Below are 52,926 nucleotides of genomic sequence, written 5' to 3' on the forward strand. Positions count from 1 at the left end.
GAGGGCGGAGGCGATCAGGGCACGGGATGCAGTCATGGTGTTACTCCTTGTTGGTGTGAGTGATCCGGCGCCTTGCCGGACTTGAGCGTTGGTCGTACCGCCGCGGCGTTTCTTACAGGATACCGCCGGGCGGTTGCGACGGGGCTGTTGATTGGTCTGGCGGCGCCGGCTTTCATTACAGGGATCAACGAAAAAAAGATCGTTACCTTCCGATGGACAAGCAAAAAGCCGGAAAATCCGGCTTTTCTCGAGCGGGGCGTCCCCGGCCTCAGCGTATCTGCAGCACCTTGTGGGTCTGCACCGACAGCCGCCATTGCGGCTGCGCCATGCAGTAGGCGATGGCGGCGCGGGTGTTGGCGACGACGTCGGGGCCGTCCATCGGCTGCAGGTAGAAGTTCTGAAAGGCAAGCCCGGCCACGCTCTCCGGCGGCAGCGTCGGCTGGGGATAGACCAGTTTCAGCTCGTGGCCGGTGGTCTGCAGCAGCGGCGCGCCGGCCTTGGGGCTGACGCACAGCCAGTCGATACCGGGCGGGGCGGCCACGGTGCCGTTGGTTTCCACCGCGATTTCGAAGCCGCGCGCGTGCAGCGCGTCGATCAGCGCCGCATCGAGCTGCAACAGCGGCTCGCCGCCGGTACAGACCACGAACGGCGTGCCGCCGGCGCCGGCCGGCCATTCGCGGGCGATGCGCTCGGCCAGTTGCTCGGTGGTCTTGAACTTGCCGCCGTCCGGGCCGGTGCCGACGAAGTCGGTATCGCAGAACTGGCAGATGGCTTTGGCGCGATGGCGTTCCTTGCCGCTCCACAGGTTGCAGCCGGCAAAGCGGCAGAACACCGCGGCGCGGCCGGCCTGGCGGCCTTCGCCCTGCAGGGTGTAGAAGATTTCCTTCACCGTGTACATGGTTTCCCCCTTGCTACAGCAGCGGCCAGCGCATGTTGTCCTTGAACAACACCGAGACCCCGCGCTCGTCGCGCTCCATCAGGTCGACGCGCGCCAGTTCCGGCACCAGCGGCGACAGCTCGGCGTGCACCCATTCCGCCACCGAGGCGGGGTGGCCGTTGCGGATGCCGGCGAGGCGGTCGAGCGGGTTGTGGTCGAGCTGGCGGTAGACCGGCTTGAAGCGGTCCTTGACGTCGCCGAAGTCGAGCAGCCAGCCCATCGCGCCGTCCAGCTCGCCTTGCAGCATCAGCCGGATCAGGTAGCTGTGGCCGGTGTAGTTGCCCTCGGCATCGAACGGCACCGCACTCTCGAAGTGCTGTTCTTTCCAGATGCGGAAGCTGTGGCCGTCGAACTGGCTGCCGGCGGTGTGCGTCTCGCGCACCTCGACCCAGGCCAGGCCGGCGAGATCGGCCGACAGCTCGCGGTAGATCCACTGCGCCAGCACCTCGCTGGTGGGGTTGGCGAGGCCGGGGATGTCGTTGAGATAGCGGTGGTTGAGGCGCAGGAACAGCCGGCCCCAGGCTGCCGCCAGGTCGATGTGGTTGGCCGAAGCCGCGTCCGCCACCAGCCGCACCCCGAAGCCGTGGCCGTGCAGGCGGCCGCATTTGTGGCCAGCGGGCACGTGCGGCAGCTGGTGCGCCGCCTCGAAGCCGGCGTTGAGCCAGACCAGGCGGGTGCCGTTGTCGAGGATCACGCCGCGTTCCGGGGCGCTCGTGAGCGTCAGGCTGTGCGGAAAGCTCAGCTGTTCCGACAGGTGTTCGGCGATGGCCAGGTCGTCCACCGACGCCATGTGCTGGTTGAGCGAGGCGTAGTTGAGCGGCTGCACCGCGCGCTGCAGCGTCTCGGCCAGGCCGGCCTGGTTCGTGTGGATGTTCTCCACGCGCAGCTGCACGCGGAAGCTGTGGCCGTGCAGGCTGGCGAACTGCGGCTCGAACCAGTCGGCGGGCAGCTGGCGCGCGGCTTCGAAGCGCGCGCCGGCGAGAAGGTAGGATGCGTGCATGATCAGCCCTGGCGGAAAAGTTCGACCAGCGGGTCGGCGACGCCGGCCTCGGCAAAGCCCTTGGCGCGCAGCTCGCAGGCGGCGCAGTGGCCGCAGGGTGGCTGCTCGCCGTTGTAGCAGGTGTGGCTGTAGGCCAGCGCCGCCATGGCCCCGACCTGCTGTGCCAGGTGCACGGTATCGGCCTTGGACAAGTACATCAGCGGGGTGTGCAGCTCCACGCGCGCATCGAGACCCAGGCGCAGCGCCAGCTCCAGCGCCTTGAGCGTGTTCTCGCGGCAGTCCGGGTAGCCGGAGTAGTCGGTCTGCGCCACGCCGGTCACCAGGTGGCGCGCGCCGCGGGTGTAGCCGAAGGCGGCGGCGAAATTCAGGAAGATCAGGTTGCGGCCGGGCACGAAGGTGTTCGGCAGCTCGGTATCGTCGTCGGCGCGGGCGCCTTGCTCCGGCGTGATGCTGGCATCGGTCAGCGCGTTGCCGCCGATGGCGGCGAAGGTGTCGATCGGCAGCACGGTGTGCGGTACGCCGGCGAGTGCGGCGATGGCGCGCGCGCTGTCGAGCTCGACGCGGTGGCGCTGGCCGTAGTCGAAGGTGACGGCTTCCACCTTGTCGGCGCCGAAGCGCTGCAGGGCCCAGTACAGGCAGGTGGTGGAGTCCTGGCCGCCGGACAGGACGACGAGGGCTTTGTCGCTTGAATTCATTGCGGTTTCCATCGAAAGACAGTCGAGGTCACGCGGCACGCGGGATCGGTCTCACCCGGCACCGGCGGCGTCCCCGCAAGGGGCCGGCCGAACCCGCTAATGTAGCAGAAACGCGCCGTTGCGGCCAGACGATGACGTGGGTATGGTTCGCCTCCCCGCTCTCGTTATGGCCCATGGCGCTGGCGTCTGCCGCATGGGGCCGCTCAGGACCTGTTCACGATCTGTCGCGAGCAGCCCTCAGCGGGGTGAAGAGCAGCGCAGAAACCGGAATGGTCTGGAGTACATGAGGATTTCCGATCGCTGAGCGAATCTCTGCGTGCCAATCCATCGCTGAGCCAATCGAAGATTGGCACGCAGGGATTGGCTCAGCGATAGATTCGCACGCAGTGCACATGAGCCCCGATCAGGGATGCGCAGCAAGATCGGGAACGGGTTCTCAGCCGTGCAGCGTGTCGGCCAGTACCTGCCACAGGCCGGCTTCGCCGCATTGCGCCACGTTGAAGCGCAGGTGGCGGCTGGGGGCGCCCGCCGGGCTGAAGTAGCGCCCCGGCGCCAGCAGCAGCGAGGCGGCGCGGGCGCGTTCGACCCAGGCGTCGAGGTCGACCCCGGGCGGCGCCTCGGCCCACAGCAGGAAGCCTTCCGCCGGTTCGTGCCACAGCGTGAAACCCAGGGCCTTGAGGCGGGCGATGGCGTCGGTGCGCAGCGGCTCCAGCCGTTTGCGCAGGCCGTCGACGTGACGCCGGTAGCGTCCGCCGGTGAGCAGGCGGTAGACCAGGGTTTCCACCGCTTCCGGCGTGGTCATGCCGCTGATCAGCTTGATGTCGGTGAGGCCGGCGATGCGGCCGGGATCGGCGGCGATGTAGCCGCAGCGCAGGTTGGCCGACAGCGTCTTGGTGAAGCTGGCGAGGTAGATCACCCGCGACAGCCCGTCGAGCGCCGCCAGCCGCACGCCGGGGCGGGCTTCGAAGTCGGCGTAGATGTCGTCCTCCACCGCCAGGCAGTTCCACTGCTCCAGCAGCTTGAGCACCCTGTGCGCCACCGGCAGCGTCAGGGTGCTGCCGGTCGGGTTGTGCAGCGCGCTGACGGTAAGGAACAGTCGCGGCCGGTGCTGGCGCAGGGCTTCGGCCAACCTTTCGGTGTCCGGGCCGTGCGCGGTGCGCGGAATGCCGACCACGTTGACGCGCGCCAGCCGGAGCGCGGCGTGGAAGTTGTAGAAACCGGGGTCGTCCACCAGCACGGTGTCGCCCGGCGTGGTGACGAGGCGCAGGATCAGGTCGAGCGCATGGGTGGCGCTGCTGGTGGTGACGAGCTGCGCCGGCGACAGCGTCAGCCCCTGTCCCTCCAGTTTCTGCACCAGCGCCTCGCGCAGCGGCAGATAGCCCTGCGGGCAGCCGTAGCCGACCAGGCGTGGCGCGGCCTGGGAGAGGGCGCGCCACTCGGCGGCGAGCGGGCCGTCGGCCAGCCACGCCGAGGGCAGGCTGCCGACGCCCGGCTGCCAGCGCAGTTGGCCGGACAGGTTGAGCCGCATCAGCTCCACCTCTTGCGCCAGCGCGCTGTCGGCCGGGTGCGCCTCGCGCCCGTGCGGCGTGCTGCGCTGGCCGGCGACGAAGTAGCCGGCGCCGTGGCGGGCCTGGATCAGGCCGCGCGCCACCAGCCGCTCGTAGGCCTCGGCCACGGTGAAGCGGCTCACCGGGTAGCGCTCGGCCAGGGCGCGGATCGACGGCAGGCGCGCCCCGGCCGGCCACAGCTGGCGGCGGATGTTGTCGCTGCAGAAGTCGACGATCTGCGTGGTCAGCGGCACGGGCTGCGCGGCGGCGATCGGCCAGTTGTCGGCGCAAACTGTCATGGTGGTATGGCCTGTACAGTGGGGGAGTGATCGGTATGACTGTCTGGATTATGGCAGACAGTTTGGCGTTACGCTCAAGGCTCTTCAACCTGGGGGGCGCATCATGAGCACGACGACATCGCAGCCGCTGGCCGGCCTGTTGTGGGGGTTGGTCGGCGTGGCCTGTTTCAGCGGTACGCTGGTGGCGTCGAGGCTGGCCTCGTTCGAGCTCGACCCGATCTTCATCGGCTTGGGCCGCGCCTTGCTGCCCGCCGTGCTGAGCGGCCTGCTGCTGTGGCTGACCCGCGCCGCGCCGCCGACCGGGTCGCAGTGGCGCCGCCTGGCGCTGGTGGCCGGCGGGGTGGTGATCGGCTTCCCGCTGTTTTCCTCGCTCGCGGTGGCGCGGGTGCCGGCGTCGCACGCCGCCGTGTTCGGTGGCCTGCTGCCACTGGCGACCGCGGGCTTCGCCACCTTGCGCGGCGGCGAGCGGCCGCGCCCCTTGTTCTGGCTGTTCGCACTGGCGGGCAGCGCGCTGGTGGTGGGCTACGCCTGGTGGCAGAGCAAGGGCGACTGGCAGGCGGCGGACGGCCTGATGCTGATCGCCATCCTGCTGTGCGGCGTCGGCTACGCCGAGGGCGGTCGGCTGGCACGCGAACTGGGCAGCTGGCAGACCATCTGCTGGGCCTTGCTGCTGGCGGCGCCGTTCCTGCTGCTGCCGGTGTGGCTGACGCGGCCGGCGGCCATCACCCATTGGCAGACCTGGGCCGGTTTCGCCTACGTCAGCCTGGTCAGCATGTTCATCGGCTTCTTCATCTGGTATCGCGGCCTGGCGCTGGGCGGCGTGGCGCGGGTCAGCCAGGTGCAACTGCTGCAGCCCTTCGGCATGATGCTGTGCGGCATGCTGGTGCTGGGCGAAGAGCTCAATACCGGCATGCTGCTGGTGACGGCGGGGGTGGTGCTGTGCGTGGCGCTGGGACGCAAGGCGGTGTGAGAGGCCGCCACGACAAAGGTTGGCCGAAGCCCGTTCCGACAGGGCTTCGGCCAAGCTGCCGGCGCGCTCAGTGCGGCAGGCGGCGCAGTAGCGCTTCGGCCACGGCTTCCGACGAGGCGGGGTTTTGCCCGGTGATCAGCAAGCCGTCTTCCACCGCGAAGGATTGCCAGTCCGGCCCGCGCTGGTACTGGCCGCCCTTGGCTTGCAGCGCGTCTTCGAGCAGGAAGGGCACCACGTCGGCAAGCCCGACCGCCTGCTCTTCGCTATTGGAGAAGCCGCTGACGCGGCGGCCGGCCACCACCGGCAACCCTTCCGGGGTGAGCGCCCCGAGCAGAACCGCCGGGGCATGGCACACCGCGGCGACCGGCTTGGCCTGCGCCAGGAAGGCGGTGATCAGGGCCTGCGAGGTGCCGTCGTTGGCCAGATCCCAGAGCGGGCCGTGGCCGCCGGGGTAGAACACCGCGTCGAAGTCGTCGGCGCGCACCGCGTCCAGACGCAGCGTTGCCGCCAGTTTGGCTTGCAGCGCCGCGTCGGCGTTGAAGCGTGCGGTGGCCGGCGTCTGCGATTCCGGCAGCGCGCTCTTCGGGTCGATCGGCGGCTGGCCGCCTTTGGGCGACGCCAGCGTCACCGACACGCCGTGGTCGACCAGCGCGTAGTACGGCGCGGCGAACTCTTCGATCCAGAAGCCGGTTTTATGGCCGGTGTCGCCCAACTGGTCGTGACTGGTGAGAACGAACAGGACCTTGCTCATGATCGACCTTTCTCAATGTGACGCTGCCAGCGCCGGATAGTCGGTATAGCCCTCGGCGCCGCCGCCGTAGAAGCTTTCCGGACGTGGCGGGTTGAGTTCGGCACCCTGCGCGAAGCGCTCCGGCAGGTCCGGATTGGCGATGAAGGGGCGGCCGAAGGCCACGGCGTCGATCAGCCCGGCGCGGATCAATTCCTCGGCCTTGCCCACAGTGTAGCCACCAGCGGCGACGATGGGGTGCGGGTAGGCCTGGCGCACGGCGCGGCGGAACGCGTCCGGCCATTTCGGACCGCCGGCCCAGTCCGGCTCCGACAGGTGCAGGTAGGCGATGTGGCGTTTGGCGATCTCGCCGATCAGGTACAGCGCCATTTCCTGCTGGTCGATTTCCGACAGGCCGTTGAACACCCCCAGCGGCGACAGGCGGATGCCGACGTGGGCGGCGTCCCACTCCGCGATCACCGCGTCCAGCACCTCCAGCACCAGGCGTGCGCGGTTTCCCACGCTGCCGCCGTACTGGTCGGTGCGCTGGTTGGCCGCCGGCGACAGGAACTGGTCCAGCAGGTAACCGTGTGCGGCGTGGATTTCCACCAGGTCGAAACCGGCGCGGCGCGCGTTGTCGGTGGCGCGGCGGTAGTCGTCCAGCAGGTCGGCGATTTCCGCGGTTTCCAGCGCGCGCGGGGTCGAGGTGGGGGCGCGCACCAGCTCCCCGTTTTCGTCACGGATGTTGGTATTGCTGTCGGCCTTGATCGCCGACGGCGCCACCGGCGCCTCGCCGTTCGGCTGCAGGCTGGTGTGCGAGATGCGGCCGGTGTGCCACAGCTGGATGGCGATCTTGCCGCCGGCCGCGTGCACGGCGTCGTTGATCTCCTTCCAGGCGCGCACCTGTTCCTCGCTGTAGATGCCCGGCGCTCCGGCGTAGCCCTTGGCGGTCGGCGAGATGTGGGTGCCCTCGTTGATGATCAGGCCGGCGCCGGCGCGCTGGCGGTAGTACTCGGTGGCGAGCGGCGTGGGCAGGTCATCCGGCTCGGTGTTGCGCAGGCGGGTCAGCGGCGCCATCAGCACGCGGTTGTTCAGGGTCACGGCGCCAAGGCGCAGCGGGGTGAGCAGTTTGTCGGCTTGCATGGGGAGTCCTCTGGCTGAGTTGGGGTTACTGGTCGAATCCGAAGCCCTGCTGGCGGGCCACCGGGGCCACCTGCGGGAAATACACCTGCTGGTAGTAGCGCGCGGTATTGCTGCTCCACGGCTCGCCGTCGTCGCGGCCGATCCGTTGCCAGTGCGCGGCCAGCTGGGCGTCGTAGGCGGCGATGTGGCCGGGCAGATCGGCGGCGTTGTAACGCTCGCGGTGCGCGAAGCTCGCCAGCGGCAGGCGCGGCTTGATGTCACCTTCGTCGGCGGCGTAGCCGATGGCCACGCCAGCCAGCGGGAAAGTGAGTTCCGGCAGCTGCAGCAGGTCGATCATCGCCGCCGGGTTGCGGCGGATGCCGCCGATCGGCACCACGCCGAGACCGGCCGAGCGCGCGGCAGTCATCAGGTTGCCCAGCGTGATGCCGGCATCCACCGCCGCCACGGCGAAACCCTCCACACTGTCGTGGATCACCTGTTGCTTGCCGGCCCGCTCCACGCCGAGGCGGGTCTTGTAGAAGTCGGCCACCACGGTGATGAACACCGGCGCCTGGGCGATCCACGGCTGGCCGCCGGCCAGCTCGGCAATCTTCTGGCGGCGTGCCGCGTCCTGCACCACCACCAGCGACACCTGCTGGCCGTTGATCGAGGTGGGGCCGTGCCACGCCGCCTGGATGATGGCGTCCAGCACCTCGGCCGGCACCGGCTTGTCCTGGTAGCTGCGGATACTGCGGTGTTGCTGCATCTGTTCGAGTGTCGCGTTCATGGATCGCTCCGTCGTTTCGAAAAGATTAGACCGGTCGTCTAGTTTCGGTGTCAAAAAAACCGCCTGCTCGCCGGCAAACGGTATCGTTGTCAGGCCGCGCTGCAGGGCAGCAGCAGGCCTTGGGTATGGATCATCGCGGCCTGCAACGGCTGCAGACTGTGCTGTGTCTTGTACATCAGTGCCGCACCCAGCCACAGGCTGTAGAGCGCGTAGGCGGTGTCGTCCGGCGGCAGCGAGGGCTTGATCGAGCCGTCGGTCTGGCCTTCGCGGAGGCAGGCGGCAAGCCGCTGCACGATGGCCAGCATGCCCTCGTCCAGCGCCACGCGCATCGGTTCGGACAGGTCCGACACCTCGGCCGCCAGTTTCACCGCCAGGCAGCTCTGCGCCTCGCAGCGGGCGTGGTTGTCCAGCCATTGCTGGAAGTAGGCCAGCAGCCGCTCGCGGCCATTGCCGACGCTGCCGTCGGTCAGCAAGCCGCCGACACGCTCGCGGTAGCCGCTGAAATAGCGCGTCAGCATCGCCACGCCGAAGTCTTCCTTCGACTTGAAGTAGTGGTAGAACGACCCCTTGGGCACCCCCGCCTCGGACAACAGCTCGGTCAGGCCCAGCGCGGTAAAGCTGCGGCCATGGATCAGCTCCTCGCCGGTGGCGAGGATGTGTTCGCGGGTGTCGGGGTATAAGCTGGGTCGTGCCATGGACGAAGAATAATAGACCGATCGTCTAGTTGCAAGAAGAACGGCCTCGGGTGTGGTTTTTTGTCTTCTTTTTTCTATCGATTAAAGACCGCTCGCCCGTCAGCGGTTGGTCCGGCCGGCGGAGCGGTCGTCCCAGCCGCTCGGCCGCGATAGTTCGAAGTTGGTTTCCGACCGGGTTCGGCTGTACCACTTGCCGCCCATGCGGGCGATGATGTCCAGGCGAGCCGGGTCGACGCGGCCGCGCTCGTCCAGTATCGACTCGTCGATGTGCGCGAGCAGCACTTCTCCCAGAATGATGTGGCACGACGGCTTGTGCTCCGGGTAGGGGTACAGCGCGGCCATCCTGCATTCGAAACTGACGCTGGCGCCGTCGACCCGCAAGGGCTGGACGCGTTCGGCCGCCTGGCTCGGGATGTGGCAGCGCTCGAACTCGCTGATGCCGTGCTCGTAGCCGAAGGCGGTGGCGTTCATCTGGTCTGCCATGGCAAACGGCACCAGGTTGACGACGAACTCCCCTGTGTCCTGGATGTTGCGTACGGTGTCCTTGGGGCTGCCGTCGCCTTGCACCAGGGGGGATAGCATTACCGTCGGCGGCGTGCCGGTCACCACCTGAAAGAAGCTGAACGGCGCCAGATTGCTGATGCCCTGGGCCGAGCGCGTGGATACCCAGGCGATGGGGCGTGGGGTCACGGTGGCGGTGAGCCATTGGTACGCCAGCAGCGGATCGGTCTTGGTGAAATCGATAATCATCGCGTCGACTTGATTGGTGGCGCGCCTGCCGATGCGGCCGGCCTGCCGGGTAGGCAAATGAGGGGGGGGCGAGGGCGGTGCCAAATGCCGGCGCCGGCCGTCGGCAGGCGGCCCGCTCTCATCCCGGCCACGGGCATCATAACGGGAAAACCGGCGGCGTGGCGGCGCGACTGTCTGCGCGTGCTGATCCGGAATAGAGGAGGAGCCCCGCTGTGCCATGGCGCCGCGTGGCGGGCTCCGGCCAGCGGGTGTGATGAACTGACGCCCTGAGGCCCCCCCTGGGCGTTGCCGCGCTAGTGATGCCAGGCGGAAGGGGCTCAGGGCCTGACGACGATCAGCTCCGGGTCGTCCGCGTGCTCGATCAGGATCTTCTCTACCCGGGCTTGCCAGAGTTCGGCGAATTCATGGGCTTCGGCCAACGTGGCGGTGCCGGCCATGATCCGTTGCAGCAGGGGGCCGCTGAGCGGGCTGGGCGGTACCCGGCTGAGGTCGACGCCAAGCTGCACGGCGGCGCCGTTGTCTTTGCGCTGGAAGCGGACTTCGCCTTCGATCGCGGCATCGAAATGCAGCAGGTCGTGCCGCTTGAAGCGTCCCCCGATACCCTTGAACCCTCCCGGTCCGGCGGCACCGGTGATCAGGCCGATCACGCTGGCGATGACGCCGGTCACGCCCTCGTCCTGCGACTTGGCGAAGCTGACGTCGATCTCGCCGCGCTCCGGCACATCGTCGGGAAACAATACCTGCAAGGCGCGCCTCGCCATCAGGTAGGCGCTCGCCACGGTGGGGCAGGAGTGCCCGGCCAGGCGCACGGCGTCGACGTAGTGATAGGTCAGCATGCCGTCGCTGCTGGCGCCGAGCAGGCCGGCAAGCTTGTCGTGGACCAGGATTGGGGGAACGGCGTCGAAAAAGGCGGGATAGCTCATGGTGGCGATACTCGGTGTGACAGTGACAACGGGAAGGTCGATGGCGATGCCGTGCGGCAGCCTAGCCGGCCTCCGTTCCTGGCAGGATAGGAGGCCGCTTCCGCTTAGAACCTGTTCGCGATCTTGCTGCGCGTCCCTGATCGGGGCTCATGTGCACTGCGTGCCAATCTTCGATTGGCTCAGCGATCGGAAATCCTCATGTACTACTTGTACATTCCGGTTTCTGCGCTGCTCTTCACCCCGCTGAGGGCCGCTCGCGACAGATCGTGAACAGGTTCTTAGCCAATGGTGTAACCGCCATCGACCACGATTTCCTGCCCGTAGATGTTTTTGGCCGCATCCGACGCCAGGAACACCGAGGTCTCGGCGATGTCGTCGGGTTGGCCGAACTCCCCCGGAATCAGCCTGGCGGTGACCTGTTCCGCCACCTGGCCGAGCACCTCGGGCGGCAGGCCGACGGTGCCCCACAGCGGGGTGCCGATGGGGCCGGGGGCGATGCAGTTCACCCGGATGCCTCGGGGCGCCAGTTCCGCCGCCAGCGTTTGCGACAGCGACTTCAGTGCCGCCTTGCTGGCGCTGTAGATGGCGAGTCCGGGAAAGCCGACTTGGGTGAGGAAGGTGGTGATGAACTGGATCGTTCCGCCCGGGCGGATGTGCGGCAGAAAGAGCCGGGCGGTTTCGGCGGCCCCGAACAGGTTGACCGAGAATTGCGTGTTGAACGCCTCGGCGCTGCTGTCCGCAAACGGCACCACGCGCGCGATGCCGGCATTGGGAACCAGGATGTCGATCTTGCCGACCTGCCTGGCGGTCTCCTCGACCAGTCGCTGCAAATCCTCCTGGCGCGTCACGTCGCCGGCGACGGCGACCACCTGTCCGGGATGCGCCGCCGCCAGTTCCGCGAGCGCCTCGGCGTTGCGGGCGAAGGCGACCACTCTGGCGCCTTCCGCCACGTACCGCGTCACGATCGCGCGCCCAATCCCGCTGCTGGCCCCGGTGACGACGGCCACCTTGCCTTGAAGTCTGTGCTGCATGTTCGGTTACTCCGCTGATGTTGGTGAGGGGATAGTGGCGAAGCGGCGCGCCGCTTTCATTGACTGCCATCAACCGGTTCGGCATCCGGCCGCAGCACCCCGATGGCCGGCGTACCGGCGGCATTCCCCGTCGTCGACGCCACGCCGGGTGGGGCGCTCGGCGCGGCCTTGACCGTTGCGAAGACCTTTCTCACCGGGGCGGCATGTGCCACGCTGAGAGGGTCGGCCATCGAGCGCAACCAGGGAGGAGGAAGATCATGTTCGACAAGGATCGTTTCATCCAGGACTGTCTGAAGGCGGTGGCCGACGGGCAGGGGGCCATTCGCGAGCTGGTGCAGGAGGCGGTGGCGGATAGGCAAGGCGTGATGGCCGGGCTGGGCGAGCCGCAGCATGCCGGCATTACCCCGCTCTATGTCGGCCCGGAACTCACCATCCTCAACTTCGTCTGGGCGCCGTGCATGAGCCTGATGCCGCACAACCACCAGATGTTTTCCGTGATCGGCATCTATTCCGGCCGCGAAGACAACGTGTTCTGGCGCCGCACGGCAGGCAGCATCGAGGCGGCCGGGGCCCAGTCGCTCGGCGCTGGCGAGGTGGCGACACTCGGTCGCGACATCATCCATTCGGTGCTGAACCCCATCGGCAAGATGACCTGCGCCATTCACGTGTATGGCGGCGACTTCTTCCATCCCGCCCGCCCGAGAAGCGAATGGGACCACGAAACGCTGATCGAGCGCCCCTGGGACGTGGAGGGGGTGAAAACGCTGTTCCGCGAGGCCGAAGCGCGTTTCAACGCCACCCGGACATGAGCCGCGCCCTTGGCGCAGCCCGCTGCCGCGAAGGCGGCGCAAGATACGCTACAATTTCGGCCACGCTGCGGCGAGCCGCATTGACCGATGACCGAATCAACGAGAGTGCTTGATGAGTAACGAATTACAGGTTGTGGACATTCAACCGGGCGACGGCAAGGAGGTGGTCAAAGGCGCCTTGATCACCACCCAGTACACTGGTTTTCTCGAGGACGGCACCAAGTTCGACTCCTCGTACGATCGCGGCCGCCCCTTCCAGTGCGTCATCGGCACCGGGCGCGTGATCAAGGGCTGGGATCAGGGCCTGATGGGCATGAAGGTCGGCGGCAAGCGCAAGCTCTTCGTGCCGGCCCATCTCGCCTACGGCGAACGGCAGATCGGCGCCCATATCAAACCCAACTCCAACCTCATTTTCGAGATCGAGCTGTTGGAGGTGTTGACGCGGGACGACTGAGGGCGCCCCGGCCGGCCCCGTGTGGGCCGTCCGCATCCACCTTTCCCTTTCCTGCGCCAATCCGGCCGTTGCGCCCGCATCGTGCACCTCCGGCGTGGCTGGGTCGCGCCAGTCAACGCCTTCCTTGATGTAAATCAGCTTCTGCCGCGTGGGTTTTCGACAGCGTGATATATTGCTGTATATTACGCTCGATCGACACATGACTCGGAGACCGAGATGCCGCTCCCACTGACGAAACGCCTCCTGGCTGCCGCCGCCATCATTGCCGTTACCGGCCTGGTGCATGCCGGCGAACTGACGGTATCCGCCGCCGCCAGCCTCACCAACGCCTTCAAGGACATCGCCCAGGGTTACGAGGCCAAGTATCCGGGGGCCAAGGTGTTGCTGAACTTCGGCGCCTCGGGCGCGCTGCTGCAGCAGATGGCCAAGGGCGCCCCCGTCGACGTGTTCGCCTCGGCCGATCAGGAAACCATGGACCAGGCCGTGCAGCAGAAGCTGGTGGCGGCGAGCGAGCGGCATGATTTCGTGCGCAATAGCCTGGCGCTGATCGTGCCCGGCGACAGCAAGCTGGCGCTCAAGCGGCTGGAGGACCTGAGCCAGGGTAGCGTGCAGAAGGTTGCCATCGGCAACCCGGCCAGCGTTCCGGTCGGCCGCTACACCAAGCACGCCCTGGAGGCCGCCAGGCTGTGGCCGGTGCTGCAAGCCAAGGCGGTCACGACCCAGAACGTGCGCCAGTCGCTGGACTACGTGGCGCGCGGCGAGGTCGATGCCGGTTTCGTCTACGGTACCGACGCCGCCATCATGAAGGACAAGGTGAAAGTGGCGTTCACGGTGCCGCTCGACATCGCCATCAGCTACCCGATTGCCAAAACCGTCAGCAGCGCCAACGCCGACGAGGCCAAGCGTTTCGTCGCCTACGTCCTGTCGCCGGCGGGTCAGGCGGTCCTGGGCAAGTACGGCTTTTCGAAGCCCTGAGCGAGGACACATGGAATCGGCATGGACGGCGCTGGCGCTGTCATTGAAGGTGGCCGGCTGCGCTACGCTGCTCAATCTGCTGCTCGGCGTGGGTGTCGGCTTCCTGCTGGCGCGGGTGCGTTTCGTCGGGCGCGACCTGCTCGACACCGTGCTGACCCTGCCGATGGTGATGCCGCCCACGGTGCTGGGCTTCTACCTGCTGGTGCTGGTGGGACGGCGCGGCTGGCTGGGCGCCTGGCTGCACGACAGCTTCGGCATCAATCTGATTTTCACCTGGCAGGGCGCGGTGATCGCCGCCTCCATCGTGGCCTTTCCGCTGGTGTTCAAGCCGGCCCGGGCGGCGTTCGAGGCGGTCGACGGCCAGCTCGAGCAGGCGGCGCGGGTGCTGGGCGTCTCGGAGGCCGCGATCTTCTTTCGCGTCACCTTGCCGCTGGCTTGGCGCGGCATCCTCGCCGGGCTGCTGCTCGCCTTCGCCCGAGCCCTGGGCGAATTCGGCGCGACGCTGATGGTGGCGGGCAGCATCCCGGGCAAGACGCAAACCCTGTCGATCGCCGTGTACGAGGCGGTGCAGGCCGGGCAGGACGACGTGGCCAATACCCTGGTGCTGATCACCTCGGTGGTGTGCATGGTGGTGCTGCTGGCGGCGGGACGCCTGGCCCCCGGCCGCATCGCCAACCAGTAGGAGAGCGGCGCATGCAGCTCGATATCGATATCCGCAAGACCCTGCATTCCGGCAAGCGCACCTTCCAGTTGCAGGTCCGTTTTCAGTCGGTGAGCCAGCGCATCGTCATCTTCGGGCCGTCCGGTTCGGGCAAGAGCCTGACGCTGAAGGCGATAGCCGGTCTGATGCGGCCCGACCACGGCCATATCCGCCTCGACGGCGAGACCCTGTTCGACGCCGGCGCCGGCATCGACCTCGCGCCGCAGGCGCGCAAGGTGGGCTACCTGTTCCAGGACTACGCGCTGTTTCCGCACTTGAGCGTGCGCCAGAACATCGGCTTCGGCCTGAAACGCGGCTGGTTCAACCCGCGCGCCGCCGAGAAGAGCGAGGCGGTCGATTATTGGCTGGAGGCGCTGCATCTGAGCCACCTCGCCCACCAGATGCCTGGCGAGTTGTCCGGTGGGCAGCGGCAGCGCACCGCGCTGGCGCGGGCGCTGGTGGCCGAACCCCGGGCGCTGCTGCTGGATGAACCGTTTGCCGCGCTCGACCCCCTGCTGCGTCAGCGGATGCGGGAGGAGCTGGACGAATTGCAGCGCCGCCTGCAGGTGCCGATGGTGCTCATCACGCACGACCCGGAGGACGTGGCGGTGTTCGGCGAGCAGGTGCTGGCGCTGCACGACGGCATGATCGCTCCGCCCGAGGCCAGCCCGCAGCCGGGCGTGCTGCCGGCCTAAGCGTGTTGACCCGCGTGCCCTACCCGGCACCGGCGGACGCGCCGGCTGCGCGGTCCCATGACCTACCCACCCACCTCGACACCTGAAAGGCTTGCGATATGAGTGCTCTTTCTCCCTCCACGGCCACGGTGCCGCCGGTCCCCCGCGACGAGTCGGCGTTGTTGGACCGGGCGATCGCTGGGGTGCTGCGCCATGCCCAGGACGGCGACTTGCCGCTGTTCGCCTGGACCCTCGGTCTGCCGCAGCCGGCGCTGCTGGCGATGCTGGCGCAGCGCTTTCCCGAGCTGGACCGTCTCGAGCCGATGCCGGAACCGGATTACGCCAGCGTCCGCGCCGCGACGCCCGCCGGCTTTGCCGAGCTGGTCGCCTTGCTGGGGGCGCACCGCGCGCCCGATGTGCCGGAGGCGGAGGCCGAGTGGCTGGCGCACGCCGTGGCGGCGGCCTGCTTTGGCGAGCGGCCGTTGTCGGAAGACCTGGGGCTGAGCGGGCGGGAGGCGGTGTCCCGGCTTCTGGAGCGCTATTTCCCGTCGCTGTCGCGACGCAACCCCGCCCGCCGCAGCTGGAAGCCCTTTCTGTTCGCCGAGCTGGCGGCCGCGCGTGCTGCCACGGCGACGCCGGGAGACGCGGCGGGTCCGGGTCAGCAACGTGGCTTTTCCGATTCAGACAGGCGAGGGCGCTAGCAAGCCATGGATACCAAAGACAACAGCATCGCCTTGTGCGGTTCGGTGTGGATGACGGTGGGTGGCGAAAATTTCGGCGGCGCCGGTCGTATCGAATTGCTGGCCAAGATCGCCGAATGCGGCTCCATCACCCGGGCCGCCAAGGCCATCAAGATGAGCTACAAGGCGGCCTGGGACGCCATCGACGCCATGAACAATCTGGCCGGCGAGCCGTTGGTGGAGCGGTTGGTGGGCGGCAAGGGCGGCGGCGGCACGCGCCTGACGCCGCGCGGTGAGCAACTGGTGGAGAATTTCCGCATCATCGAGCGCGAGCACCGCCGTTTCATCGAGCAGTTGGGGCGGCAGGCCGACAGCCTCGCCGACGATTATGTCCTGATCAGGAGGATGGGGATGAATACCAGTGCGCGCAATCAGTTCCTCGGCAAAGTTACGGTGGTGAAACACGGCGCCGTCAACGACGAAATCGAGCTGGAAGTCACGGGCGGGCAGACGATCGTGGCCACGGTCACCCATGAAAGCACCGAAGGGCTGGGCTTGCGTCCGGGGGCCGAGGCGTTTGCGCTGGTGAAGTCGTCGTCGGTCATCGTGGTGACCGACGAGGCAGGCGCCCGTTTCTCCGCACGCAATCGTCTCAGCGGCACCATCGCGCGCATCGTGCCCGGAGCGGTGAACACCGAAGTGGTGATCGATCTGCCCGGCGGCATCGCCGTGGCCGCCATCGTCACCAACGACAGCCGCCAGGCGCTCGACCTCGCCGTGGGCAACACCGCCACGGCGATCTTCAAGGCGTCGAGCGTGATCCTGGGGGTACCGGCGTAAGAACCTGTTTGCGATCTGCTGCGCTTCGGCGATACGGCGTTAAAAACGACTTCGGAATGCTCATTTACCCCGTGTAAACTCCGCTTCCTCAGCCGTTTTTGCCTTGTCTCGCTCTAGCTCGCGAGATCGTAAACAGGCTCTAAGCGTCGGCCGGGCTGCGCTCAGCCCACCATGTCCTGTGGCTTCACCCAGGCATCGAACTGCTCCGCCGTGACGAAGCCGCTCGCCAGTGCTGCCTCGCGCAGTGTCAGCCCCTCCTTGTGCGCCTTCTTGGCGATGGCCGCCGCCTTGTCGTAGCCGATATGCGGATTGAGCGCCGTCACCAGCATCAGCGATTTTTCCAGCAGCTCGTCGATGCGGGCGCGGTTCGGTTCGATGCCGGCCGCGCAGTGCTCGTTGAAGCTGGTCATGCCGTCGGCCAGCAGGCGCACGCTCTGCAGGAAGTTGTGGATGATCAGCGGCTTGAACACGTTGAGTTCGAAGTTGCCGCTGGCGCCGCCGATGTTGACCGCGACGTCGTTGCCCAGCACCTGGGCGCAGGCCATGGTCAGCGCTTCGCTCTGCGTCGGGTTGACCTTGCCCGGCATGATCGAGCTGCCGGGTTCGTTCTCCGGGATGGTGATCTCGCCGATGCCGCAACGCGGCCCGCTGGCCAGCCAGCGCACGTCGTTGGCGATCTTCATCAGTGCCGCCGCCAGCGTCTTCAGCGCGCCGTGGCCATGCACCAGCGCGTCGTGCGTCGCCAGCGCCTCGAACTTGTTGGGGGCGGAGACGAAGGACAGGCCGGTGTCTTCGGCCAACCTTTGCGCCACGCGCACGGCGAATTCCGGATGCGCGTTGAGCCCGGTGCCGACCGCGGTGCCGCCCAGCGCCAGCTCGCACAGGTGCGGCAGCGCGTCTTCGAGATGGCGCCGGCAGTGCGCCAGCTGCGCCACGTAGCCGGAGAACTCCTGCCCCAGCGTCAGCGGCGTGGCATCCTGCAGGTGGGTGCGGCCGATCTTGACGATGCCGGCGAACGCCAGCGCCTTGGCGGTGAGGGCCGTGGCCAGCGTATCCAGCGCCGGCAGCAGGCGTTGTTCGAGCGCCGCCACCGCCGCCACGTGCATCGCGGTGGGGAACACGTCGTTGGACGACTGGCCGCGGTTGACGTGGTCGTTCGGATGCACCAGGCGCGTCTCGCCGCGCTCGCCGCCCATCAGCTCGCTGGCGCGGTTGGCCAGCACCTCGTTCATGTTCATGTTGGATTGCGTGCCCGAGCCAGTCTGCCACACCGCCAGCGGAAACTCGTCCGGATGCTGTCCGGCGATCACTTCGCCGGCGGCGGCCTCGATCGCCCCCGCCAGCTCGGGTGCCAGCAGGCCGAGCTCGGCGTTGACCCCGGCCGCGGCACGCTTCACCTGGGCCAGCGCCTCGATCAGCTCGGGTGGCATTTTCTCGCTCGAGATACGGAAGTTTTCCAGCGAACGCTGGGTCTGGGCACCCCACAGCCGCTTGGCCGGGACGGCGATCTCGCCGAAGGTATCGCGTTCCATACGGACGGACATGACAGTCTCTCCTACACGAGAAGCATTTTCCGAACCTGCTTCACGAGATGTCGAGAGCGGATCGTGGATCGAGGTAGAGCGTAGGATGGGGGAACGTAGCGAAACCCATCGTCGATGAGCGCCGGCTGGCGCTCCCCGGTCTGCGGGATCACGCCCAGGGACGTCCAGCAAGATCGTGAACAGGTGCTTCATGAAGCCTAGCAGCCGGTCCTTGGGGCGACAAGGCGGAAGCCGGCGCCGGAACGGTGTTACAATCACCGGCTGGGCCGCTAAGCCCACTGCCTGCCGGTTGCCTGGCGGGCCGTGCGCTTAGCGGCTCCCGCGGCCAGCCCGCTGGCCACTCGTCATCACCCGTTTTTGCGAGACAGCCTCATGACCATCATCCGTCAGGAAGACTTCATCCAAAGCATCGCGGATGCCTTCCAGTACATCAGCTGCTACCACCCGAAAGACTACATCGACGCGCTGTACAAAGCGTACCAGCACGAAGAAAGCCCGGCCGCCAAGGACGCCATGGCGCAGATCCTGATCAACAGCCGCATGTGCGCCGAAGGCCGCCGGCCGATCTGCCAGGATACCGGTATCGCTGTAGTGTTCCTGAAAGTGGGCATGAAGGTGCAGTGGGACAGCACCCTGAGCGTGCAGGAGATGGTCAACGAAGGCGTGCGCCGCGCCTACAACAACCCGGACAACAAGCTGCGCGCCTCGGTGCTGCTCGACCCGGCCGGCCTGCGCAAGAACTCCAAGGACAACACCCCGGCCGTGGTGCACTTCGAGATCGTCGAAGGCGACGGCGTCGAAGTGATCTGTGCCGCCAAGGGCGGCGGCTCCGAGAACAAATCCAAGTTCTACGCGCTCAACCCGTCCGACTCCATCGTCGACTGGGTCATCAAGACCGTGCCGACCATGGGCGCCGGCTGGTGTCCGCCGGGCATCCTTGGCATCGGCATCGGCGGCACCCCGGAAAAGGCCATGCTGCTGGCGAAAGAATCGCTGATGGACCACGTCGACATCCACGAGCTGAAGGCCAAGGCCGACAGCGGCGCGGAACTGACCAAGGTCGAAGCGCTGCGCCTGGAAATCTTCGAGAAGGTCAACGCGCTGGGCATCGGCGCCCAGGGCCTGGGCGGTCTCACCACCGTGCTTGACGTCAAGATTCTGGACTACCCGACCCACGCGGCTTCGCTGCCGGTTGCCATGATCCCGAACTGCGCCGCCACCCGTCACATCCACTTCCATCTGGACGGCAGCGGCCCGGCCCACCTGGAAACGCCGAAGCTGGAAGACTGGCCGGAAATCACCTACGACACCAGCAACGGCAAGCGTGTCGACCTCGACAAGATCACCAAGGAAGAAGTGGCGAGCTGGCAGCCGGGCGACGTGCTGCTGCTCAACGGCAAGATCCTCACCGGCCGCGACGCCGCGCACAAGCGCATGGTCGACATGCTGAACAAGGGCGAGAAGCTGCCGGTGGACTTCACCAACCGCTTCATCTACTACGTCGGCCCGGTCGATCCGGTGCGTGACGAAGTCGTCGGCCCGGCCGGTCCGACCACCGCCACCCGCATGGACAAGTTCACCCGCCAGATGCTGGAACAGACCGGCCTCCTGGGCATGATCGGCAAGGCCGAACGCGGCCCGGCCGCGATCGAAGCGATCAAGGACAACAAGGCCGTGTACCTGATGGCCGTCGGTGGCTCCGCCTACCTCGTCTCCAAGGCGATCAAGGCCTCCAAGGTGGTTGGCTTCGAAGACCTCGGCATGGAAGCCATCTACGAGTTCGAAGTGAAGGACATGCCGGTGACCGTAGCGGTCGATTCCAACGGCACCTCGGTGCACAACACCGGCCCGGCCGAATGGCGCGTCAAGATCGGCAAGATCCCGGTCGCTACTGCCTGATGGCGGAGCGTTCTTGAACGCTAGCTGAATCGCTTCGGCCTACGTGGGCCGAAGGACAAAACAACACCCCCGCCTGCGATGCAGGCGGGGGTTTTTGCTTTGTGGGCTCCTAGTGTGCAGGTGGGGGGCTTGAGTTGGAGGAAGTTGCATACCTGTCTGAGAAGCCAGGGAGGAGGGGGCATGACGTATTTCCCCGAAATTTATTTCGTACTCTTTCGTCATATATTGTTCTGTGGCATGCTATCCAGCATGATTATTGCCATGCATTCTAGATGGTGACGAAAAAAATACGTCTTTATGGGACGTCTAATAGAAAGCTATGCGCATTACCAATCAGCACGGAGTTAAATATGAATTCAAAATACACAGGGCAGTGTCTTTGTGGCGAAATCCACTATTCAGTCGATGTCGAACCATTATTTACTGGAAACTGTCACTGCAAAGACTGCCAAAGAACTTCGGGTAGTGCTTTTATTCCTGCGATGCTTTTCCCCGAAAAAAATGTTGTTGTTTCCGGCGAGGCAAAATATTTTGAGTCAACGGCCGACAACGGAAATATGCACAAAAGAGGCTTCTGCCCGAATTGTGGCTCTCAATTGTTCGCAAAATTCAGCAATCTTCCCGGTATGCTGGGTGTAAAGGCAGGTACGTTAAACGAAGCATCGCACTACGTGCCAAAGTTAGACTTCTATGTGGCAAGCGCCGCGACTTGGGACTTTATGAACCCCCAACTCCCCAAAAAACAAGGCGCGGCTCAAGGGTAGAGAGTATTCGCATAACAATTCGCTGCACCGGACGAGCCTACCAGCTCGTCGGTGAGCTCAAATGTTAGACGTGGCAAATTCAAGCAGCTTCGTAGCGTAGCATCTGGAGGTATACATATGCGAAAGTACTTGATCCTTCTCTTACACTTACTGCCATTTGCCGCCTACGCCTCAGGCGACATGATTGTTTACCCACACGGTGTTGGGAGCCATGGGGTTTATGTACCTGGGTTTAGGACCTATTCTACAAACTGGTACAGCACGTCTAGTCAGAATGTAGTTTTATTGAAAGAACTGAAACAGAGTATCCCACAGATACGAATCGCAGGGTTCGGAGCAGCATCCCCCGGCAAGACGACACTTTTCTGTCGGCTCAGTTTTCCTGTTTATCTTCCTGATAAGATGGCTCATGAGATTTTTCTTGCGGAGGCAATGCGGGCTGAACTGCTCGAAGCAGGGCTCTATAGTGAGGACGCTACCGTTTCTGTAACCGGTCACTTGGTCTCGATGGATTTCAACTCGTTCGGGACGGGTAAGTGGATAATAGAGGCAAAATTCGAGGTCGAAGGTAAAGAGCCGGTTACAATCAAATACGAATATACCTATCCGATATCGATGACTGCGGTTAATGCATGCGGAGATGTAAGTCGGGCATTGGTTCCAGCTTTGCAAGGCTTTCTATTCACAGTCTACAGTGATGCAGGGTTCAAAGCATTGCTACAACCAACAGCGCGGTAGGTTGGGCTTCATGCAATGAAGCCCAACGTTCGCCACCTCTACCTTGGACCATGGTCGATGCGCTATCGAAGAGGCGGGTGCCAAACCTAATTGTCCCCAAACAGAAGGACGCTCGTTATGAAAATCACCGTTGAAACCACCGTCGCGGCCCCCATCGAGAAAGTTTGGAGTGCATATACAACTCCCGAGGACATTAAGCAGTGGAATGCTGCATCTGATGATTGGCACACCACCGCGGCCACGGTGGATTTGCGCGTCGGCGGCACCTTCTCGTCACGAATGGAAGCCAAGGATGGCAGCATGGGATTCGATTTCGCCGGAACCTATACCGCTGTGGTAGCACACAAACTGATCGAATATTCCTTTGGCGATCGCACTGCGCGGGTTGAATTCGCTGATAGTCCGAAAGGCGTTATGGTACGTGTGACTTTTGATAGTGAGCCAATGCATTCCATCGAACAGCAGCGTGATGGGTGGCAGACCATTTTGAATAATTTTACTCGTTATGTTGAAACAGGCAGGTAGCAGTAGACGCACTGTGCTGCCTAACTCCTTTATATGGAGTTCAACGGGCTGTGTCCGTCGGCCGCCGCTCCTGTCAAACGTTTGATATTCATACAAAGGGGTACTTCATGTTCTCCCACATCTTTATCGGCGTGAGTGACTTCGACCGTGCGCTGGCTTTTTATGAACCACTCATGGCGACCCTCGGCATCAAGCTTCGCTTTTGTGATCGAAGCCGCCCTTGGGCGGGTTGACAGCGCCCTCCCGCGCAGAAACCGTGGGGTCAGGTTGTCGCCTGTGTTCGCTCGCTGGAGGGCACTCTCGTTGAGTTATGCTCACCCGTGAGCGGCTGACCCAGTGGTCAAGAGATTACCCGCAAACCGAGCTTGAAGGTTTTTCCCGCAAGAGCTGTACGAAACTCCGCTTCGATTAAAAAGGATTTGAGTTCACACGAGATAGGGCGTTAACAATGAACCTGATTCGTACCTTATTGCTTTTATCCGGCCTATTTCCCACGTGGTTGGCTGTCGCGGATGATTTCAGCCCGATGCCAAGCGTTTCACGCATGACGGATGTGGCCAAAGCCGCTGTACCGTTTGATCTGGACATACTCAAGCGCAATTGGGGGCAGCGTATTGTGGTTATGCGCTCAGCAGGTGTCATGCCGATCATCGACATTGAATCAAACTTGGGTGAGGAGCTTGACCTCCAGGCCTTTGCGCACCGCATGGATCAAGAAGGCGTGGCGCTGATCGCGTTTTCGGGCATAGCCAGGGGGCGAGGCTGGAGCGACGCTGCCAGATATGCGGTGGCGGCAGACCCTTGGCGCTACATTCCCGCCGGCGATGGTGGATTGCCGCCAGACTGGAAAAGAAACCCAACAGGTTTTGCCAAGGTTTCCAAAGAACGCATCATCAGTGATGGTTATCCGATGATGGGTGAATATGAGTTCCGCCACTATCCTTCACCTGATCAGATCCAGCGCGGCAACATGGAGCGCGATGAGTATCTGCCCATCGATAGCCCCGCTGGGCATCAGTTGTTCCAGTTCTCGGAAGAAAGCGGCATCTCGTTCCAGATCCATCAAGAAATAGAAGACCAGTATTTGCCGCAGCTGGAGAAGATGCTTGCGCAGTACCCCAAAGCCAAGGTCATCTGGTGCCATCTTGCGCAAATGCGCTATCAGGCCAGAAATACCGTTTATGGGCCTGACTATGTACGTAAGCTGATTGAACAATATCCCAATCTCTACTTTGATTTGTTCTCGGGTCCGCCAGACCATATCTACCCAGGGAGCAAGGAATATCCCGGAAAATATTGGGATCGCACGACCGGCAAACTCAAGCCGGAATGGGCGAAATTGATTGCCGATCATCCTTGGCGTTTCATGACTGCACTCGATCTCAATCCGTTCATCATGCAAGAGTTCTCGCGCAAGGTTGGCATGCAGCGAGCTGTTCTAGACAGCTTGCCGGTGCCGGTGAGGGAGATCGTTGCCTATAAGGCTGCTTGGAAGCTCTTGTTCAATGAAGAGATATGAGTGCCAAGGCTGCTATGGAAGTGCGGTCATCTCGTCCTTGATCGACGGCAGCCCAATGTCGGTCGCCGATCTCGAACGCGACCAATCTTTCCCTGGGTCGTAAGCCGTATGAATCATAAGGGGCGGCCGAAGCATCGTGCATGGCGTCACAGCCTCAAGTGCCAGAGGCGTCTAAGCTGGTAGTCATGGCAACTCGCCCATGATGAGGGCCGAAAAGGAGACGCATCATGCAGAGCATTCAAAGGATCACCCCCTGTCTGTGGTTCGACGGTCAGGCCGAACCGGCGGCGGGGTTCTATATCGCTATCTTCAAGAATTCCCGGATCGTCGGCATCATCCGTTACGGCGAGGCGGGGCATGAGATTCACGGCCGGCCGGCGGGCTCGGTGCTGACCGTGGAGTTCGAGCTGGACGGGCAGGCCTTCACCGCCCTCAACGGCGGGCCAGTGTTTACCTTCAACGAGGCCGTGTCGTTCCAGGTCAACTGCGAGACGCAGGAAGAGGTGGACTACTACTGGGAGAAGCTGTCCGCCGGCGGGGATGAGGCGGCGCAGCAATGCGGCTGGCTCAAGGACAAATACGGCGTGTCCTGGCAGGTGGTGCCGACGGCGCTGCCCAAGATGCTGAGCGATGCCGATTATGCCAAATCCGAGCGCGTCATGACCGCCCTGCTGCGGATGAAAAAGCTCGATATCGCCGCCTTGCAGCGCGCCTACGACGGGATGGCTTGATTGGAAACGTCCCCCGCCAGCGGAGGGTGTGCAACCCCGCATTTCATCCGTTGCCTTCTCCGTGAAGTGGGCCGATGACATCGCCTGTGGGCACGTGCCGCTTTGACGGGCCAGAGGGGGTGAGTCGGCGCTAAACTGGCATGCCAATTGGCTGGCCGCTGAGCCGCTGTTGCCAGCTGCCGATCGTTCATTTCCCAGGAGCAGAGAATGGCCCAGTACACCGCCGAAGTGCTTTGGCAGCGCGGCGAGCAGGATTTCCTCGGCAACCGTTACAGCCGCCGCCATGTTTTGCGCTTCGATGGCGGCGTGGAAGTACCCGGTTCGTCGTCTCCCCACGTCGTTCCCGTCCCGATGTCCGACGCCTCCGCCGTCGACCCGGAAGAGGCCTTCGTGTCGTCGCTCTCCAGCTGCCACATGCTGTGGTTCCTGTCGATCGCTGCCAAGCGCAAGTTCTGTGTCGACCGCTATTTCGACGCCGCCGTCGGTGTGATGGAGAAGAACGTGGCCGGCAAGATGGCGATGACCGTCGTCACGTTGCGGCCGGAGGTGACGTTCTCCGGGGAGCGTGTCCCTACTCGTCAGGAACTCGACGCGATGCACCACGAAGCGCATGAGGAGTGTTTCATCGCCAACTCGGTCAAAACCGAGGTACGTTGCGAGCCGGTGTACGGGGAGCTGTAAGCTGGCGCGCTCGCGGAGCATGCGGCCGCCAACCATCGTCAAGCCAGGGAGAAAACCATGAAACCGCGAATCAGTATGATTACGCTGGGTGTCAGCGATCTCGACCGTGCCACCCGGTTTTACGAAGAGGGGCTGGGCCTGCCGCGCTATCCGATGGAGTCCGCCGGCGTCGCCTTCTTTGCACTGCAAGGCACCTGGCTGGCCCTGTATCCATGGTCGGCGTTGGCCGAAGACGCCACTGTGTCGGCCGAGGGCAGCGGTTTTCGCGGCTGTGCCCTGGCCCACAACGTGTCGACGCGGGAAGAGGTCGATCAGGTGCTGGAGCAGGCGGTGAATGCCGGCGCGCGCTTGGTGAAGCCGGCACAAGATGCCTTCTGGGGAGGCTATAGCGGCTACTTCGCCGATCCGGATGGCCATCTCTGGGAAGTGGCATGGAATCCGTTCATGGCGATCGGTCCGCAGGATGAGTAAGGGGAATCAGAGCTCATCACGGGGGAGGGGGCGATGCGTATTGAACCGCTGGCCGATCACCGGCAACTGATCGCCGAGATCGCGGCGTTGCTCCACGCCGAGTGGGGTGATCTGGCGCCGTGGGCGTCTCGGGACGAGATCGAGCGCCGTTTCGCCGGGCAGGCGAGCACGGGACATGCGCCGTTCACGCTGGTGGCGCTGGCCGATTCGGGTGAACTGCTCGGCACGGCAAGCGTGAAGCTGTTCGAACTGCCCTCTCATCCAGACAAGGCGCATTGGATGGGCGAGGTCTTCATTCCGCGTGCGTTGCGTGGGCGGGGCATCGGTTCGGCGCTGGTACTGGCCTGCATCACGCAAAGCCGGGCCTTGGACCTCCCGGCCCTGTACCTCTACACGCCGGATCAGCAGGCTTTATACGAGCGCTTCGGTTGGCAGGAGATCGCCCGCGAGGTGGTCAACGACGAGCTTGTCAGCATCATGGTCTTGGCGCTGACAGAAACCGTTCCTGATGATGCCGCGTGTCGCGGCCAAGAGCCTGAAGAGTTGGACATGGAAGGAGTCACATCATGATTTACCATGGAAGCTGTCATTGTGGGCGGATCGCCTTCGACGTGGAAGGCGATCTCAGCCAGGTCATGGATTGCAACTGTTCTATCTGCCGTCGCAAGGGGGCATTGTTATGGTTCGTGCCGCGCCAGCAACTGCGCCTGCTGACGCCAGAGGCGGACATGAGCACCTACACCTTCAACAAGCACGTCATCCAGCACCATTTCTGTCCGACCTGCGGCATGCACCCATTTGGCGAGGGACGCGACCCGGCCGGGAACGCGATGGCGGCGGTCAACGTGCGCTGCCTCGACGATGTCGATCTGGACTCGCTCACGGTCAAGCACTTCGACGGCAGGGCGCTGTGAGCGCTGGCGCAGCTTGCACCACGGGTGGGCCCGCGCCTATGCTGCCGGATTACCATTGATCGGGATTCGCATGGTTGTGATCGCCAAAACCCTCGCCTTGTACATCGCCACGGCGCTGGCCGAAATCATCGGCTGCTATCTGCCGTATCTCTGGCTGAAAAAGTCGGCGCCGGCCTGGTACCTGCTGCCGGCAGCGCTGAGCCTGATGGCATTCGCCTGGCTCTTGACCCTGCATCCTCAGGCGGCGGGACGGGTTTACGCCGCCTACGGCGGGGTCTACGTGGCGGTGGCGCTGGGCTGGCTGTGGGCGGTGGACGGCATCCGCCCCTCGCTGTGGGACGTGGCGGGCAGCGCGGTGACCCTGGCCGGGATGGCGATCATCCTGTTCGCGCCGCGGCCAGGCTGAGGGCGGGGCGCTTGATCGGGGAGGGAGGATACGATGCCGGTGTATATCGTCAGATTGGGTAGCGAGCGGCAGCAGGACGAAGGGTTGCGCATCGGCACGGTGCGGCGCCCGCCGCGCGGCGTGCCGAAGAGCGAGTTCGCCACGCAGAACTGGTACGACGTGTGGTACCCGAACCTGGCGCCCAGCGCAGAAACGGTGAAGCTGGCGCAGCAGGCCAAGACGGACCGCGACTGGGCGGCCTTCATCAAGCAGTACCGTGCCGAGATGGCGACGCCGGAGAACAGCCGCACGCTCGATCTCCTGGCGGCGCTGTCGCACCACAGCAGCTTTTCCGTCGGCTGCTACTGCGCCGAGGAGGCGCATTGCCACCGCTCGGTGCTGCGCCTCTTGCTTGCCGAACGCGGTGCCGACGTGCGCTGACGCGCACAGGTTGGCCGAAGACGGTGCGTAGGCCGCGGGCCGGCGCTTGCCGGATGGCGCGCCCTGGGCCACCATCACGGGTTTTCTTCGTGGAGTGGCCGATGGCCCTGTTTCTCAAAGCCCTGCTGGGCTCGGCGGCGGTGCTGCTGATCGCGGTGCTGTCGAAGAGCAAGCACTACTTCATTGCCGGGCTGGTGCCGCTGTTTCCCACCTTTGCCCTGATCGCGCATTACCTGGTCGGCACCGAGCGCTCGGTGGCCGAGCTCAAGACCACCATCGTGTTCGGCATGTGGTCGCTGATTCCCTACTTCGTCTATCTGGCGGCCGTGTACCTGCTGGCCGACCGCCTGCGCCTGGGCTGGGCCCTGTTCGTGGCGGCCCTGTGCTGGGCCGTGGCGGCGTGGGGGCTGGTGCTGGCTTGGGGACGCTGGCACGGCTAACCCTCCGCGGGACCGGGCCACAGCTTCACGCCGAGGGCGGCAGCTCCGTCAGATAGCTGGCGATTTCCTCTTCGATCCAGGTGCTGAAATCCTGTTGCTTGGTGTGCGAGCTCTCGCGTTGCGGCCATACCAGCCAGTGCGGGTAAGGGTAGGGCACGCGGATATCGGTCAACTGCACCAAGTCCCCGCGCTGCAGGGCGCCATGCACCAGGCTGCGCCGCTCCAGCGCGACCCCCATACCGAGGCGTACCGCCTCCAGCACCAGGTTGGAGTCGTTGATCCACAGCGCGTGGTTGCCCGGTTCGGCCACCCCGGCGGCATTGCACCAGGGTAGCCACGATTCCACGGTGCGGACGATGGGACCGGAGACGACCTCCTGCGCCGTTTGTGGCAGGCGGCCGCCGTTGAAGGCGGGGGAGGCCACCGCCACCAGCTCGTCGTCGAACAGCCTTTTCTGCGCCAGCCCTTCCCAGCCGCCCTGGCCCATGCGCACGCCGATGTCCACCAGCCCCTGGCGCAGGTCCTGGATGTCGAGGCTGGCGCGCAGGCTGACGCGGTAACGCGGGTGGCGGGCGTAGAAGCGGGGCAGGCGCGGCAGCAGCCAGTGCAGCCCGAATGAGGGCAGTACCGCCACCACCACCTCGTCCACGCGCGGCCGGGCGCGCACCAGCCGTGTGGCCTCGGTGATTTCCCCCAGCCCGATGCGAATCTGCAGAGCGTAGAGCCGACCGTCCTCGCTCAGCTTGAGGCCGCGCCCCTCGCGCGTGAACAGCGCCACCCCCAGCCACTCCTCCAGCTGCTTGATCTGCTGGCTGATGGCGGAGTGGGTGACATGCAGTTCGTCCGCCGCCAGGGTGATGCTGCCGAGGCGGGACACGGCTTCGAAACTGCGCAGCGCGGGCAGGGGAGGAAGTGTGCTCATGTAAGTAAAACTAACATGAAAGACAAATAAATATCGATTTTTTCTGCCTCTTCTGGCGCTTATAGTGAACCCAGAACGTCAACAGGAGAGCGATCATGCAACATCATCTACGTGTCGAATTGGCCAATCACGAACTCTTGGCGATCGAATTGCCGTCCGCAGTCGAGGTCCGCGCGGTGTCTGGCTACCATTGGCTGACGGTGGATGGACTGGACGTCTGTCTCGCTCCGGGAGAACGGGACACCGTTCCGGCCGGGACAATCCTGGCAGAGGGGCGGGGCCAGCTGGAGTTCTCGCCGTCCTCTGCCGTGCGGGCTCACGGCGCAGAGGACCGTGCCGCGCAGGGGACGATGCTGCTGGGCAAAGTCTGCTTCTGACAGGAGAAAACACGATGCAATTGATCGGCATGCTGGATTCGCCCTATGTGCGCCGGGTGGCCGTCTCGCTGCGGCTCATGGGGGTCGGGTTCGAGCACCAGGCGGTCTCGGTGTTCCGCACCTTCGAGCAGTTTCACCGGATCAACCCGGTGGTGAAGGCCCCGACCCTGGTCTGCGACGACGGCACGGTGCTGATGGATTCGACGCTGATTCTCGACTACGTCGAAACCTGCCTCGCCCCGGCCAAGAGCCTGATGCCGGTCGCGCCTGCCGGGCGCCAGCGTGCCTTGCGCCTGATCGGGCTGGCGCTGGCGGCGTGTGAGAAAAGCGTGCAGATCGTCTACGAGCGCCAGTTGAGGCCGGCCGAGAAGCAGCACCAGCCCTGGCTGGAGCGCGTCGAGGGCCAGGTGCTGGCGGCCTACGGCGAACTGGAGCGCGAATTCGAGCGCGCGCCGTTGGCTGCCAGTGCGGAGGGGATCGACCAGGCGGGCGTCAGCGTCGCGGTGGCGTGGCGCTTTACCCAACTGATGCTGCCGGACGTGGTCAAGGCGGCCGATTTCCCGCTACTGCAGGCGTTTGCCCAGCAGGCCGAGCAATTGCCCGCCTTCATCGACACCCCGCCGCTCTAGTCCCGCTTCGGAAGCGGGGCGTGATGGACATTCCTCCGCCTGTCCATCTAGTCCCGGTCCCTCATTAGAGAGTGAATCGCTGCGTGCCAATCGCCGATTTGCGCGAGAGATTCGCCCGCAGTCCGCCCTGGCCCAGCAAGGGGCTTCACTGGCTCATGACTCACCATCCGCAGCGCTGCCTGGATCAGAACTTCCAGCGAGCCGTGACTTCGGCCGTGCGCGGGGCGCCCGGCATGTTGTAGTCGTTGGCACCGCTGTGGGCGGAGATGTAGTACTTCTTGTCGAACACGTTCTTCAGCGTGAAGTTCACCTCCAGCGACTTGCCGCTGTAGCCGGTGCCGAGGTCGAAGCGGGTATAGCCCGGCAGCTTGACCAGGCTGTCCGGCGAGGCGTAGCGCTCGCCCTCGTAGCGCAGGCCGGCGTTGACGTTGAAGCCACCCGGCAGCTTGCGCTTGAGGAACAGGTTGGCCGAATGGCGTGGCGTCAGCGCCGGCTGGTTGCCCTGGAACGGCGTGCCGATCTTGGTCTTCTCGGTAGACTGGGTGATCTCGCCGTCGAGGTAGGCGTAGCCCGCGATCACGTCCCATAACGGGGTGATGGCGCCAGCCACCGCCAGTTCCAGCCCGCGTACGCGCTGCTCACCCACCGACAGCGCCTTGTTGCTGTCGCTCGGGTCGGCGGCCTGGATGTTGCTGCGCGTCATCTCGAACACCGAAGTGGTCAGGGTGAGGTTGTCGAACAGATCGATCTTGCTACCGACCTCGTAGTTGATGGTCTCCTCCGGCTTCAACTGGTCGCTGTTCTGCTTGAAGGTGAACGAATCGGCGATCGGCTGGAACGACTGGCTGGCCGAGGCATACAGCGACACGCGTTCGGTCGGCTGGTACACCACGCCCAGGCGTGGGCTGATGGTGTTGTCGGTACGCGCCAGGTCCTGGTTCTTGCTGGTCTTGTCGTCACGTGTCTGCGTCAGGTGGTCATAGCGTACGCCGGCCAGCGCTTTCCAGTGCTCGCTCAGGCTCATCAGATCCTGCAGGTAGAGCGCAGCGATGTCGATGTCGGTGGCGTTGTCGTTGCCGGGTGCGGCGCTGGTGTTGATCGCCGGCAGCTCGATCAGTTGGGGATCGAACAGGTCGTAGGTGGCGGCGTTCTTGCGTGTCCACAGTTTCTCGGTCTTGTGCTGCTTGCCCACTTCCAGGCCGTACAGCAGGGAGTGCTTGGTCACGCCGAGGTCGAGATCGTGGCTCAGCTCAAACTGGTTGTAGAAGCCATGCTCGTCGCGCAGCCGCTTGGTGCGGTCGATGGTGACGGTGTTGGCGACCTCGTCGACCTTGTTGATCGTGGTGTAGTTGCGGTCCAGCGAGAAGTCGTAGGTGCGGAACACGTTGTGCAGCTTCAAGCCGCTATCGAACCGGTGGTCGAAGGTGCCGGTGAAGCTGGTGACGTCGCTCTCGTTGGCGGTCTGGTCGCGGCCGTTGGCCGAGCCGTAGTAGGTCTCGATCGGCACGTCCACCGGCTTGCCCTTGTAACCCGGCACGCCCTGGTCGGCCAGGCGCTTGTCCTGCAGGTAGTCGGCCTGCAGCAGCAGCGTGGTGTTGGGCGAGAAGTTGAACTGCACCGACGGCGCCACCGCCTCGCGTTTCAGGAAAGACTGGTTGCGGAAGCCCTCGGAATCCTCCACCGCACCGGTCAGGCGGAAACGGGCGAAGTCGTCGTCGCTGCTGGCGCCGACGTCGAACGACAGGCGCTGCTTGCCCTGGTCGTCCAGGCTGAGCGCCAGTTCGTGCACCGGCTCGGCCAGCGGCTTCTTGGTAATGCGGTTGATCAGGCCGCCCGAGCTGCCGCGCCCGTACAGCACCGAGGACGGACCTTTCAGCACTTCCACGCGCTCGACGTTGGACAGGTCGCGGTAGTACAGCGCGTCGTCGCGCACGCCGTCGACGTACTGGTCGTTGATCGCCGAGAAGCCGCGGATGCTCACCTGGTCGCGCTGCGCGTCGCCGACGCTGAAGCTGACGCCGGGCACGTTGGCCAGCGCGTCCTGCAGCGAGCTGGCGTTCTGGTCCTTCAGCACCGCCGCCGGTACCACGTTGACGGTCTGCGGCACGTCCTTGAGCGGGGCGGCGATCTTGGTAGCACTGGTCGAACTGGCGCGGCTGTAGCTGGTGGCCGGATCGGCGTCCTGGCTGGCTTCCACGCGCACGGTGGGCAATTCGGTATCGGCCAGCGCCGGCAGAGCGCCGAAGGTGCCGATCAGGGAAATGAGGGTGGATAGCGTCTTCTGCTTCATGATTTTGCTTTGGGTTATGGTCCGTAAACAGGGCCGGCGGGGCCGGCCGAACGATCGAACACGAGCATCCCAGAACGTCGCGGCCTCCTCGTCGTACCGCGTCAGGCAACAGCAGGCCCTCCTCCCTGCCGAGGCGGGTGGAAACGGTGTGTTGCCTGGGGTTTGGATGCCTCGGTTGATGCAGTGCAGGAACCGAGGTTTTGAAGGAGGCGAGACGGTTATGGCGACTCAGGTTGGTGGGTCCGTTACTCAAATATATTAATGCGAATCATTATCATTACATTTTTTTACAAAAGCAACAGGAACTTTTCGTTCGGATCGCCGACGTCGGTTTTTTCCGGCATGGCAGCCGCCGTGCCGGGTGGTCGGACGAGGAGGCTTCCATGGCCGTGGTGCTCACTGCCGATCGGTGGACATCCGGCGCAACGCTCCGGCATGGCCTGAACCGTTCGCGCACTCCTTGCTCTTGTTTTTCGTTCAGCCGGGTGTCATGCTCGCCCGATAATGACGCGGGTTCGATTATCGGCTGCTGTTTTCCCTGATGGCATCGTGCCGAAAAGGGAGGCAAGGTAAGCGAATACGGTGTCCCATACGCCGGGGGGAGGAACTCGATGACAATAAGAACACGCTTGATCGTGCTGCTGCTGACCGCCTTGCTGGGCTTGGCGCTGGTCGCGGTTTTCGGCTACCGCGGCATGCTGTCCTCCGGGGCCTCGATGGCCGAAGTGGGCGAACAGCGCATGCCGGCAGTGATCGCGCTCTTGGATGCGCGCTCCAACTTCAACCGCACCCTGTTGCGCAATCTGCAGGTGTCGGTGCGGGCCACCGACAATTCGCTGGAGTCGCGCAAGCTGTTTGCCGACACCTTCAAGGGCAAGCAGCAGGCGCGCCAGTTGTTCGACGACGCGCTCAAACGTTACGCCGCCTTCCCGCGCAGCGAGGAAGAGAACAAGCTGTGGCACCAGTTCGGTCCGCTGCTGCAGGAGTGGCAGCGTACCGACAAATCGCAGGACGAGCTGCTCGACAAGCTCGCCAAGGGCGTGACGCCGGAAGAGCAGTACGCCGTCTTCCGCGAATTCTACGCCAACGCCCAGGTGCAGCTGCCGGTGGTGGAGGGCATGGACGAGCTCTTGCGCAAGATGGTGGCGGTCAACGACCGCCTGGCCCAGACCAGCGTGGAGCAGGCCAATGCCAGCTCGCGCCAGAGCCTGCACTGGATGATCGCGGTCAATGTGTTCGCGCTGCTGTTGTTGCTGGTGAACGGCACCTCGGTGCTGGCGGCGGTATTGCGCCCGCTCAACCGGGCACGCCGCACCGTGCTCGCCATCGCCGAGAGCAACGATTTCACCCAGCGTATCGACGTCAAGAACAAGGACGAGGTCGGGCAGATGGTCAGTGCCCTCAATAACCTGATCGGCCGGGTGCAGGAGTCGTTCCGCGAGATCCAGCAGAGCCAGGCCGACATCCGCCTCGCGGTGAGCGGCCTGTCGGCGGCGTCGGAACAGCTCGCGGCCAGCTCGGCGCAGCAGAACAGCTCGACCGGGGCGATTGCCGGATCGGTGCAGGAGATGACCGGCAACATCCACGGCGTGGCCGAACACGCCGACGCGGCGATGCAGCTGTCGCTGGAGGCCGGTGAGGTGTCGCGCCAGGGCTGCCAGGTGATCGCCCAGACCACCGACGGCATGGCCAGCATCGCCGACAGCGTCACCGCGGCCTCGAAGGTGATCGAGCAGCTGGGGCAGGAGTCGCGCCAGATCAGCAGCGTGGTGCAGGTGATCCGCGACATTGCCGACCAGACCAATCTGCTGGCGCTGAACGCGGCCATCGAGGCGGCGCGCGCCGGCGAAACCGGCCGCGGCTTTGCCGTGGTGGCGGACGAGGTGCGCAAACTGGCCGAACGCACCGCCAAGTCCACTTCCGATATCGGGGTGATGGTGACGGCGATCCAGAACGCCGCTAACGGCGCGGTCGAGGAGATGCGCCAGGTGGTGGAGCAGGTGGGCGAAGGGCGCGCCCTTGCCAGCGGTGCCGGTCAGCATATCGCCGAGATCGAGGGGCAGGCGCAGCGCGTGGCCGACGCGGTGGCCGACATCACCCGCATCCTCAAGGTGCAGGGCGAGGCGAGCGAGGCCATCGTCCATCACGTGCGTACCATCTCGGATATGGCGGAGCAGAACCACGCCACCTCCAACGAGACCGCCGACAACGCACGCCGGCTCGACCAGCTGGCGGCACGCGTCGGCGAGACATTGCAACGCTACAAGGTGTAGCGTGGCACCTGTCAGGTTGGCCGAAGCAAAAAGCCGGAGCGTTCTGCTCCGGCTTTTTTGCGCCCATCATTCGCTATGCGGGCCGGGGGCGCTTACCCTACGTCATCTCTTCGGCTCAGACCCGGCCGTGCTTCTCTTCCAGGTCCGACAGCAGGATATTCAATGCGTCGGACGACTTCCTCAGCTCGACCAGAGATAGCGCCAGCGACGCCATCATCAGCAGCAGGCTGACTCCGAACGTGTACTGCGCGCTGATCGCCATCTGCACGTAGATCTGCAGCATGGTGACCACGCACAGGAACAGGCTGCCCACGCCGAGAAACTGCATCCACTTGATCAGGTTGATGCGGCTGCGCAGGTTGCCGATCTGCTGGATGATCTTGTCCTCGGGGTTGTCCTGGTAGTCGTTGAACAAGTGACGGATGATGCTGGCCAGGCCGAGAAAGCGGTTGGTGTAGGCCAGCAGCAGCAGCGAGATGGCCGGGAACAGCAGGGCCGGGGTGGTCAGCGACAACGGGGTGTTCATGCCAGCTCCTCGCTCCACGGCGTGGCCGGCAGCGCGGCGAAGGTTTCCTTGATGCCGCGTCCCCAGGCGGCGCGCAGCTCGCGGAAGTAGCGGTCGTCCTCGCCGATGCGCAGCGGCGCGCGCGGCGTGAAATCGTCGTTGTGGTGCCACATCAGGTGGATCGGCAGCGCCACCGACAGGTTGGAGCGCATGGTCGAGTCGAGCGAGATCAGCGCGCAGCGGATGGCTTCCTCCAGCGAGGAGCGGTAGTTCAGCACGCGATCGAGGATCGGCTTGCCGTACTTGGTCTCGCCGATCTGGAAGCAGGGCGTGTCCGCCGTCGCCTCGATGAAATTCCCCTGCGGGTAGATGTTGAACAGGCGCGGCCGCTCGCCGGCCAGCTGCCCGCCGAGCAGGAAGCTGGCTCCCAGGTCGACCTGGCCGTCGCCGCCGCCGTCGCGGGCGATGACCTCGCGCAGCGTTTGCCCCACCAGTACCGCCGCGTCGTACAGCGAGCCGATGCGGCGCAGCGAGCCGGGCCCGTCCTGGCGGCTTTTCAGATCGAGCAGGCTGGCCACGCTCTGCGAGGTGGCGAGGTTGCCGGAGGTCATCATCACCAGCCGCAGCCGGCCGGCAATCTCGAAGGTATACATTTTCTGGAACGTGGCGATATTGTCCACGCCCGCGTTGGTGCGGGAATCGGAGGCGAAGATCAGGCCGCTCTCCAGCCGAATGGCCACACAGTACGTCATGGTCGGGAAATCCGTGAAGACCGGGAAGCGACCCTCGGTCGGACTTCCCGGTTGCAAGCGTTAATGGTTGTGTTGTTCTACCGCCGCGTGGGCGTGCATGGTTTCGCCGGCGCCGCCGCGGCGCATGCCGCGCACCGGGCAGGCGTCGAGGTAGTCGAGACCGACCGCCAGTTTAAGGTGATGGTCGCCCGGCGTACACCGGTTGCTGATGTCGAACGCCAGCCAGCCGCCGTCGGTGTAGACCTCGGCCCAGGCATGGCTGGCGGCGTGCTCGACCGTCCCGCTCAGCAGATAGCCGCTGACGTAGCGTGCCGGGTAGCCGAGGCGGCGGCAGGTGGCGATGAACACCTGGGTGTGGTCCTGGCACACCCCGGCCCCCAAGGCCAGCGCGGCGGCGGCCGTGGTGGAGGCGTCGGTCACCCCGGCGGTGTAGGGCATCCGAGCCAGTACCGCCTCGGCCAGCGCCGTGAGGCGCGTGGCGGCCTTGCCCCCGGGCCCGGCGGCCTGGCGCGCCAGGTCATCGATCGCGGCGTCGGCGCTGGTGAGCGGGGTTGGCCGAAGAAACACCCGCGGATCGAGGCGGCAGGCATCGTCGTCCCAGCCGTCGGGGTGGGTTTCGACTACCCCTTCTGCCACCAGCTCGATGCTGTCGTGCGGCGCTTCCAGCGTCATCAGGTGGGTGATGTTGCCGAAGGCGTCGACGCTCTGGCTGGCCGGCCCCGGCAGCGTCAGGCGCCAGCTCAGCACCTGCTGATGGCGGCTGGAGCGCGGGGTGAGGCGCAGGTACTGGGTGCTGCGCGAGGCCGGCTCTGCGTACTGGTACAGCGTGCTGTGGCGGATGGAGAGCTTCATCACGCCGCCTCCAGGTAGGCACGCTGGATCGATTCGCCCAGTCGGTTGATCTCGCCCAGCATGCGGCGCAGGAAAGGGTGCATCCCCTCGTCGAACACCTCGTCCATCGCCGTGAACTCCAGCGCGGCGTTGAGTTCGGTGGCCAGGCGCCGTGCCGGGCGGCCGTTGTCGCCCTGGATTTGTGCCAGCGCCTGGCGGATCTCGTCGAAGCAGGCCCTCAGGCTTCTCGGCATGTCCTCGCGCAGCAGCAGCAGGTCGAACACGCGCTTGCCGTTGAGCGTGTCGCGGTAGGTCTCGTGGTAGGCCTCGAACGCCCCCAGCCCGCGCAGCAGCGTGCTCCAGGTGTAATAGTCGGTGCTGTCGGCGCTCTGCTGGTCGGGCAGCAGGTGGCTCTTCACGTCGAGCAGGCGCGCGGTGTTGTCGGCGCGCTCCAGGAAGGTGCCCAGGCGCAGGAAATAGAAGGCATCGCTGCGGCGCATGGTGCTGTAGGCGGCGCCGCGGAACAGGTGGGCGCGCTCCTTGACCCAGTCGAAGAACAACTGGAAATCCTCGCCCTGTTCCGCCAGCTTGCGGCCTTCCAGCCAGCTGGCGTTGAGCGACATCCACATGTCCGAGCTGATCTTGCCGCGTACCGCGTGGGCGTTTTCGCGCGCGCTGCGCAGCGCCGACAGGATCGACGCCGGGTTGGTGAGATCGTAGGCCATGTAGTGCAGTACCTGGGCGGGCTCGGTGTGGTCGTGGCGGCTCTGGAAATCGTCCAGCCTGCCGGTCAGCGCCAGCGGTGCGCTGATCTCGGCGCCGCCGTTGTGCGAACGCGGCATCAGCGAGATGGCATGGCTGACTTCGAGCAGGCGGGCGAGGTTTTCCGCCCGTTCCATGTAGCGGCCCATCCAGAACAGGTGGTCGGCAGTACGCGATAGCATCATGATTCAGTCCTCCAAAACCCAGGTGTCCTTGGTGCCGCCGCCCTGCGACGAGTTGACCACCAGCGAGCCGGCTTTCAGCGCCACCCGCGTCAGGCCGCCGGGCACCATGGTGATGTCCTTGCCGCTCGACAGCACGAACGGCCGCAGGTCGAGGTGGCGCGGCGCGATGCCGGCCTCGACGAAGGTCGGGCACGACGACAGGCACAGCGTCGGCTGGGCGATGTAGCCGGCCGGGTCGGTTGCGAGCTTGTCGCGGAACAGCTGCTTTTCCTCCTCGCTCGCCACCGGCCCGATCAACATGCCGTAGCCACCGGCGCCGTGCACTTCCTTCACCACCAGTTCGTCGAGGTGTTCCAGCACGTACTGTAGGTCTTCCGGCTTGCGGCACTGCCAGGTCGGCACGTTGTTGAGCAGCGGCTCTTCGCCCAGGTAGAAGCGGATCATCTCCGGCACGTAAGGGTAGATCGACTTGTCGTCGGCCACGCCGGTGCCGATGGCGTTGGCCAGGATCACGTTGCCCTGACGGTAGGCCGAGAGCAGACCGGGCACGCCGAGCATCGAATCGGGGCGGAACGCCAGCGGGTCGAGGAAGGCGTCGTCGATGCGGCGGTAGATCACATCCACCTGCTTGTGGCCGGCGGTGGTGCGCATGTAGACATGGTCGTCGCGCACGAACAGGTCGCGTCCTTCCACCAGTTCCACCCCCATCTGCTGCGCGAGGAAGGCGTGCTCGAAGTAGGCGCTGTTGTAGTGGCCGGGGGTGAGCACCACCACGGTGGGGTTGTCTATCCGGCTCGCCTGGCGCAGCGTCGACAGCAGCAGCGCCGGGTATTGGTCGACCACACCCACGGCGTGGCGGGCGAACAGCTCGGGGAACAGCCGCATCATCATCTTGCGGTTTTCCAGCATGTAGGACACGCCGGACGGCACGCGCAGGTTGTCTTCCAGCACGTAGTACTGGCCGTCGGCGTGACGGATGATGTCGACCCCGGTGATGTGGGCGTAGATCTGGTCGGGCAGATCGATGCCCTGCATCGCCGGCTGGTACTGGGCGTTGGTGAACACCTGCTCTGCCGGGATGATGCCGGCCTTGACGATGGCGTGGTCGTGGTAGATGTCGTGCAGGAAGGCGTTGAGCGCCTTCACCCGCTGACGCATGCCGGCCTCCAGCGCGCGCCACTCGGCGGCGGGCACGATGCGCGGGATGGTGTCGAACGGAATCAGCCGCTCGGCGCCGGACTCGTCGCCGTACACCGAGAAGGTGATGCCGACGCGGTGAAAGCGCTGGTTGGCCTCCTCGCGCTTGCGCGACAGTGCTTCCGGGGTCTGGGCCTGCAGCCACTCGGCAAAGCCCTGGTAGTGGGGACGGACGGCGCCGCTGGAGAGCAGCATTTCATCGTAGTGGGATGAATGGGGCAGTGTTAGGGCGTGCATGGGAATCTCCCTTGTCTTGATGTTTTTCGGGCGGGCCAGCTGGAGAGATGGCATGGCCCTGAACAGGACTTAGCAAGCCATGTGCCATGACGAAGGGGGAATTCGGAGGGAACCGGGGTGGCGCCTGCACCAGAACAGCGTCATGGGGCACCGCGAATGGGATTCGGGGCGTTCAGCGAGCCATCGTGGTGCGGCGCGGGGATAAAGGGCTTCGGCCAACCTGGGGCGGCTGGCGCAAGGGGGGTCAGCCGTTTTCGTCGATCAGCACGTCGGTGCCAAGTTCGGCCTGCTGGAACAGCTCGACGACATCGGGGTTGCGCATGCGCACGCAGCCGAGTGAGGTCGGGGTGCCGAAGGCGACGTGCTCGCCGGCACCGTGGATGTAGATGGCGCGGTCGTAACTGTCGACGTCGCCACCCTGATTCTTGCCCGGCTCCATGCCGCACAGCCACAGGATGCGCGTCAGGATCCAGTCCTTCTCGGGGTATTGCGCGTGCAGTGTCGGCGTGTATTTCCACTGCGTGATCTGGCGCCGGAAGATGATGGTGTTCTCCTCGGCGCCATCGCCGATTTTTTCACACACCCGATGCCAGCCACGCGGCGTCATGAAACTGTTGGCCAGCTCGCCGACGCCATTTCGGGCGGTGGACACGCTATAACGGTGCTGCATCAGACCCCAGCCGTCGTAGAAGGTCAGCGATTGCGATTTCACCCCGACCACGATCCACGGCTTGCCGTACTGCTGCGGGTTGGGATGAGTGGGCAGCAGCGGGCCGGCGGTTTGCTGCGCCAGGATGAGGCTGGCCTCGGCGGGCAGCGGCGGGGTGTTCTCGCCCTCGGCCGCCTGCAGCAGGGCCGACGCCAATGCCAGGCCGGCGGCCGCAACCAGCTTAAGCCGGCTCATGCTCGACGATCTCCACAGGGGTCCCGCACGGCACCAGATCGAACAGTTCGATGATGTCGCTGTTACGCATGCGCACGCAGCCGTGCGAGCCGGGATGGCCCAGCTCGATCTGATCCGGTGTGCCGTGCAGATAGATGTAACGGCGCATGGTATCGACCTGCCCAAGACGGTTGCGCCCCGGCTCGAGCCCGGATAGCCACAGGATGCGGCTCAGGATCCAATCGCGTTCGGGTTGGGCCGCGTAGGCCTCTGCCGTGCAGATTTCCCCGGTCCAGCGGCGCGCCTTGAACACTGCCCCGACGGGCATGCCGGCGCCGATCTTGGCGCGCACGATGTGGCGCCCGCGCGGCGTCTGATAGCTGCCGCTGCGCTCGCCCGCCCCCAAGGCGGCGGTGGATACCGGGTAGCGGCGCAGCACACGGCCGTCGTCGTCCCGCAGTGTCAGCGCCTGTTCGGCGATTGAAACACGAATCTTCATCGTTTCCTTCATGCTCAGCCGGCAGCACGGCGCTGCCGGAAAAACTCGCTCAGCAGCCGGCCGCAGGCCTCTGCTTCCACCCCGCCGAATAGCGCCGTCTGGTGATTCAGGGCGCGTTCATTGAACAGGTTCAACACGCTGCCGGCGGCGCCGATCTTGGGGTCGGTGGCGCCGTAGATCACCCGGTCGAGCCGGCTGTGCAGGATCGCCCCCCCGCACATCGGGCAAGGCTCCAACGTCACGTACAGGTCGCAGCCGTTCAGGCGGTAATTGCCGAGCGCCGCGGCGGCCTCGCGCAACGCCACCATCTCGGCGTGAGCGGATGGATCATGGCTCGATACCGGGCGGTTGAAACCGCGGCCGATGATGCTGCCCTCATGGACCACCACTGCGCCAACTGGTACCTCACCTTGCGCCGCGGCGGCCTCGGCCAGGCCGATCGCCTCGGCCATGAAACGTGCCGCCTCGGCCGCTGACGGTGGCAGGCGTACTGGCGGATGGTCGTGCAGCACCCGTAGCAATTGGGCACGATCGGTGTCATCGAGTTCCTGCCAATGCACGCCGCGCGCCGCCGCCTCCAGCGCGAACAGCAGGCGCTGCGTCACGGTATGGCCGGCCGCCTTCAGCAGTAGGAAGACATGCACCACCCCCTGCGCACGCAGCGCGTCGCGGCTGGTGATGCCCAGCGCGGCCAGATGGGAGAGGGTATTGGGGGGAAGGGGGGGCGAACTGAGAGCCGTCATGGCGCCGATTATAACGCCAGCGCCCGGCGGCTCACAGGCGCGACCAGAGCTTGCGCGCCGCTTGCCACAGCACAAAGGCCCGGGCGCCACCCAGCAGCAGCCGGCGCAGGCGCTTACTGGGAAGCACGCCGCCCAGCGCGCCGAACACCGGGCCGAGCCGTCGCAGGCTGCCCCAGGCGTGCCAGCCTTCTCCAGTCAGACTCATCGGCCGCTTGATGGCTTTCAGCTCCATGCGCAGCTTCAGACGCAGCGCCTCGCCCTTCATCAGCAGCAGTTCTTTTTTCAGCGCGCGTTCTTGCGGGGTCATGGCCTACTCGCGTCCACTCAGGGTTTTCCAGTCCTGACGCACCGCGGCCAGGGTTGTGGCAAACGGCGCCGATTGTCGCCGCAGGCGGCGCAGCAAGAGCAGCAAGGCGCCGAAACCCAGCGTGGCAAACAGCAGGGTAAGCAGCCCCAGCATCGTCACGCGCCAGGCTGGCGGGGTGAGCAGCACCACGAACAGTAGCGCGGCCAGCAGGCCGATGAGCAGGAAGATCAGCGCCGCCGCCCCGATCAGGGTGTTGTGCAGCAGCTGTTCTTTCTGCTCCTGGGCCTCGAGGGTGAACAGTTCGGACCGCGTCAGCGCCAACGCCACAAAACCGTCCAAAATCGAGCGCAGCGAGCCCGGGCGGGGCGGTGTCGGAGTATGTTCCGGCATCGGGATGGACCGGCTCAGCGGCGGGAAACCAGCAGGCCCAGCAGGAAACCGAGCACGGCAGCGATGCCGATCGACTTCCACGGGTTCTCGTGCACGTACTGGTCGGTCGCCTTGGCTGCCACTTTGGCCTTGCCTACCACCACCTGCTCGGCCTCGGTCAGTTTTGCCTTGGCTTCCTTCAGCTTGTCGGCCAAGCGCTGACGCAGCTGTTGGGCCTTCTCGCCACCTTCTTCTCCGGCCGCCGAAAGCAAATCCTCGGTGCTGGACAGGACGTGGCGAACATCCTGCAGCAATTGTTCCTTCTCGGCGGCAAACGTTTGCTCGTTCATGGTGATCCTCCTGGTGCGTGGTGAAACGGGAAGAGGAGGGAAGTGGCGGTTCCGCCACTCCCTTCAGCATGGAAACATGCGATTACCCTAACAGTCTATGACATCAGGCGTCGAGTCCAAGCGGTTGGGGGACGATAACATCACCGATGTTGTCGGCCAACAGGCAAGAAAAAGCCCTGCGCAAAGGCAGGGCCATGGTGTTCATGCTGCAAAGGGAGAGGGCTTATTCCCACTCGATGGTTGCCGGCGGCTTGCCGCTCACATCGTAGACCACGCGGTTGAGGCCGCGCACTTCGTTGATGATGCGGTTGGACACCTTGCCCAGCAGGCTATACGGCAGTTCCGCCCAGTGCGCGGTCATGAAGTCGCTGGTGATCACTGCGCGCAATGCCACGACGTAGTCGTAGGTGCGGCCGTCGCCCATCACGCCCACCGACTTCACCGGCAGGAACACGGCGAAAGCCTGGCTGGTGAGGTCGTACCAGTTCTTGCCGGTCTTCTCGTCGACGGTGTTGCGCAGCTCTTCGATGAAGATGGCATCGGCGCGGCGCAGCAAGTCGGCGTATTCCATCTTCACTTCGCCGAGGATGCGCACACCCAGGCCTGGGCCCGGGAACGGGTGGCGGTACACCATGTCATGCGGCAGACCGAGCGCCACGCCCAACTGGCGCACTTCGTCCTTGAACAGGTCGCGCAGCGGCTCCAAGAGCTTCAGGTTCATGTCTTCCGGCAGGCCGCCCACATTGTGGTGGCTCTTGATCGCGTGCGCCTTCTTGGTCTTGGCGCCGGCGGATTCGATCACGTCCGGGTAGATGGTGCCCTGTGCCAGCCACTTGGCGTTGGTGAGCTTGCCGGACTCGCGCTGGAACACTTCCACGAATTCGGCGCCGATGATCTTGCGCTTTTTCTCCGGGTCGGTCTCGCCAGCCAGCTTGCCCATGAACTGCGCGGTGGCATCGACGTGGATCACCTTCACGCCGAGGTTCTGCGCAAACATCTCCATGACCATCTTGCCTTCGTTCAGGCGCAGCAGACCGTGGTCGACGAAGACGCAGGTCAGCTGCTCGCCGATGGCGCGGTGGATCAGCGCCGCCGCCACCGAGGAGTCAACGCCGCCGGACAGGCCGAGGATGACTTCTTCGTCGCCCACCTGCTCGCGGATCTTCTGGATCGCTTCCTCGATGTAGTTCGGCATGGTCCAGGACGGCTTGGCGCCGGCCACGTGCAGCACGAAGCGGTGCAGCATCTCGGTGCCGCGCTTGGTGTGGGTCACTTCCGGGTGGAACTGGACGGCGTAGAAGCCGCGGTCCTCGTCGGCCATGGCGGCGACCGGGCAGGACGGGGTCTCGGCGATGACATGGAAGCCGGCCGGCAACTCCACCACCTTGTCGCCGTGGCTCATCCAGACGTCGAGGTAGCCGTTGCCGGCGTCGTCGATGCGGTCCTGCAGGCCTTCGAAGACCTTGGAGTGGTGGCGTGCCTTGATCTCGGCGTAGCCGAATTCGCGCTTGTCGCCGGCTTCCACCTTGCCACCCAGGGTCTGGGCCATGAACTGCATGCCGTAGCAGATGCCCAGCACCGGCACGCCCAGTTCGAAGACTTTCGGGTCGGCCTGGTAGTCGGACTCGTACACCGAGTTCGGACCGCCGGACAGGATAATGGCCTTCGGATTGAACGCGCGGATCTCGTCGATCGGCATGTCGAACGGATGCAGTTCGCAATACACGTGGGCCTCGCGAACGCGGCGGGCGATGAGCTGACTCACCTGGGAGCCGAAGTCGAGAATGAGGATCTTGTCCATGCCTATCCTTGATAATGGAGAACGGGCCTTGCGGCCCTCAATCGTCTAATAGATGTCAGTACCGGCTCAACGCCCGTCGCCATTGAGCTGTCGTTCCGGTACACGCTGGCGCTGGCTGCGCTCCGGGATGCGGTCGCTGCGCGCCAACAGCAGCAGGATTCCCATCAATACCATGCCCAGCGACAGCACGTGGCTCAGGCGCAGGCCGGCCGAGTCGTACAGGTAAACTGCGGCGCCGCCGTACATCAGCATCGGGCCGGTGACCAGCGACGACTTGTTGAAGCCGTCGATGATGAACAGGATAACCCCTGCCGTCGTCAGCAACAGGGCGAGCAGGGTTGAGGTTTCGGGCAGCAGGTAGGTGCTCTTCAGAAACCACAGCGAGCCCAGCGTGATCAGTACGATCGGTAGCGAAACACTGGTTTTCATGGCCTACCCCCGGTCTCGCAGGAAACGCTGCTTCTCGCGGTCGAGTTCGCGTTCCTTGGCGCTGTCGCGCTTGTCATGCAGCTTCTTGCCCTTGGCCAGCCCGATTTCAGCCTTGATCATGCCCTTGGTGTAGTGCAGGTCGAGGGCGACCATGGTGTAGCCGGCTCGCTCGACCTTGCCGATGAACTTGTTGATCTGGGCCTGGTTCAGCAGCAGCTTGCGGTTGCGCGTCGGGTCTGGCTTGACGTGGGTCGAGGCGGACTGCAGCGGCGAGATATGGCAGCCAAACAGCCAGAAGGCGCCATTCTTCCAGATGACGTAGCTCTCCTTGAGCTGCACCCGGCCGGCCCGGATCGCCTTGACTTCCCAGCCTTCCAGCACGAGGCCGGCCTCGAGCTTTTCCTCGATGAAATAATCGTGGTAGGCCTTGCGGTTGTCGATGATGCTCATGGGCATGTGTGGGTAAGAGAATCCGGTATTCTAACAGATACCGGTGCCATCGCTAAAGTCGAGTCATTTCAGCGGTTTGGCTCCGTTGGGCCTGGCTGCGTCCAACTCGGACATGGCGGGGGAGGCGCGCTTGGTGTACCTTTACTCCTTTTGCGTTTTCCCTTGCCATGCTGGTTGTCGAAAAGAATGTCCTGGTGCCCCATACGGTAGAACAGATGTTTGCCTTGGTGGACGATGTCGAGCACTATCCCCGCTTCCTGCCCTGGTGCGGCAAGGCCGAGGTTCATGAACGTGTGGGCAACCAGCTGGTGGCCAGTCTGCATATCGACTATCTGAGGATTCGCCAGCATTTCACCACCCGCAATGTCAATGTCGATGGCGAGACGATCAGCATGGAACTGGTCGAGGGGCCATTCGAGCATCTGCAGGGACGATGGCATTTCCACCCGCTGGGCGAGATCGGCTGCAAGATCGAGTTCCGCCTCACCTACCGCTTTTCCAGTCATCTGCTGGAAAAACTGATCGGACCGGTATTTGGCCATATCTCCGGTTCGCTGGTGGATGCCTTCATCAAGGAAGCAGACCGGATTTACGGCGATGACTAATACCATCGAGATTGAAGTCACGTACGCGCGGCGCGAGCGCCAGCAGATCATCGCGCTGACCGTTGCGGCAGGCACCACGGCACGTCAAGCGGTGGAACTGTCGGGTATCGCCGGGCAGTTCCCCGAGATCGACCTGGCCCATCTCCAATTGGGGGTGTTCGGCAAGGCGGTGAAGGAGGATTTCGTCCTGCGTGCGCATGATCGGGTGGAGATCTACCGTCCCCTGATTGCCGACCCCAAGGAGGTGCGCCGGCGTCGCGCCGAGGCTGGAAAGGCCATGAAGAAGGGCGGTGGCCCGGTGGCAGAGTGAGCCCCAACGTAAAAACGGCCCATTTGGGCCGTTTTTACTTGGCTGAATGCCATCAGGTCGCGGCAGGGGATTCTTCCGCCTCTGCGGAGCAGACCCGGTTCTTGCCGGTGATCTTGGCCTGGTACATGGCCTGGTCGGCCCGTTCGATCACGTCGGTATCGCGCTCGCCCAGATGCCATTTGGCGACCCCGGCACTGAAGGTAATCAGCAAGCGGTCGTTATTGGCCAGGAAGAAGGTCTTGGTCAGCTCTCGCTGCAACCGCTGAATGGCCTGGATGGCTTCCGGCGCGGGAGTGTCCGGCAGCAGAATGACGAACTCTTCGCCACCGAAACGCGCCACGATATCCGAAGGGCGCATGGTGTGGCGGGTGACGTTGACCAGGTGTTTCAGCGCGTCGTCGCCGGTCAGGTGGCCATAGTGGTCGTTCAGTTGCTTGAAGTTGTCGACATCGATCAGCGCTACGCACAACGGGCTGTTGGTTCGCTCGGCGCGGCTGATTTCGCGCTGGAAGTGTTCGGCCAGGCCGCGCCGGTTGTAGGCGCCGGTCAGCTGGTCTTCCTTCACCTTGGCGCTGGCCGCCTCCAGTGCGACTTCCAGTTCCTTGATGCGTTGCTCGGCGGATTCGACCTGTTCGCGAGAGGACAGCAGCTCGTCACGCGACCTGACCAGGTTGAGCTGCATCGTCGAGGTGTCTTCCATCAGCGAACTGATGATGGGGGTGAGTTCTTCGACGTTCTGGATCTGCCTGAGCCGCGTGCTGTGTGTGCTGATCTTGCTGTGAAACTCGTCGGTGCTGTCGGTCATGCTGGCAAGCCGCGACACGAAGCGATCCAGCAGATTGCGCAGCGAGCTGGCCGCCTCGTCGAGCGAGTTCTTCAGCGCACCCTGCTTGCGGATGACTTCCTTCAGGCTGGTTTCCAGCTGGTAGATCTGCTGCATCGACAAGGGTTCTTGCGACAGCACCTCCTGCAGCGTGGCGATCTGACCGACCATGTAGCTGTCGGAGCGGTTGACCTCGGCGATATTGTCGAGCAACAGTTTGAGCAGGTTCGACAGCCCGGTGACCAGGCGTCCTTCCTGCTGGGTGTAGAGTTCCACCTTGATCATGAAGGCGCGCAGCCGCGGCAGCAGGCTGTTGAGCGCCGCCTCGTCGGCCAGGCTCTCCACCTCGCCGATCATGGCCTCGAGATTCAGTACCAGATCGGGGTAGGGCAGCAGGCGTGGTTCCAGTCCGTGTTTCAGCGCGAAGCACAGAACGCGCTGCCAGGTACCCCAGCTGGCAGGCAGTTCCACGACGGCCGTAGGCTCATCGGACGAGTGCGCTTCTTCCTGTGCCAAGTCGCGCTCTCGCAGCGGGGTGTTCCAGGTCTGGATCAGCGAACTCAGTTTCTTGTTGAGTTCCTGCGGCTGCTTGCCGTAGGTGATCAGCAAACGTTCCAGCCCGGCTTGCTTGAAGTGCTGCGGAAAGTCGGCCTGACGGAGATCCCAGCTCTTGATCAGGTTCTCGATCAGGATGCCCCATTCCTGGGCGAGTTGCTGGGTCGTCTGGCTCTGCCGGGCAAAATCGATCACCAGCTGGGGCACTTGTTCCCAGTGGGAGGCTTTGATGAGCAGTTGCAGGCGTTGCAGCATGGTCTTGGCTGCAACGTTGTCGTTGGGCAGGGTTTCCAGTGCCCGCAATAGTTGCGTGGCTAACTTGTTTTCCCTATCGATGGGGGCTTTGGTGAGCTCCTGGTAGACTCGCTCGTAGTTTTCCGGAGTGGGCAGCAGTTTGCGCGTGCTGAGCTGTTTTAGCGTTTCACGGGCGACTTCGATGGGGTTGTTTGTTGTCATTGCCCAGATCCTGGAGCTTTTATAGCCGGCCATCATTAGTGGTGATCATGGATGCATGAACCTGTGACATTTGCCATTCTCAGGGGGGCGATTTGCCTGACGGGTCCAGCAGTTGGAAAAATACCTCACCTTGGCGGATCATGCCAAGTTCATTGCGCGCGCGCTCCTCGATGGCGTCGGTACCTCGTTTGAGGTCACCGACTTCGGCATCGAGGGCGGCATTGCGTGCGATCAAGGTCTGGTTGACCGCACGCTGTTCCTGAAGTTGTTTGTCCAGCTGCCAGACCCTGAGCCAGCTGCCCTTGCCGAACCATAACGGCCATTGCAGGGTAGTGATCAGGACGACCAGGACCAGGGTCAGCCAGCGCATGGAATCACTTCAGATGGTAGAAGGCCGAACGGCCCGGGTAGTAGGCGGCGTCGCCCAGCTCTTCTTCGATGCGCAGCAGCTGGTTGTACTTGGCCATGCGGTCGGAACGCGACAGCGAACCGGTCTTGATCTGCATGCAGTTGGTAGCCACGGCCAGGTCGGCGATGGTGCTGTCCTCGGTTTCGCCCGAACGGTGGCTCAGTACGCTGGTGTAGCCGGAGCGCTTGGCGAGATCGACGGCCTTCAGGGTTTCGCTCAGGGTGCCGATCTGGTTGACCTTGACCAGCAGCGAGTTGGCGAGGCCCTGCTGGATGCCTTCGGCCAGGATGGTCGGGTTGGTCACGAACAGGTCGTCGCCGACCAGCTGTACGCGCTTGCCCAAGCGTTCGGTCAGGATCTTCCAGCCGTCCCAGTCGTGCTCGCTCATGCCATCTTCGATCGAGATGATCGGGTAGTTGTTGGCCAGCGTTTCCAGGTAGTCGACAAACTGCTCGGAGCTGAGCGACAGGCCTTCGGCGGACAGGTGGTACTGGCCGTCCTTGTAGAACTCGGACGAAGCGCAGTCCAGTGCCAGCATCACGTCCTGGCCGGCCACGTAGCCGGCGGCGTCAATGGCGTCGAGGATCAGCTTGATGGCGTCTTCGTGGGTGGCCAGGTTCGGAGCGAAACCGCCTTCGTCACCAACGGTGGTCGAGTAGCCCTTCTGATCGCACAGCTTCTTCAGCGAGTGGAAGATCTCGGCGCCACAGCGCAGGGCCTCGCGGAAGGTCGGAGCACCTACCGGCATGATCATGAATTCCTGGATGTCCAGGGTGTTGTTGGCGTGCGCGCCACCGTTGATGACGTTCATCATCGGGACCGGCAGGGCCATCGGGCCGGCGCCGCCGAGGTAGCGGTAGAGCGGCAGCCCGGCGTCTTCGGCGGCGGCACGGGCCACGGCCATCGACACGGCCAGCATGGCGTTGGCGCCCAGGCGGCCTTTGTTCTCGGTGCCGTCGAGTTCGATCATGGTCTTGTCGATGAAGGCCTGGTCGGCGGCATCCAGACCGATGATGGCTTCGCAGATCTCGGTGTTGATGTTTTCCACGGCCTTGAGCACGCCTTTGCCCAGGTAGCGGCTCTTGTCGCCGTCACGCAGTTCCAGTGCTTCCTTCTCGCCGGTGGAGGCGCCGGACGGCACGGCGGCACGGCCCATCACGCCCGATTCCAGCAGCACGTCGGCCTCAACCGTCGGATTGCCGCGCGAATCGAGAATCTCGCGGGCGACCACATCGATGATCGAACTCATGTCTGTTCCCTTTGTTCTAGGTGTGTTTAGTCAAGCAAATGCTTCGGCCAACCGTAATGGTTGGCCGAAATGTAGTCAAATGGTTACAGGGATTGTTCTGGCAGCGGGCCTGCTTTGACCAGCGCGTCGATACCCTTGAGCGTGGCCAGCAGCTCCTGCATGCGGCCCAGCGGCCAGGCGTTGGGGCCGTCGGACAGCGCCTTGGTCGGATCGGGATGGGTTTCCATGAACACGCCGGCGATACCGGAGGCGACCGCTGCGCGCGCCAGTACCGGCACAAATTCGCGCTGCCCGCCCGAAGCCGTGCCCTGGCCACCCGGCAGTTGCACCGAGTGGGTCGCATCGTACACCACCGGGCAGCCGGTCTCGCGCATGATGGCGAGCGAGCGCATGTCGGACACCAAGTTGTTATAGCCGAACGAGGCGCCGCGCTCGCAGGCCATGAAGCGGTCTTCGGACAAGCCCGCCTCGCGTGCGGCGTCGCGGGCCTTGTCGATGACGTTCTTCATGTCGGAAGGGGCCATGAACTGGCCCTTCTTGATGTTGACCGGTTTGCCGCTTTGCGCCACAGCACGGATGAAGTCGGTCTGGCGAGCCAGGAAGGCCGGCGTCTGCAGCACGTCGACCACGGACGCCACGTGCGGCACCTCGGCTTCGGTGTGCACATCGGTCAGCACCGGCACGCCGATCTGGCGCCGCACCTCTGCCAGGATGCGCAGCCCCTCGTCCATGCCGAGGCCACGGAACGACTTGCCCGAAGAACGGTTGGCCTTGTCGTAGCTCGACTTGTAGATGAACGGGATACCCAGCGCGCTGGTGATTTCCTTCAACTGGCCGGCGGTATCGAGCGCCATCTGCTCGCTCTCGATCACGCAGGTGCCGGCAATCAGGAAAAACGGCTGGTCGAGGCCGACTTCAAATCCGCACAGTTGCATCGTTTACTTCCCTTGCTGGTGAGCCAGTGCCGCCTTCACGTAAGCGATGAACAGCGGGTGGCCGTCACGCGGGGTGGAGGTGAATTCCGGGTGGAACTGGCAGGCGAAGAACCACGGATGGTCCTTGATCTCGATGGTTTCCACCAGTTTCTCATGGCCGGCGGAGCGGCCGCTGATGGTGAGGCCAGCTTCTTCGAGTCGCGGCACGTAGTAATTGTTCACTTCGTAGCGATGACGATGACGCTCGACGATGCTATTGGCACCGTAGATGCGCGCCGCCAGCGAGCCCTGCTCCAGGTCGCAGGCCTGCCCGCCCAGGCGCATGGTGCCGCCCAGGTTGGAGTTCTCGTCGCGCTTCTCGATCTTGCCGTCGTGGTTGACCCATTCGTCGATGAGTGCCACCACCGGGTATTCGGTTTCGAGGTCGAATTCGGTCGAGTTGGCGCCCTTGAGGCCGGCCACGTCGCGGGCGTACTCGATCAGTGCGATCTGCATGCCGAGGCAGATACCCATGTAGGGAATCTTGTTTTCGCGGGCGTACTTGACCGCCTTGATCTTGCCCTCGACGCCGCGCTTGCCGAAGCCGCCCGGCACCAGGATGGCATCCATGCCCTGCAGTACAGCGCAGCCGTCACGCTCGACTTCTTCCGAGTCGACGTAATGGATGTTGACCTGGCTCTTGCTGTGGATGCCCGCGTGCTTGAGCGCTTCGGACAGCGATTTGTACGATTCGGTCAGGTCGACGTACTTGCCGACCATGGCGATGTTGATTTCGTGTTCCGGATGCTCGATGGCGTCGACGATGCGGTCCCATACCGACAGGTCGGCCTTGGGCAGTTCCAGCTGCAGCTGTTCGCAGATGATGTCGTCGATGCCCTGCGCGTGCAGCATGCTCGGCACCTTGTAGATGCTGTCCGAGTCGTAGCAGCCGATCACGGCGTTTTCTTCGACGTTGCAGAACAGGGCGATCTTGCGCTTCTCGTCTTCCGGCAGCTCGCGGTCCATGCGGCACAGCAGGATGTCAGGCTGAATGCCGATTTCGCGCAGTTCACGCACCGAGTGCTGGGTCGGCTTGGTCTTGATCTCGCCGGCCGCGGCGATGAACGGCACGTAGGACAGGTGCACGTACAAGGTGTTCTTGCGGCCGAGATTGGAGCGCAGCTGACGGATGGCCTCGAGGAAGGGCAGCGATTCGATGTCGCCGACCGTGCCGCCGATCTCGACGATGGCGACATCGGCATCGCCGGCGCCTTCGTGGACCTTGTGCTTGATCTCGTCCGTGATGTGCGGGATCACCTGCACGGTACCGCCGAGGTAGTCGCCGCGGCGTTCCTTGGTGATGACGGACTCGTACACCTGGCCGGTGGTGAAGTTGTTGCTCTTCTTCATCTTGGCGTGGATGAAGCGTTCGTAGTGGCCAAGATCAAGGTCGGTTTCGGCGCCGTCTTCGGTGACGAACACTTCGCCGTGCTGGAACGGGCTCATGGTGCCCGGGTCCACGTTGATGTAGGGATCGAGCTTCAACATGGTGACCTTCAGGCCACGGGACTCGAGGATGGCAGCGATAGACGCCGCGGCAATGCCTTTGCCGAGGGAGGACACCACGCCGCCGGTGACGAAGATGTACTTGGTCATGGGAACACGCTTGTAACGGAATCCCGGATTTTAACCCGAAACCGCCGAGAGTTGAACCGTCATGTGGCGCAGGCGGTGTTGCGCCATCTGGGGACTCCGGACGATTTTTGCTGCCTGCCGCCGTGGAATGCGGGTATAATTCCCGGCAATCATTCCGGGTATGAGAGCAAGGTGCCGCGCCAACGGTTCTTCTTGCGTATCTTCCTGTTTCTATGTTATAAAGCCAGCTTTTACCGGTTTTGGGAGTTTAACCATGGCGCGAGTTTGCAAAGTCACCGGCAAGCGTCCGATGACCGGGAACAATGTTTCCCACGCCAACAACAAGACGAAACGTCGTTTCCTGCCGAACCTGCAATATCGCAAGTTCTGGGTAGAGAGCGAAAACCGCTGGGTGCGTCTGCGCGTATCCAACGCTGCACTGCGTACCATCGACAAGCTGGGCATCGAAGTTGTCCTGGCCGATCTGCGCGCACGCGGCGAGATCTGATAGCAGCTCATCAAGATAGCGACTGAGGTATACCATGCGCGATAAGATTAAACTGGAATCCACCGCCGGCACTGGCCACTTCTACACCACCACGAAGAACAAGCGCACGATGCCGGAAAAGATGGAGATCAAGAAATTTGATCCCGTTGCACGTAAACACGTGACCTACAAAGAAACCAAGCTGAAGTAATCTGGGCTGGTCTTCTTAATAAAGAACCCTTCGCTGGTGCACGGCGAAGGGTTTTTTGTTGTCTGCGCTCTATAAGAATAAGGCCGCTGCTACCCCATGGGTGAGAGCGGCCTTGCCGGGTCAGGCGAGCGGGCGGCGGGTGGCGATCAGATAGTTGATGCCGGTGTCGTTGCCCAACGCGTAGGTCCGGGTCAGCGGGTTATAGCTCATGCCGGAGATGTCCTCGATCTCGAGCCCGGCATGGCGGGCGATACGACCCAGCTCCGACGGCTTGATGAAGCGGCCGTACTCGTGGGTGCCACGCGGCAGCATGCCGAGAACGTACTCGGCTGCCAGCACGGCCAGCAGGTAGGACTTGGCGTTGCGGTTGAGGGTGGAGAAAAACACCCAGCCCCCCGGTTTGACCAGGCGAGAGCAGCTGCGCACCACGCTCTCGGGATTCGGCACGTGCTCCAGCATTTCCATGCAGGTCACCACGTCGAAGTGGCCGGGTAGTTCTTCGGCCAACGTCTCCACTGCCACGCAGCGGTAATCGACGCTGACGCCGGACTCGATGCTGTGCAGCTGGGCGACCTTCAACGATTTCTTGGCGAGATCGATGCCGGTGACACTGGCGCCTTTCAGCGCCATGCTTTCGGCCAGGATGCCACCGCCACAACCGACGTCGAGCACGGTCTGGCCGGCGAGTCCGGCGCGATCGTCTATGTAGCCGAGCCTTAGCGGATTGATCTCGTGCAACGGCTTGAATTCACTTTCCTTGTCCCACCACTTGTGAGCCAGCTGGCTGAATTTATCCAGTTCCAGTTCGTCAACA

Annotated in this window: 64 protein-coding genes and 1 other RNA gene (2 of these 65 cut by a window edge); 30 read left to right on the top strand and 35 right to left on the bottom strand. The window is 64.2% G+C overall.

Annotated elements, in window-relative coordinates; genetic code table 11:
• From B9N72_RS02870 to B9N72_RS02890, 5 genes are all read right to left on the bottom strand, one after another.
• A protein-coding gene (locus B9N72_RS02870; RefSeq protein WP_085274934.1) for a BufA1 family periplasmic bufferin-type metallophore crosses the window boundary here: on the bottom strand, positions 1-36 show its 5' portion. It extends 228 nt beyond the left edge of the window; only the first 36 of its 264 coding nucleotides appear in the window; it begins with the start codon at positions 34-36; its stop codon lies beyond the left edge, outside the window.
• Between the two features lie 232 nt (positions 37-268).
• Positions 269-898, bottom strand: coding sequence for a 7-carboxy-7-deazaguanine synthase (gene queE / locus B9N72_RS02875; protein WP_085274935.1), 630 nt, complete (start codon positions 896-898; stop codon positions 269-271).
• A gap of 13 nt (positions 899-911) precedes the next feature.
• Complete coding sequence (locus tag B9N72_RS21850) at positions 912-1,937, bottom strand: 6-pyruvoyl trahydropterin synthase family protein (RefSeq protein ID WP_085274936.1); 1,026 nt, start codon at positions 1,935-1,937, stop codon at positions 912-914.
• A gap of 2 nt (positions 1,938-1,939) precedes the next feature.
• Positions 1,940-2,632 (bottom strand): 7-cyano-7-deazaguanine synthase QueC, encoded by a 693-nt coding sequence (gene queC, locus B9N72_RS02885; RefSeq protein ID WP_085274937.1) that lies wholly within the window; start codon positions 2,630-2,632, stop codon positions 1,940-1,942.
• Between the two features lie 436 nt (positions 2,633-3,068).
• Entirely contained in the window at positions 3,069-4,478 is a 1,410-nt protein-coding gene (locus tag B9N72_RS02890; protein WP_085274938.1) for an aminotransferase-like domain-containing protein, read from the bottom strand.
• A 103-nt stretch (positions 4,479-4,581) separates the two neighbouring features.
• Between B9N72_RS02890 and B9N72_RS02895 the strand changes: the two genes are divergently transcribed.
• A complete protein-coding gene (locus B9N72_RS02895; RefSeq protein WP_085274939.1) occupies positions 4,582-5,448 on the top strand; it encodes a DMT family transporter in 867 nt (288 codons plus the stop codon).
• Positions 5,449-5,515: 67 nt separating this feature from the next.
• On the opposite strand, the gene B9N72_RS02900 is transcribed toward B9N72_RS02895, so the two are convergent.
• From B9N72_RS02900 to B9N72_RS02925, 6 genes are all read right to left on the bottom strand, one after another.
• Positions 5,516-6,199, bottom strand: coding sequence for a type 1 glutamine amidotransferase domain-containing protein (locus tag B9N72_RS02900; protein ID WP_085274940.1), 684 nt, complete (start codon positions 6,197-6,199; stop codon positions 5,516-5,518).
• Positions 6,200-6,211: 12 nt separating this feature from the next.
• Entirely contained in the window at positions 6,212-7,318 is a 1,107-nt protein-coding gene (gene nemA, locus B9N72_RS02905; RefSeq protein WP_085274941.1) for an N-ethylmaleimide reductase, read from the bottom strand.
• A 25-nt stretch (positions 7,319-7,343) separates the two neighbouring features.
• Entirely contained in the window at positions 7,344-8,084 is a 741-nt protein-coding gene (locus B9N72_RS02910) for an NADPH-dependent oxidoreductase (RefSeq protein ID WP_085274942.1), read from the bottom strand.
• Between the two features lie 89 nt (positions 8,085-8,173).
• The gene (locus tag B9N72_RS02915) at positions 8,174-8,779 is read right to left on the bottom strand and encodes a TetR/AcrR family transcriptional regulator (protein ID WP_085274943.1); all 606 of its coding nucleotides are present in this window, start codon (positions 8,777-8,779) and stop codon (positions 8,174-8,176) included.
• A gap of 99 nt (positions 8,780-8,878) precedes the next feature.
• On the bottom strand, positions 8,879-9,529 hold the full coding sequence (locus B9N72_RS02920; RefSeq protein WP_085275000.1) for a flavin reductase family protein: 651 nt from the start codon (positions 9,527-9,529) through the stop codon (positions 8,879-8,881).
• Positions 9,530-9,846: 317 nt separating this feature from the next.
• Positions 9,847-10,452, bottom strand: a complete 606-nt coding sequence (locus B9N72_RS02925; protein ID WP_234985867.1) for an FmdE family protein — start codon at positions 10,450-10,452, stop codon at positions 9,847-9,849.
• Positions 10,453-10,650: 198 nt separating this feature from the next.
• Here B9N72_RS02925 and B9N72_RS02930 point away from each other — a divergent pair.
• Positions 10,651-10,736, top strand: a non-coding RNA gene (locus B9N72_RS02930) — sX9 sRNA.
• Here the strand turns inward: B9N72_RS02930 and B9N72_RS02935 are convergent.
• Entirely contained in the window at positions 10,731-11,483 is a 753-nt protein-coding gene (locus tag B9N72_RS02935) for an SDR family NAD(P)-dependent oxidoreductase (RefSeq protein ID WP_085274945.1), read from the bottom strand. The genes B9N72_RS02930 and B9N72_RS02935 overlap by 6 nt on opposite strands.
• Before the next feature lie 257 nt (positions 11,484-11,740).
• On the opposite strand from B9N72_RS02935, the gene B9N72_RS02940 reads away from it, so the two are divergent.
• The 7 genes from B9N72_RS02940 to B9N72_RS02970 all read left to right on the top strand — a co-directional run bounded on the left by B9N72_RS02940 (position 11,741) and on the right by B9N72_RS02970 (position 16,615).
• A complete protein-coding gene (locus B9N72_RS02940) occupies positions 11,741-12,292 on the top strand; it encodes a hypothetical protein (RefSeq protein ID WP_085274946.1) in 552 nt (183 codons plus the stop codon).
• Between the two features lie 112 nt (positions 12,293-12,404).
• Positions 12,405-12,746, top strand: a complete 342-nt coding sequence (locus B9N72_RS02945) for an FKBP-type peptidyl-prolyl cis-trans isomerase (RefSeq protein ID WP_085274947.1) — start codon at positions 12,405-12,407, stop codon at positions 12,744-12,746.
• A gap of 216 nt (positions 12,747-12,962) precedes the next feature.
• Positions 12,963-13,721, top strand: a complete 759-nt coding sequence (gene modA, locus B9N72_RS02950) for a molybdate ABC transporter substrate-binding protein (protein WP_085274948.1) — start codon at positions 12,963-12,965, stop codon at positions 13,719-13,721.
• A gap of 10 nt (positions 13,722-13,731) precedes the next feature.
• Positions 13,732-14,403 carry a molybdate ABC transporter permease subunit gene (gene modB / locus B9N72_RS02955; RefSeq protein WP_085274949.1) on the top strand — a complete coding sequence of 224 codons (672 nt, stop codon included), beginning with the start codon at positions 13,732-13,734 and terminating at the stop codon, positions 14,401-14,403.
• An 11-nt stretch (positions 14,404-14,414) separates the two neighbouring features.
• On the top strand, positions 14,415-15,116 hold the full coding sequence (locus B9N72_RS02960; protein ID WP_085274950.1) for an ABC transporter ATP-binding protein: 702 nt from the start codon (positions 14,415-14,417) through the stop codon (positions 15,114-15,116).
• 98 nt (positions 15,117-15,214) lie between these two features.
• On the top strand, positions 15,215-15,796 hold the full coding sequence (locus tag B9N72_RS02965) for a nitrogen fixation protein NifQ (RefSeq protein ID WP_085274951.1): 582 nt from the start codon (positions 15,215-15,217) through the stop codon (positions 15,794-15,796).
• 6 nt (positions 15,797-15,802) lie between these two features.
• A complete protein-coding gene (locus tag B9N72_RS02970; protein ID WP_085274952.1) occupies positions 15,803-16,615 on the top strand; it encodes a TOBE domain-containing protein in 813 nt (270 codons plus the stop codon).
• A 161-nt stretch (positions 16,616-16,776) separates the two neighbouring features.
• On the opposite strand, the gene fumC is transcribed toward B9N72_RS02970, so the two are convergent.
• Entirely contained in the window at positions 16,777-18,159 is a 1,383-nt protein-coding gene (fumC, locus tag B9N72_RS02975) for a class II fumarate hydratase (protein WP_085274953.1), read from the bottom strand.
• Positions 18,160-18,531: 372 nt separating this feature from the next.
• Here fumC and B9N72_RS02980 point away from each other — a divergent pair, with 372 nt between their 5' ends.
• From B9N72_RS02980 to B9N72_RS03050, 14 genes are all read left to right on the top strand, one after another.
• A complete protein-coding gene (locus tag B9N72_RS02980) occupies positions 18,532-20,058 on the top strand; it encodes a fumarate hydratase (protein WP_085274954.1) in 1,527 nt (508 codons plus the stop codon).
• A gap of 350 nt (positions 20,059-20,408) precedes the next feature.
• A complete protein-coding gene (locus B9N72_RS02985) occupies positions 20,409-20,822 on the top strand; it encodes a GFA family protein (protein ID WP_085274955.1) in 414 nt (137 codons plus the stop codon).
• Between the two features lie 285 nt (positions 20,823-21,107).
• Positions 21,108-21,560: a hypothetical protein gene (locus tag B9N72_RS02990; protein ID WP_143477729.1), complete on the top strand. Its 453-nt coding sequence runs from the start codon at positions 21,108-21,110 to the stop codon at positions 21,558-21,560.
• 117 nt (positions 21,561-21,677) lie between these two features.
• Positions 21,678-22,085, top strand: a complete 408-nt coding sequence (locus B9N72_RS02995) for an SRPBCC family protein (RefSeq protein ID WP_085274957.1) — start codon at positions 21,678-21,680, stop codon at positions 22,083-22,085.
• Positions 22,086-22,192: 107 nt separating this feature from the next.
• Entirely contained in the window at positions 22,193-22,318 is a 126-nt protein-coding gene (locus tag B9N72_RS21560; protein ID WP_268808231.1) for a VOC family protein, read from the top strand.
• Positions 22,319-22,533: 215 nt separating this feature from the next.
• Complete coding sequence (locus tag B9N72_RS03010) at positions 22,534-23,604, top strand: amidohydrolase family protein (protein ID WP_085274958.1); 1,071 nt, start codon at positions 22,534-22,536, stop codon at positions 23,602-23,604.
• A gap of 227 nt (positions 23,605-23,831) precedes the next feature.
• Positions 23,832-24,335 (top strand): VOC family protein, encoded by a 504-nt coding sequence (locus B9N72_RS03015; protein ID WP_085274959.1) that lies wholly within the window; start codon positions 23,832-23,834, stop codon positions 24,333-24,335.
• 207 nt (positions 24,336-24,542) lie between these two features.
• Positions 24,543-25,016 carry an OsmC family protein gene (locus B9N72_RS03020; protein WP_085274960.1) on the top strand — a complete coding sequence of 158 codons (474 nt, stop codon included), beginning with the start codon at positions 24,543-24,545 and terminating at the stop codon, positions 25,014-25,016.
• Positions 25,017-25,073: 57 nt separating this feature from the next.
• Positions 25,074-25,487, top strand: coding sequence for a VOC family protein (locus B9N72_RS03025; protein ID WP_085274961.1), 414 nt, complete (start codon positions 25,074-25,076; stop codon positions 25,485-25,487).
• A gap of 33 nt (positions 25,488-25,520) precedes the next feature.
• Entirely contained in the window at positions 25,521-26,057 is a 537-nt protein-coding gene (locus tag B9N72_RS03030) for a GNAT family N-acetyltransferase (protein WP_085274962.1), read from the top strand.
• Positions 26,054-26,401 carry a GFA family protein gene (locus tag B9N72_RS03035; RefSeq protein WP_085274963.1) on the top strand — a complete coding sequence of 116 codons (348 nt, stop codon included), beginning with the start codon at positions 26,054-26,056 and terminating at the stop codon, positions 26,399-26,401. Before B9N72_RS03030 ends, B9N72_RS03035 begins: the two co-directional genes overlap by 4 nt.
• 70 nt (positions 26,402-26,471) lie before the next feature.
• Positions 26,472-26,807, top strand: coding sequence for a YnfA family protein (locus B9N72_RS03040; RefSeq protein ID WP_085275001.1), 336 nt, complete (start codon positions 26,472-26,474; stop codon positions 26,805-26,807).
• A 33-nt stretch (positions 26,808-26,840) separates the two neighbouring features.
• A complete protein-coding gene (locus B9N72_RS03045; RefSeq protein WP_085274964.1) occupies positions 26,841-27,227 on the top strand; it encodes a DUF488 domain-containing protein in 387 nt (128 codons plus the stop codon).
• Between the two features lie 101 nt (positions 27,228-27,328).
• Positions 27,329-27,667: a GlpM family protein gene (locus B9N72_RS03050; RefSeq protein ID WP_085274965.1), complete on the top strand. Its 339-nt coding sequence runs from the start codon at positions 27,329-27,331 to the stop codon at positions 27,665-27,667.
• 25 nt (positions 27,668-27,692) lie between these two features.
• On the opposite strand, the gene B9N72_RS03055 is transcribed toward B9N72_RS03050, so the two are convergent.
• On the bottom strand, positions 27,693-28,589 hold the full coding sequence (locus B9N72_RS03055) for a LysR substrate-binding domain-containing protein (protein ID WP_085274966.1): 897 nt from the start codon (positions 28,587-28,589) through the stop codon (positions 27,693-27,695).
• A 95-nt stretch (positions 28,590-28,684) separates the two neighbouring features.
• On the opposite strand from B9N72_RS03055, the gene B9N72_RS03060 reads away from it, so the two are divergent.
• Entirely contained in the window at positions 28,685-28,966 is a 282-nt protein-coding gene (locus B9N72_RS03060; protein WP_085274967.1) for a hypothetical protein, read from the top strand.
• A gap of 14 nt (positions 28,967-28,980) precedes the next feature.
• Positions 28,981-29,595, top strand: a complete 615-nt coding sequence (locus B9N72_RS03065) for a glutathione S-transferase (protein ID WP_085274968.1) — start codon at positions 28,981-28,983, stop codon at positions 29,593-29,595.
• 184 nt (positions 29,596-29,779) lie between these two features.
• On the opposite strand, the gene B9N72_RS03070 is transcribed toward B9N72_RS03065, so the two are convergent.
• A complete protein-coding gene (locus B9N72_RS03070) occupies positions 29,780-31,885 on the bottom strand; it encodes a TonB-dependent receptor (RefSeq protein ID WP_085274969.1) in 2,106 nt (701 codons plus the stop codon).
• Between the two features lie 611 nt (positions 31,886-32,496).
• Between B9N72_RS03070 and B9N72_RS03075 the strand changes: the two genes are divergently transcribed.
• Entirely contained in the window at positions 32,497-34,158 is a 1,662-nt protein-coding gene (locus tag B9N72_RS03075) for a methyl-accepting chemotaxis protein (protein ID WP_085274970.1), read from the top strand.
• A 115-nt stretch (positions 34,159-34,273) separates the two neighbouring features.
• Here the strand turns inward: B9N72_RS03075 and B9N72_RS03080 are convergent, their stop codons facing one another.
• From B9N72_RS03080 to smpB, 14 genes are all read right to left on the bottom strand, one after another.
• Positions 34,274-34,684, bottom strand: coding sequence for a DUF2721 domain-containing protein (locus B9N72_RS03080; protein ID WP_085274971.1), 411 nt, complete (start codon positions 34,682-34,684; stop codon positions 34,274-34,276).
• Positions 34,681-35,415, bottom strand: a complete 735-nt coding sequence (locus B9N72_RS03085) for a proteasome-type protease (RefSeq protein ID WP_085274972.1) — start codon at positions 35,413-35,415, stop codon at positions 34,681-34,683. The genes B9N72_RS03080 and B9N72_RS03085 overlap by 4 nt, the downstream gene beginning before the upstream one ends.
• A gap of 60 nt (positions 35,416-35,475) precedes the next feature.
• Complete coding sequence (locus B9N72_RS03090) at positions 35,476-36,267, bottom strand: transglutaminase family protein (RefSeq protein WP_085274973.1); 792 nt, start codon at positions 36,265-36,267, stop codon at positions 35,476-35,478.
• Positions 36,267-37,193 (bottom strand): alpha-E domain-containing protein, encoded by a 927-nt coding sequence (locus B9N72_RS03095; protein WP_085274974.1) that lies wholly within the window; start codon positions 37,191-37,193, stop codon positions 36,267-36,269. The genes B9N72_RS03090 and B9N72_RS03095 overlap by 1 nt, the downstream gene beginning before the upstream one ends.
• Before the next feature lie 3 nt (positions 37,194-37,196).
• Positions 37,197-38,627, bottom strand: coding sequence for a circularly permuted type 2 ATP-grasp protein (locus tag B9N72_RS03100; RefSeq protein ID WP_085274975.1), 1,431 nt, complete (start codon positions 38,625-38,627; stop codon positions 37,197-37,199).
• 244 nt (positions 38,628-38,871) lie between these two features.
• On the bottom strand, positions 38,872-39,531 hold the full coding sequence (locus B9N72_RS03105; RefSeq protein WP_085274976.1) for a L,D-transpeptidase: 660 nt from the start codon (positions 39,529-39,531) through the stop codon (positions 38,872-38,874).
• A complete protein-coding gene (locus B9N72_RS03110) occupies positions 39,518-40,009 on the bottom strand; it encodes a L,D-transpeptidase (protein ID WP_085274977.1) in 492 nt (163 codons plus the stop codon). Before B9N72_RS03110 ends, B9N72_RS03105 begins: the two co-directional genes overlap by 14 nt.
• Positions 40,010-40,023: 14 nt before the next feature.
• A complete protein-coding gene (gene tadA, locus B9N72_RS03115) occupies positions 40,024-40,752 on the bottom strand; it encodes a tRNA adenosine(34) deaminase TadA (protein WP_085274978.1) in 729 nt (242 codons plus the stop codon).
• A gap of 31 nt (positions 40,753-40,783) precedes the next feature.
• Positions 40,784-41,059: a hypothetical protein gene (locus B9N72_RS03120; RefSeq protein WP_085274979.1), complete on the bottom strand. Its 276-nt coding sequence runs from the start codon at positions 41,057-41,059 to the stop codon at positions 40,784-40,786.
• A 3-nt stretch (positions 41,060-41,062) separates the two neighbouring features.
• On the bottom strand, positions 41,063-41,449 hold the full coding sequence (locus B9N72_RS03125; protein ID WP_085274980.1) for a phage holin family protein: 387 nt from the start codon (positions 41,447-41,449) through the stop codon (positions 41,063-41,065).
• A gap of 14 nt (positions 41,450-41,463) precedes the next feature.
• A complete protein-coding gene (locus B9N72_RS03130; RefSeq protein WP_085274981.1) occupies positions 41,464-41,778 on the bottom strand; it encodes an ElaB/YgaM/YqjD family protein in 315 nt (104 codons plus the stop codon).
• A 223-nt stretch (positions 41,779-42,001) separates the two neighbouring features.
• Positions 42,002-43,585: a glutamine-hydrolyzing GMP synthase gene (guaA, locus tag B9N72_RS03135; protein WP_143477730.1), complete on the bottom strand. Its 1,584-nt coding sequence runs from the start codon at positions 43,583-43,585 to the stop codon at positions 42,002-42,004.
• A gap of 60 nt (positions 43,586-43,645) precedes the next feature.
• Positions 43,646-44,008: a hypothetical protein gene (locus B9N72_RS03140; protein ID WP_085274983.1), complete on the bottom strand. Its 363-nt coding sequence runs from the start codon at positions 44,006-44,008 to the stop codon at positions 43,646-43,648.
• A gap of 3 nt (positions 44,009-44,011) precedes the next feature.
• Positions 44,012-44,458: an SsrA-binding protein SmpB gene (gene smpB / locus B9N72_RS03145; protein ID WP_008953159.1), complete on the bottom strand. Its 447-nt coding sequence runs from the start codon at positions 44,456-44,458 to the stop codon at positions 44,012-44,014.
• Positions 44,459-44,625: 167 nt separating this feature from the next.
• On the opposite strand from smpB, the gene B9N72_RS03150 reads away from it, so the two are divergent.
• Entirely contained in the window at positions 44,626-45,063 is a 438-nt protein-coding gene (locus B9N72_RS03150; RefSeq protein WP_085274984.1) for a type II toxin-antitoxin system RatA family toxin, read from the top strand.
• The gene (locus B9N72_RS03155) at positions 45,056-45,373 is read left to right on the top strand and encodes an RnfH family protein (protein WP_085274985.1); all 318 of its coding nucleotides are present in this window, start codon (positions 45,056-45,058) and stop codon (positions 45,371-45,373) included. The genes B9N72_RS03150 and B9N72_RS03155 overlap by 8 nt, the downstream gene beginning before the upstream one ends.
• A 52-nt stretch (positions 45,374-45,425) precedes the next feature.
• On the opposite strand, the gene B9N72_RS03160 is transcribed toward B9N72_RS03155, so the two are convergent.
• The 5 genes from B9N72_RS03160 to B9N72_RS03180 form a co-directional block, all read right to left on the bottom strand.
• A complete protein-coding gene (locus tag B9N72_RS03160; protein WP_085274986.1) occupies positions 45,426-47,207 on the bottom strand; it encodes a GGDEF domain-containing protein in 1,782 nt (593 codons plus the stop codon).
• Between the two features lie 79 nt (positions 47,208-47,286).
• Positions 47,287-47,577 carry a cell division protein FtsB gene (gene ftsB, locus B9N72_RS03165; RefSeq protein WP_085274987.1) on the bottom strand — a complete coding sequence of 97 codons (291 nt, stop codon included), beginning with the start codon at positions 47,575-47,577 and terminating at the stop codon, positions 47,287-47,289.
• A gap of 4 nt (positions 47,578-47,581) precedes the next feature.
• Positions 47,582-48,865: a phosphopyruvate hydratase gene (gene eno, locus B9N72_RS03170; protein ID WP_085274988.1), complete on the bottom strand. Its 1,284-nt coding sequence runs from the start codon at positions 48,863-48,865 to the stop codon at positions 47,582-47,584.
• A gap of 83 nt (positions 48,866-48,948) precedes the next feature.
• The gene (gene kdsA / locus B9N72_RS03175) at positions 48,949-49,800 is read right to left on the bottom strand and encodes a 3-deoxy-8-phosphooctulonate synthase (protein WP_085274989.1); all 852 of its coding nucleotides are present in this window, start codon (positions 49,798-49,800) and stop codon (positions 48,949-48,951) included.
• A gap of 3 nt (positions 49,801-49,803) precedes the next feature.
• On the bottom strand, positions 49,804-51,435 hold the full coding sequence (locus B9N72_RS03180; protein WP_085274990.1) for a CTP synthase: 1,632 nt from the start codon (positions 51,433-51,435) through the stop codon (positions 49,804-49,806).
• A 253-nt stretch (positions 51,436-51,688) separates the two neighbouring features.
• Here B9N72_RS03180 and rpmB point away from each other — a divergent pair, with 253 nt between their 5' ends.
• Both rpmB and rpmG read left to right on the top strand, forming a co-directional pair.
• Positions 51,689-51,922, top strand: a complete 234-nt coding sequence (rpmB, locus tag B9N72_RS03185; protein ID WP_008953151.1) for a 50S ribosomal protein L28 — start codon at positions 51,689-51,691, stop codon at positions 51,920-51,922.
• A gap of 34 nt (positions 51,923-51,956) precedes the next feature.
• Positions 51,957-52,112, top strand: a complete 156-nt coding sequence (gene rpmG, locus B9N72_RS03190) for a 50S ribosomal protein L33 (RefSeq protein WP_008953150.1) — start codon at positions 51,957-51,959, stop codon at positions 52,110-52,112.
• 120 nt (positions 52,113-52,232) lie between these two features.
• On the opposite strand, the gene ubiG is transcribed toward rpmG, so the two are convergent.
• Positions 52,233-52,926 carry the 3' portion of a bifunctional 2-polyprenyl-6-hydroxyphenol methylase/3-demethylubiquinol 3-O-methyltransferase UbiG gene (ubiG, locus tag B9N72_RS03195; RefSeq protein ID WP_085274991.1) on the bottom strand. The gene runs 8 nt beyond the window's last position, so 694 of the gene's 702 nt are visible here — the last part of the coding sequence; its start codon lies off the right edge, out of view — the gene reads right to left on this strand; its stop codon occupies positions 52,233-52,235.

It is taken from the genome of Pseudogulbenkiania subflava DSM 22618, assembly GCF_900177275.1.
In the GTDB taxonomy this organism is placed as follows: domain Bacteria; phylum Pseudomonadota; class Gammaproteobacteria; order Burkholderiales; family Chromobacteriaceae; genus Pseudogulbenkiania; species Pseudogulbenkiania subflava.

Bases quoted from the DNA above. Each gene is read 5' to 3' on its own strand.
- queE (WP_085274935.1), bottom strand. From the start codon at position 898: ATGTACACGGTGAAGGAAATCTTCTACACCCTGCAGGGCGAAGGCCGC.
- B9N72_RS21850 (WP_085274936.1), bottom strand. From the start codon at position 1,937: ATGCACGCATCCTACCTTCTCGCCGGCGCGCGCTTCGAAGCCGCGCGC.
- queC (WP_085274937.1), bottom strand. From the start codon at position 2,632: ATGAATTCAAGCGACAAAGCCCTCGTCGTCCTGTCCGGCGGCCAGGAC.
- B9N72_RS02890 (WP_085274938.1), bottom strand. From the start codon at position 4,478: ATGACAGTTTGCGCCGACAACTGGCCGATCGCCGCCGCGCAGCCCGTG.
- B9N72_RS02895 (WP_085274939.1), top strand. From the start codon at position 4,582: ATGAGCACGACGACATCGCAGCCGCTGGCCGGCCTGTTGTGGGGGTTG.
- B9N72_RS02900 (WP_085274940.1), bottom strand. From the start codon at position 6,199: ATGAGCAAGGTCCTGTTCGTTCTCACCAGTCACGACCAGTTGGGCGAC.
- nemA (WP_085274941.1), bottom strand. From the start codon at position 7,318: ATGCAAGCCGACAAACTGCTCACCCCGCTGCGCCTTGGCGCCGTGACC.
- B9N72_RS02910 (WP_085274942.1), bottom strand. From the start codon at position 8,084: ATGAACGCGACACTCGAACAGATGCAGCAACACCGCAGTATCCGCAGC.
- B9N72_RS02915 (WP_085274943.1), bottom strand. From the start codon at position 8,779: ATGGCACGACCCAGCTTATACCCCGACACCCGCGAACACATCCTCGCC.
- B9N72_RS02920 (WP_085275000.1), bottom strand. From the start codon at position 9,529: ATGATTATCGATTTCACCAAGACCGATCCGCTGCTGGCGTACCAATGG.
- B9N72_RS02925 (WP_234985867.1), bottom strand. From the start codon at position 10,452: ATGAGCTATCCCGCCTTTTTCGACGCCGTTCCCCCAATCCTGGTCCAC.
- B9N72_RS02935 (WP_085274945.1), bottom strand. From the start codon at position 11,483: ATGCAGCACAGACTTCAAGGCAAGGTGGCCGTCGTCACCGGGGCCAGC.
- B9N72_RS02940 (WP_085274946.1), top strand. From the start codon at position 11,741: ATGTTCGACAAGGATCGTTTCATCCAGGACTGTCTGAAGGCGGTGGCC.
- B9N72_RS02945 (WP_085274947.1), top strand. From the start codon at position 12,405: ATGAGTAACGAATTACAGGTTGTGGACATTCAACCGGGCGACGGCAAG.
- modA (WP_085274948.1), top strand. From the start codon at position 12,963: ATGCCGCTCCCACTGACGAAACGCCTCCTGGCTGCCGCCGCCATCATT.
- modB (WP_085274949.1), top strand. From the start codon at position 13,732: ATGGAATCGGCATGGACGGCGCTGGCGCTGTCATTGAAGGTGGCCGGC.
- B9N72_RS02960 (WP_085274950.1), top strand. From the start codon at position 14,415: ATGCAGCTCGATATCGATATCCGCAAGACCCTGCATTCCGGCAAGCGC.
- B9N72_RS02965 (WP_085274951.1), top strand. From the start codon at position 15,215: ATGAGTGCTCTTTCTCCCTCCACGGCCACGGTGCCGCCGGTCCCCCGC.
- B9N72_RS02970 (WP_085274952.1), top strand. From the start codon at position 15,803: ATGGATACCAAAGACAACAGCATCGCCTTGTGCGGTTCGGTGTGGATG.
- fumC (WP_085274953.1), bottom strand. From the start codon at position 18,159: ATGTCCGTCCGTATGGAACGCGATACCTTCGGCGAGATCGCCGTCCCG.
- B9N72_RS02980 (WP_085274954.1), top strand. From the start codon at position 18,532: ATGACCATCATCCGTCAGGAAGACTTCATCCAAAGCATCGCGGATGCC.
- B9N72_RS02985 (WP_085274955.1), top strand. From the start codon at position 20,409: ATGAATTCAAAATACACAGGGCAGTGTCTTTGTGGCGAAATCCACTAT.
- B9N72_RS02995 (WP_085274957.1), top strand. From the start codon at position 21,678: ATGAAAATCACCGTTGAAACCACCGTCGCGGCCCCCATCGAGAAAGTT.
- B9N72_RS21560 (WP_268808231.1), top strand. From the start codon at position 22,193: ATGTTCTCCCACATCTTTATCGGCGTGAGTGACTTCGACCGTGCGCTG.
- B9N72_RS03010 (WP_085274958.1), top strand. From the start codon at position 22,534: ATGAACCTGATTCGTACCTTATTGCTTTTATCCGGCCTATTTCCCACG.
- B9N72_RS03015 (WP_085274959.1), top strand. From the start codon at position 23,832: ATGCAGAGCATTCAAAGGATCACCCCCTGTCTGTGGTTCGACGGTCAG.
- B9N72_RS03020 (WP_085274960.1), top strand. From the start codon at position 24,543: ATGGCCCAGTACACCGCCGAAGTGCTTTGGCAGCGCGGCGAGCAGGAT.
- B9N72_RS03025 (WP_085274961.1), top strand. From the start codon at position 25,074: ATGAAACCGCGAATCAGTATGATTACGCTGGGTGTCAGCGATCTCGAC.
- B9N72_RS03030 (WP_085274962.1), top strand. From the start codon at position 25,521: ATGCGTATTGAACCGCTGGCCGATCACCGGCAACTGATCGCCGAGATC.
- B9N72_RS03035 (WP_085274963.1), top strand. From the start codon at position 26,054: ATGATTTACCATGGAAGCTGTCATTGTGGGCGGATCGCCTTCGACGTG.
- B9N72_RS03040 (WP_085275001.1), top strand. From the start codon at position 26,472: ATGGTTGTGATCGCCAAAACCCTCGCCTTGTACATCGCCACGGCGCTG.
- B9N72_RS03045 (WP_085274964.1), top strand. From the start codon at position 26,841: ATGCCGGTGTATATCGTCAGATTGGGTAGCGAGCGGCAGCAGGACGAA.
- B9N72_RS03050 (WP_085274965.1), top strand. From the start codon at position 27,329: ATGGCCCTGTTTCTCAAAGCCCTGCTGGGCTCGGCGGCGGTGCTGCTG.
- B9N72_RS03055 (WP_085274966.1), bottom strand. From the start codon at position 28,589: ATGAGCACACTTCCTCCCCTGCCCGCGCTGCGCAGTTTCGAAGCCGTG.
- B9N72_RS03060 (WP_085274967.1), top strand. From the start codon at position 28,685: ATGCAACATCATCTACGTGTCGAATTGGCCAATCACGAACTCTTGGCG.
- B9N72_RS03065 (WP_085274968.1), top strand. From the start codon at position 28,981: ATGCAATTGATCGGCATGCTGGATTCGCCCTATGTGCGCCGGGTGGCC.
- B9N72_RS03070 (WP_085274969.1), bottom strand. From the start codon at position 31,885: ATGAAGCAGAAGACGCTATCCACCCTCATTTCCCTGATCGGCACCTTC.
- B9N72_RS03075 (WP_085274970.1), top strand. From the start codon at position 32,497: ATGACAATAAGAACACGCTTGATCGTGCTGCTGCTGACCGCCTTGCTG.
- B9N72_RS03080 (WP_085274971.1), bottom strand. From the start codon at position 34,684: ATGAACACCCCGTTGTCGCTGACCACCCCGGCCCTGCTGTTCCCGGCC.
- B9N72_RS03085 (WP_085274972.1), bottom strand. From the start codon at position 35,415: ATGACGTACTGTGTGGCCATTCGGCTGGAGAGCGGCCTGATCTTCGCC.
- B9N72_RS03090 (WP_085274973.1), bottom strand. From the start codon at position 36,267: ATGAAGCTCTCCATCCGCCACAGCACGCTGTACCAGTACGCAGAGCCG.
- B9N72_RS03095 (WP_085274974.1), bottom strand. From the start codon at position 37,193: ATGATGCTATCGCGTACTGCCGACCACCTGTTCTGGATGGGCCGCTAC.
- B9N72_RS03100 (WP_085274975.1), bottom strand. From the start codon at position 38,627: ATGCACGCCCTAACACTGCCCCATTCATCCCACTACGATGAAATGCTG.
- B9N72_RS03105 (WP_085274976.1), bottom strand. From the start codon at position 39,531: ATGAGCCGGCTTAAGCTGGTTGCGGCCGCCGGCCTGGCATTGGCGTCG.
- B9N72_RS03110 (WP_085274977.1), bottom strand. From the start codon at position 40,009: ATGAAGATTCGTGTTTCAATCGCCGAACAGGCGCTGACACTGCGGGAC.
- tadA (WP_085274978.1), bottom strand. From the start codon at position 40,752: ATGACGGCTCTCAGTTCGCCCCCCCTTCCCCCCAATACCCTCTCCCAT.
- B9N72_RS03120 (WP_085274979.1), bottom strand. From the start codon at position 41,059: ATGACCCCGCAAGAACGCGCGCTGAAAAAAGAACTGCTGCTGATGAAG.
- B9N72_RS03125 (WP_085274980.1), bottom strand. From the start codon at position 41,449: ATGCCGGAACATACTCCGACACCGCCCCGCCCGGGCTCGCTGCGCTCG.
- B9N72_RS03130 (WP_085274981.1), bottom strand. From the start codon at position 41,778: ATGAACGAGCAAACGTTTGCCGCCGAGAAGGAACAATTGCTGCAGGAT.
- B9N72_RS03140 (WP_085274983.1), bottom strand. From the start codon at position 44,008: ATGAAAACCAGTGTTTCGCTACCGATCGTACTGATCACGCTGGGCTCG.
- smpB (WP_008953159.1), bottom strand. From the start codon at position 44,458: ATGAGCATCATCGACAACCGCAAGGCCTACCACGATTATTTCATCGAG.
- B9N72_RS03150 (WP_085274984.1), top strand. From the start codon at position 44,626: ATGCTGGTTGTCGAAAAGAATGTCCTGGTGCCCCATACGGTAGAACAG.
- B9N72_RS03155 (WP_085274985.1), top strand. From the start codon at position 45,056: ATGACTAATACCATCGAGATTGAAGTCACGTACGCGCGGCGCGAGCGC.
- B9N72_RS03160 (WP_085274986.1), bottom strand. From the start codon at position 47,207: ATGACAACAAACAACCCCATCGAAGTCGCCCGTGAAACGCTAAAACAG.
- ftsB (WP_085274987.1), bottom strand. From the start codon at position 47,577: ATGCGCTGGCTGACCCTGGTCCTGGTCGTCCTGATCACTACCCTGCAA.
- eno (WP_085274988.1), bottom strand. From the start codon at position 48,865: ATGAGTTCGATCATCGATGTGGTCGCCCGCGAGATTCTCGATTCGCGC.
- kdsA (WP_085274989.1), bottom strand. From the start codon at position 49,800: ATGCAACTGTGCGGATTTGAAGTCGGCCTCGACCAGCCGTTTTTCCTG.
- B9N72_RS03180 (WP_085274990.1), bottom strand. From the start codon at position 51,435: ATGACCAAGTACATCTTCGTCACCGGCGGCGTGGTGTCCTCCCTCGGC.
- rpmB (WP_008953151.1), top strand. From the start codon at position 51,689: ATGGCGCGAGTTTGCAAAGTCACCGGCAAGCGTCCGATGACCGGGAAC.
- rpmG (WP_008953150.1), top strand. From the start codon at position 51,957: ATGCGCGATAAGATTAAACTGGAATCCACCGCCGGCACTGGCCACTTC.